General features: G+C 69.0%; 62 protein-coding genes (1 of these 62 only partly in view). 38 read left to right on the top strand and 24 right to left on the bottom strand.

Translation table 11 applies throughout. The features are described from left to right. From ACZ5IK_RS34945 to ACZ5IK_RS34935, 3 genes are all read left to right on the top strand, one after another. A protein-coding gene (locus tag ACZ5IK_RS34945) for a hypothetical protein (protein ID WP_465491593.1) crosses the window boundary here: on the top strand, nt 1-64 show its 3' end. The gene continues 890 nt to the left of window position 1, outside the view; 64 of the gene's 954 nt are visible here — the last part of the coding sequence; its start codon lies off the left edge, out of view; the stop codon is at nt 62-64. A gap of 78 nt (nt 65-142) precedes the next feature. Beyond that, complete coding sequence (locus ACZ5IK_RS34940) at nt 143-928, top strand: hypothetical protein (protein ID WP_465491592.1); 786 nt, start codon at nt 143-145, stop codon at nt 926-928. A 10-nt stretch (nt 929-938) separates the two neighbouring features. After that, complete coding sequence (locus ACZ5IK_RS34935; protein WP_465491591.1) at nt 939-1,106, top strand: hypothetical protein; 168 nt, start codon at nt 939-941, stop codon at nt 1,104-1,106. Nucleotides 1,107-1,203: 97 nt separating this feature from the next. On the opposite strand, the gene ACZ5IK_RS34930 is transcribed toward ACZ5IK_RS34935, so the two are convergent. After that, nucleotides 1,204-1,902: a S1 family peptidase gene (locus tag ACZ5IK_RS34930; RefSeq protein ID WP_174720554.1), complete on the bottom strand. Its 699-nt coding sequence runs from the start codon at nt 1,900-1,902 to the stop codon at nt 1,204-1,206. Nucleotides 1,903-2,185: 283 nt separating this feature from the next. Between ACZ5IK_RS34930 and cpt the strand changes: the two genes are divergently transcribed. After that, entirely contained in the window at nt 2,186-2,710 is a 525-nt protein-coding gene (gene cpt / locus ACZ5IK_RS34925) for a chloramphenicol phosphotransferase CPT (protein ID WP_465491590.1), read from the top strand. A gap of 169 nt (nt 2,711-2,879) precedes the next feature. Here cpt and ACZ5IK_RS34920 read toward each other — a convergent pair whose 3' ends face one another. The 3 genes from ACZ5IK_RS34920 to eccCa all read right to left on the bottom strand — a co-directional run bounded on the left by ACZ5IK_RS34920 (nt 2,880) and on the right by eccCa (nt 9,133). Continuing rightward, a complete protein-coding gene (locus tag ACZ5IK_RS34920) occupies nt 2,880-3,917 on the bottom strand; it encodes an HNH endonuclease signature motif containing protein (protein WP_465491657.1) in 1,038 nt (345 codons plus the stop codon). Nucleotides 3,918-4,175: 258 nt separating this feature from the next. Next, nucleotides 4,176-5,165, bottom strand: a complete 990-nt coding sequence (locus ACZ5IK_RS34915; RefSeq protein WP_465491589.1) for a serine hydrolase domain-containing protein — start codon at nt 5,163-5,165, stop codon at nt 4,176-4,178. 26 nt (nt 5,166-5,191) lie between these two features. Continuing rightward, on the bottom strand, nt 5,192-9,133 hold the full coding sequence (eccCa, locus tag ACZ5IK_RS34910) for a type VII secretion protein EccCa (protein WP_465491588.1): 3,942 nt from the start codon (nt 9,131-9,133) through the stop codon (nt 5,192-5,194). Between the two features lie 153 nt (nt 9,134-9,286). Between eccCa and ACZ5IK_RS34905 the strand changes: the two genes are divergently transcribed. The 6 genes from ACZ5IK_RS34905 to eccD are packed head-to-tail and all read left to right on the top strand — an operon-like array spanning nt 9,287 to nt 14,738. Then, nucleotides 9,287-10,063, top strand: a complete 777-nt coding sequence (locus tag ACZ5IK_RS34905; RefSeq protein ID WP_101609453.1) for a WXG100 family type VII secretion target — start codon at nt 9,287-9,289, stop codon at nt 10,061-10,063. Between the two features lie 20 nt (nt 10,064-10,083). Beyond that, nucleotides 10,084-11,148, top strand: coding sequence for a hypothetical protein (locus ACZ5IK_RS34900; RefSeq protein WP_465491587.1), 1,065 nt, complete (start codon nt 10,084-10,086; stop codon nt 11,146-11,148). A gap of 18 nt (nt 11,149-11,166) precedes the next feature. Then, nucleotides 11,167-12,516, top strand: coding sequence for a WXG100 family type VII secretion target (locus ACZ5IK_RS34895; RefSeq protein WP_101609451.1), 1,350 nt, complete (start codon nt 11,167-11,169; stop codon nt 12,514-12,516). A gap of 13 nt (nt 12,517-12,529) precedes the next feature. Continuing rightward, a complete protein-coding gene (locus ACZ5IK_RS34890; protein WP_465491656.1) occupies nt 12,530-13,039 on the top strand; it encodes a hypothetical protein in 510 nt (169 codons plus the stop codon). Beyond that, complete coding sequence (locus tag ACZ5IK_RS34885) at nt 13,036-13,365, top strand: YbaB/EbfC family nucleoid-associated protein (protein WP_233223736.1); 330 nt, start codon at nt 13,036-13,038, stop codon at nt 13,363-13,365. Before ACZ5IK_RS34890 ends, ACZ5IK_RS34885 begins: the two co-directional genes overlap by 4 nt. After that, nucleotides 13,362-14,738 (top strand): type VII secretion integral membrane protein EccD, encoded by a 1,377-nt coding sequence (gene eccD, locus ACZ5IK_RS34880; protein WP_465491586.1) that lies wholly within the window; start codon nt 13,362-13,364, stop codon nt 14,736-14,738. Before ACZ5IK_RS34885 ends, eccD begins: the two co-directional genes overlap by 4 nt. 151 nt (nt 14,739-14,889) lie before the next feature. Here eccD and ACZ5IK_RS34875 read toward each other — a convergent pair whose 3' ends face one another. Then, nucleotides 14,890-15,942: a type VII secretion protein EccE gene (locus ACZ5IK_RS34875; RefSeq protein WP_465491585.1), complete on the bottom strand. Its 1,053-nt coding sequence runs from the start codon at nt 15,940-15,942 to the stop codon at nt 14,890-14,892. Between the two features lie 167 nt (nt 15,943-16,109). On the opposite strand from ACZ5IK_RS34875, the gene eccB reads away from it, so the two are divergent. The 3 genes from eccB to ACZ5IK_RS34860 are packed head-to-tail and all read left to right on the top strand — an operon-like array spanning nt 16,110 to nt 18,924. After that, on the top strand, nt 16,110-17,534 hold the full coding sequence (gene eccB / locus ACZ5IK_RS34870; RefSeq protein WP_465491584.1) for a type VII secretion protein EccB: 1,425 nt from the start codon (nt 16,110-16,112) through the stop codon (nt 17,532-17,534). 14 nt (nt 17,535-17,548) lie between these two features. Then, a complete protein-coding gene (locus ACZ5IK_RS34865) occupies nt 17,549-18,271 on the top strand; it encodes a response regulator transcription factor (RefSeq protein ID WP_233223729.1) in 723 nt (240 codons plus the stop codon). Further along, on the top strand, nt 18,268-18,924 hold the full coding sequence (locus ACZ5IK_RS34860; protein WP_020630350.1) for a response regulator: 657 nt from the start codon (nt 18,268-18,270) through the stop codon (nt 18,922-18,924). Before ACZ5IK_RS34865 ends, ACZ5IK_RS34860 begins: the two co-directional genes overlap by 4 nt. A 19-nt stretch (nt 18,925-18,943) precedes the next feature. Here ACZ5IK_RS34860 and ACZ5IK_RS34855 read toward each other — a convergent pair whose 3' ends face one another. Next, on the bottom strand, nt 18,944-19,843 hold the full coding sequence (locus ACZ5IK_RS34855) for an SMP-30/gluconolactonase/LRE family protein (protein WP_465491655.1): 900 nt from the start codon (nt 19,841-19,843) through the stop codon (nt 18,944-18,946). A 68-nt stretch (nt 19,844-19,911) separates the two neighbouring features. Here ACZ5IK_RS34855 and ACZ5IK_RS34850 point away from each other — a divergent pair, with 68 nt between their 5' ends. Beyond that, nucleotides 19,912-20,400, top strand: coding sequence for an Lrp/AsnC family transcriptional regulator (locus ACZ5IK_RS34850; protein ID WP_465491583.1), 489 nt, complete (start codon nt 19,912-19,914; stop codon nt 20,398-20,400). Here the strand turns inward: ACZ5IK_RS34850 and ACZ5IK_RS34845 are convergent. After that, entirely contained in the window at nt 20,348-21,142 is a 795-nt protein-coding gene (locus ACZ5IK_RS34845; protein WP_465491654.1) for a carbon-nitrogen hydrolase family protein, read from the bottom strand. The two genes, ACZ5IK_RS34850 and ACZ5IK_RS34845, sit on opposite strands and share 53 nt — an antisense overlap. Before the next feature lie 84 nt (nt 21,143-21,226). Between ACZ5IK_RS34845 and hisD the strand changes: the two genes are divergently transcribed. From hisD to ACZ5IK_RS34825, 4 genes are all read left to right on the top strand, one after another. After that, complete coding sequence (hisD, locus tag ACZ5IK_RS34840; protein WP_465491582.1) at nt 21,227-22,552, top strand: histidinol dehydrogenase; 1,326 nt, start codon at nt 21,227-21,229, stop codon at nt 22,550-22,552. Next, nucleotides 22,549-23,649 (top strand): histidinol-phosphate transaminase, encoded by a 1,101-nt coding sequence (locus ACZ5IK_RS34835; RefSeq protein WP_465491581.1) that lies wholly within the window; start codon nt 22,549-22,551, stop codon nt 23,647-23,649. Before hisD ends, ACZ5IK_RS34835 begins: the two co-directional genes overlap by 4 nt. Then, nucleotides 23,646-24,245: an imidazoleglycerol-phosphate dehydratase HisB gene (hisB, locus tag ACZ5IK_RS34830; protein ID WP_005155296.1), complete on the top strand. Its 600-nt coding sequence runs from the start codon at nt 23,646-23,648 to the stop codon at nt 24,243-24,245. Before ACZ5IK_RS34835 ends, hisB begins: the two co-directional genes overlap by 4 nt. A gap of 117 nt (nt 24,246-24,362) precedes the next feature. Next, nucleotides 24,363-24,518 carry a hypothetical protein gene (locus ACZ5IK_RS34825; protein WP_168214369.1) on the top strand — a complete coding sequence of 52 codons (156 nt, stop codon included), beginning with the start codon at nt 24,363-24,365 and terminating at the stop codon, nt 24,516-24,518. A gap of 89 nt (nt 24,519-24,607) precedes the next feature. On the opposite strand, the gene ACZ5IK_RS34820 is transcribed toward ACZ5IK_RS34825, so the two are convergent. After that, nucleotides 24,608-26,782: an MMPL family transporter gene (locus ACZ5IK_RS34820; RefSeq protein ID WP_465491580.1), complete on the bottom strand. Its 2,175-nt coding sequence runs from the start codon at nt 26,780-26,782 to the stop codon at nt 24,608-24,610. Nucleotides 26,783-26,942: 160 nt separating this feature from the next. Between ACZ5IK_RS34820 and ACZ5IK_RS34815 the strand changes: the two genes are divergently transcribed. Together ACZ5IK_RS34815 and ACZ5IK_RS34810 are read left to right on the top strand one after the other, a co-directional pair. Continuing rightward, nucleotides 26,943-27,512: a TetR/AcrR family transcriptional regulator gene (locus ACZ5IK_RS34815; protein ID WP_465491579.1), complete on the top strand. Its 570-nt coding sequence runs from the start codon at nt 26,943-26,945 to the stop codon at nt 27,510-27,512. Nucleotides 27,513-27,558: 46 nt separating this feature from the next. After that, complete coding sequence (locus ACZ5IK_RS34810) at nt 27,559-28,446, top strand: prenyltransferase/squalene oxidase repeat-containing protein (protein ID WP_465491578.1); 888 nt, start codon at nt 27,559-27,561, stop codon at nt 28,444-28,446. Here ACZ5IK_RS34810 and ACZ5IK_RS34805 read toward each other — a convergent pair. Then, on the bottom strand, nt 28,443-28,991 hold the full coding sequence (locus tag ACZ5IK_RS34805; RefSeq protein WP_465491577.1) for an RNA 2'-phosphotransferase: 549 nt from the start codon (nt 28,989-28,991) through the stop codon (nt 28,443-28,445). The two genes, ACZ5IK_RS34810 and ACZ5IK_RS34805, sit on opposite strands and share 4 nt — an antisense overlap. Before the next feature lie 46 nt (nt 28,992-29,037). Then, on the bottom strand, nt 29,038-29,499 hold the full coding sequence (soxR, locus tag ACZ5IK_RS34800; RefSeq protein ID WP_101609439.1) for a redox-sensitive transcriptional activator SoxR: 462 nt from the start codon (nt 29,497-29,499) through the stop codon (nt 29,038-29,040). 52 nt (nt 29,500-29,551) lie between these two features. Between soxR and ACZ5IK_RS34795 the strand changes: the two genes are divergently transcribed. Genes ACZ5IK_RS34795 through ACZ5IK_RS34785 form a run of 3 tightly spaced genes read left to right on the top strand, consistent with a single transcriptional unit; the run spans nt 29,552 to nt 31,578 of the window. After that, complete coding sequence (locus ACZ5IK_RS34795) at nt 29,552-30,244, top strand: transketolase (protein WP_465491576.1); 693 nt, start codon at nt 29,552-29,554, stop codon at nt 30,242-30,244. Nucleotides 30,245-30,248: 4 nt separating this feature from the next. Then, a complete protein-coding gene (locus ACZ5IK_RS34790) occupies nt 30,249-31,139 on the top strand; it encodes a transketolase family protein (RefSeq protein ID WP_465491575.1) in 891 nt (296 codons plus the stop codon). A 10-nt stretch (nt 31,140-31,149) separates the two neighbouring features. Beyond that, nucleotides 31,150-31,578, top strand: coding sequence for an NUDIX hydrolase (locus ACZ5IK_RS34785; protein WP_465491574.1), 429 nt, complete (start codon nt 31,150-31,152; stop codon nt 31,576-31,578). Here ACZ5IK_RS34785 and ACZ5IK_RS34780 read toward each other — a convergent pair. The 3 genes from ACZ5IK_RS34780 to ACZ5IK_RS34770 all read right to left on the bottom strand — a co-directional run bounded on the left by ACZ5IK_RS34780 (nt 31,564) and on the right by ACZ5IK_RS34770 (nt 33,721). After that, the gene (locus ACZ5IK_RS34780; protein WP_465491573.1) at nt 31,564-32,241 is read right to left on the bottom strand and encodes an NIPSNAP family protein; all 678 of its coding nucleotides are present in this window, start codon (nt 32,239-32,241) and stop codon (nt 31,564-31,566) included. The two genes, ACZ5IK_RS34785 and ACZ5IK_RS34780, sit on opposite strands and share 15 nt — an antisense overlap. 56 nt (nt 32,242-32,297) lie before the next feature. Continuing rightward, entirely contained in the window at nt 32,298-33,470 is a 1,173-nt protein-coding gene (locus ACZ5IK_RS34775; protein ID WP_465491572.1) for an acyl-CoA dehydrogenase family protein, read from the bottom strand. Nucleotides 33,471-33,541: 71 nt separating this feature from the next. Next, nucleotides 33,542-33,721, bottom strand: coding sequence for a hypothetical protein (locus ACZ5IK_RS34770; RefSeq protein ID WP_410599932.1), 180 nt, complete (start codon nt 33,719-33,721; stop codon nt 33,542-33,544). Between the two features lie 133 nt (nt 33,722-33,854). Between ACZ5IK_RS34770 and hisH the strand changes: the two genes are divergently transcribed. The 3 genes from hisH (at nt 33,855) to ACZ5IK_RS34755 (ending at nt 35,653) form a co-directional block, all read left to right on the top strand. Next, a complete protein-coding gene (gene hisH, locus ACZ5IK_RS34765) occupies nt 33,855-34,478 on the top strand; it encodes an imidazole glycerol phosphate synthase subunit HisH (RefSeq protein ID WP_465491653.1) in 624 nt (207 codons plus the stop codon). Between the two features lie 9 nt (nt 34,479-34,487). Continuing rightward, nucleotides 34,488-35,225, top strand: coding sequence for a bifunctional 1-(5-phosphoribosyl)-5-((5-phosphoribosylamino)methylideneamino)imidazole-4-carboxamide isomerase/phosphoribosylanthranilate isomerase PriA (gene priA / locus ACZ5IK_RS34760; protein WP_101609431.1), 738 nt, complete (start codon nt 34,488-34,490; stop codon nt 35,223-35,225). 80 nt (nt 35,226-35,305) lie between these two features. Next, complete coding sequence (locus ACZ5IK_RS34755) at nt 35,306-35,653, top strand: DUF1330 domain-containing protein (protein ID WP_101609430.1); 348 nt, start codon at nt 35,306-35,308, stop codon at nt 35,651-35,653. A gap of 52 nt (nt 35,654-35,705) precedes the next feature. Here the strand turns inward: ACZ5IK_RS34755 and ACZ5IK_RS34750 are convergent, their stop codons facing one another. The 10 genes from ACZ5IK_RS34750 to ACZ5IK_RS34705 form a co-directional block, all read right to left on the bottom strand. Further along, entirely contained in the window at nt 35,706-36,284 is a 579-nt protein-coding gene (locus ACZ5IK_RS34750; RefSeq protein ID WP_465491571.1) for a Fic/DOC family protein, read from the bottom strand. Continuing rightward, a complete protein-coding gene (locus tag ACZ5IK_RS34745) occupies nt 36,281-36,871 on the bottom strand; it encodes a Panacea domain-containing protein (RefSeq protein ID WP_101609429.1) in 591 nt (196 codons plus the stop codon). The genes ACZ5IK_RS34750 and ACZ5IK_RS34745 overlap by 4 nt, the downstream gene beginning before the upstream one ends. Before the next feature lie 123 nt (nt 36,872-36,994). Further along, nucleotides 36,995-37,381, bottom strand: a complete 387-nt coding sequence (locus tag ACZ5IK_RS34740) for a PPOX class F420-dependent oxidoreductase (protein ID WP_465491570.1) — start codon at nt 37,379-37,381, stop codon at nt 36,995-36,997. Between the two features lie 9 nt (nt 37,382-37,390). Next, the gene (locus ACZ5IK_RS34735; protein WP_101609427.1) at nt 37,391-38,125 is read right to left on the bottom strand and encodes an ABC transporter permease; all 735 of its coding nucleotides are present in this window, start codon (nt 38,123-38,125) and stop codon (nt 37,391-37,393) included. Continuing rightward, nucleotides 38,122-38,847, bottom strand: a complete 726-nt coding sequence (locus ACZ5IK_RS34730) for an ABC transporter ATP-binding protein (RefSeq protein ID WP_465491569.1) — start codon at nt 38,845-38,847, stop codon at nt 38,122-38,124. Before ACZ5IK_RS34730 ends, ACZ5IK_RS34735 begins: the two co-directional genes overlap by 4 nt. A gap of 98 nt (nt 38,848-38,945) precedes the next feature. Continuing rightward, nucleotides 38,946-39,869 carry an NADP-dependent oxidoreductase gene (locus ACZ5IK_RS34725; RefSeq protein WP_465491568.1) on the bottom strand — a complete coding sequence of 308 codons (924 nt, stop codon included), beginning with the start codon at nt 39,867-39,869 and terminating at the stop codon, nt 38,946-38,948. 28 nt (nt 39,870-39,897) lie between these two features. After that, the gene (locus tag ACZ5IK_RS34720; RefSeq protein WP_465491567.1) at nt 39,898-40,896 is read right to left on the bottom strand and encodes a hypothetical protein; all 999 of its coding nucleotides are present in this window, start codon (nt 40,894-40,896) and stop codon (nt 39,898-39,900) included. Further along, complete coding sequence (locus tag ACZ5IK_RS34715; RefSeq protein ID WP_465491566.1) at nt 40,893-41,402, bottom strand: SigE family RNA polymerase sigma factor; 510 nt, start codon at nt 41,400-41,402, stop codon at nt 40,893-40,895. Before ACZ5IK_RS34715 ends, ACZ5IK_RS34720 begins: the two co-directional genes overlap by 4 nt. Nucleotides 41,403-41,493: 91 nt before the next feature. Beyond that, nucleotides 41,494-42,720 carry a phytase gene (locus ACZ5IK_RS34710; protein ID WP_465491565.1) on the bottom strand — a complete coding sequence of 409 codons (1,227 nt, stop codon included), beginning with the start codon at nt 42,718-42,720 and terminating at the stop codon, nt 41,494-41,496. 10 nt (nt 42,721-42,730) lie between these two features. Further along, complete coding sequence (locus ACZ5IK_RS34705) at nt 42,731-43,333, bottom strand: TetR/AcrR family transcriptional regulator (protein ID WP_465491564.1); 603 nt, start codon at nt 43,331-43,333, stop codon at nt 42,731-42,733. A gap of 38 nt (nt 43,334-43,371) precedes the next feature. Here ACZ5IK_RS34705 and hisF point away from each other — a divergent pair, with 38 nt between their 5' ends. The 7 genes from hisF (at nt 43,372) to ACZ5IK_RS34670 (ending at nt 48,300) form a co-directional block, all read left to right on the top strand. Beyond that, a complete protein-coding gene (gene hisF / locus ACZ5IK_RS34700; protein WP_465491563.1) occupies nt 43,372-44,145 on the top strand; it encodes an imidazole glycerol phosphate synthase subunit HisF in 774 nt (257 codons plus the stop codon). A gap of 2 nt (nt 44,146-44,147) precedes the next feature. Continuing rightward, entirely contained in the window at nt 44,148-44,531 is a 384-nt protein-coding gene (locus ACZ5IK_RS34695) for a hypothetical protein (RefSeq protein WP_465491652.1), read from the top strand. Next, nucleotides 44,521-44,877 carry a phosphoribosyl-AMP cyclohydrolase gene (gene hisI / locus ACZ5IK_RS34690; RefSeq protein WP_465491562.1) on the top strand — a complete coding sequence of 119 codons (357 nt, stop codon included), beginning with the start codon at nt 44,521-44,523 and terminating at the stop codon, nt 44,875-44,877. The genes ACZ5IK_RS34695 and hisI overlap by 11 nt, the downstream gene beginning before the upstream one ends. A gap of 4 nt (nt 44,878-44,881) precedes the next feature. Further along, nucleotides 44,882-45,244: a DUF1304 domain-containing protein gene (locus ACZ5IK_RS34685; protein ID WP_101609417.1), complete on the top strand. Its 363-nt coding sequence runs from the start codon at nt 44,882-44,884 to the stop codon at nt 45,242-45,244. A 116-nt stretch (nt 45,245-45,360) separates the two neighbouring features. After that, entirely contained in the window at nt 45,361-46,356 is a 996-nt protein-coding gene (locus ACZ5IK_RS34680) for a hypothetical protein (RefSeq protein WP_465491561.1), read from the top strand. A 242-nt stretch (nt 46,357-46,598) separates the two neighbouring features. Then, a complete protein-coding gene (locus ACZ5IK_RS34675; RefSeq protein ID WP_465491560.1) occupies nt 46,599-47,048 on the top strand; it encodes a hypothetical protein in 450 nt (149 codons plus the stop codon). A gap of 22 nt (nt 47,049-47,070) precedes the next feature. Next, a complete protein-coding gene (locus ACZ5IK_RS34670) occupies nt 47,071-48,300 on the top strand; it encodes a DUF3592 domain-containing protein (RefSeq protein WP_465491559.1) in 1,230 nt (409 codons plus the stop codon). Between the two features lie 60 nt (nt 48,301-48,360). Here the strand turns inward: ACZ5IK_RS34670 and ACZ5IK_RS34665 are convergent, their stop codons facing one another. Then, nucleotides 48,361-48,966 (bottom strand): TetR/AcrR family transcriptional regulator, encoded by a 606-nt coding sequence (locus tag ACZ5IK_RS34665; protein WP_465491558.1) that lies wholly within the window; start codon nt 48,964-48,966, stop codon nt 48,361-48,363. Between the two features lie 95 nt (nt 48,967-49,061). On the opposite strand from ACZ5IK_RS34665, the gene ACZ5IK_RS34660 reads away from it, so the two are divergent. From ACZ5IK_RS34660 to trpA, 5 genes are all read left to right on the top strand, one after another. Continuing rightward, entirely contained in the window at nt 49,062-50,624 is a 1,563-nt protein-coding gene (locus ACZ5IK_RS34660) for an anthranilate synthase component I (protein WP_465491557.1), read from the top strand. Further along, nucleotides 50,617-51,192 carry a Trp biosynthesis-associated membrane protein gene (locus ACZ5IK_RS34655; RefSeq protein ID WP_465491556.1) on the top strand — a complete coding sequence of 192 codons (576 nt, stop codon included), beginning with the start codon at nt 50,617-50,619 and terminating at the stop codon, nt 51,190-51,192. The genes ACZ5IK_RS34660 and ACZ5IK_RS34655 overlap by 8 nt, the downstream gene beginning before the upstream one ends. A 192-nt stretch (nt 51,193-51,384) precedes the next feature. Beyond that, on the top strand, nt 51,385-52,194 hold the full coding sequence (trpC, locus tag ACZ5IK_RS34650) for an indole-3-glycerol phosphate synthase TrpC (RefSeq protein ID WP_465491555.1): 810 nt from the start codon (nt 51,385-51,387) through the stop codon (nt 52,192-52,194). Beyond that, a complete protein-coding gene (gene trpB, locus ACZ5IK_RS34645; RefSeq protein ID WP_465491554.1) occupies nt 52,191-53,420 on the top strand; it encodes a tryptophan synthase subunit beta in 1,230 nt (409 codons plus the stop codon). Before trpC ends, trpB begins: the two co-directional genes overlap by 4 nt. Continuing rightward, entirely contained in the window at nt 53,417-54,208 is a 792-nt protein-coding gene (gene trpA / locus ACZ5IK_RS34640) for a tryptophan synthase subunit alpha (protein WP_101609410.1), read from the top strand. Before trpB ends, trpA begins: the two co-directional genes overlap by 4 nt. Nucleotides 54,209-54,279: the final 71 nt, after the last annotated feature.

Raw genomic sequence — 54,279 nt, 5'->3', positions numbered from 1 at the left:
CGTCGTGGCGGCCGGTTCGATGTTTTCGCTGCGGGTTCCGAGGCCGATGCACCAGCTGACGTGATCTTCACCGTATCTCCGCGAAATCCACTCGGGACTTCCCTCGCGATCGGATAGTTTCCGGGCGATGAAGGGGGCAAGCGTGACTGGAACGCGGACTTATCGGCGGTTTTCGGGCAGACGCGCGGGCGTACTGGTCACCGCGGCGGTACTGAGCGGTGGGGCGGTGCTGCTCGGCGGGGTGGCTTGTTCGTCGGGGTCCTCTCCCGACGCGGCCGCTCCGGCGGCACCCGAGGCGTTCGGTCCGGCGGGGTATCGCGGGCTGACCTTGGGGATGGCCAAGGACGCCGCGCTGGCGGGCGGGAAGCTCGCCTCGGCGCCGACGTCCAATTTGGACGGTTGTACCGATTTCTCCTACACCGGCGGCCCGGCACCCGACCCGGCGCGGATGAAGGCTGAGGCCGACGTCGAAGCCAAGGCCAAGGATCTGAACAAGAAGGCCGACGAACTCGAGGCCGATCCGGAGTCGAAGCCGGGCGCGTCCGCGGAGGAAAGCGCCAAGTCGGCGGAGAAGTCCGCCAAGGACGCTCTGCTGTTCGCCGACGCCGCGCAGGCGTCCGCAGATCTGGCGGGCAAGCGGGAGGAACGCGACAAGGCGTTCGTGGCCGCCGGTGGTGCCTCCTTCGGCAAGGACGGGCTGCGTGAGCTCGCCGCGCCGTCGGACGCCAAGACGGCCGAGGGGATCGGTGCCGGTTCGTCGTTGGCGGAACTCAAGACGGCCTACGACGCCAAGGGGATGAAGACCGGCGACAACGGCCGGTTCCAGGTGCCTGTCGACGGGAAACCGGACTGGGTCTACGAGTTCACCGTCGCGGGGGACAAGGTCGGCTCGGTGTCGATGGTCAACCCGAAGGCTAAGTGCGCCTGAGTTTCGTGGCGTGGACGACGAAGGTCACGAATACTGCAAGGTCTTTCTTCAGGTGAAGGAAGACCTTGCGGTCGATTTCTTGACCGGCTTGCTGGGTGTGCGAGACCGGCTCGGGGTGTTCTCCTTGCCGGAGGCGATCGTGGACGTCTCGCAGAACCCCGACAGGGGCAGTGTGTGACTACGAAGACGAACTGCCATGGCAGCGTGGAATCGGGCGGCTGGAAACGTGAAGGCGATGGGGCCGTTCGCGTTCGAACGACCCCATCGCCTCAGTGTCAGACTCCCGCGGTGGTGCGGATCCAGCTGCGGCTCGCCGCGACGCTGGCGTAGTTCTGGGTGCCCTGCGGGTTCGTGCCGGAGTTGCTGCCGGTCGAGCAGACGCCGACCTGGACGCCGCCCGAGAGCTGCGGGCCGCCCGAGTCGCCGTGCCAGGCCGAACCGTTGACGCCGACACTGGCGATGGCCTGGCCGCCGTACGCGTCGCTGCTGGTTCCGGTGATGCGGACGTTGGCCGTCTTCAGGACGCTCGACGGCGGGTTGTTGCCCTGCGTGCGACCCCAGCCGTAGATCTGGTTGGTGGTGCCGCTGGACGGGTTCGCGGTGCCGAGCTTCATGTACGTCGTGCTGACCGCGGTCGTGAGGTGCAGCAGCGCGATGTCGCCGCTCGGGGCGGCTTTCTGCTGGTCGACGTCGGCTTCGGTGCCCTGGTTCAGGTTCACGTTGCCGACCTTCACGTGCATGCCGGGCTTGTTGAGGCAGTGCTTCGCGGTGAGGACCCACTGCGGGGCGATGATCGTGCCGGAGCAGTTGAAACCGCCGAACGCGGTGGCGTCGTCCCAGTAGATCTGGGCGCCCCACGGCGCGGAACTCACGGTGCCGCCGCCGATGATGTCCTGGCCCGCGTTCGCGGCGGGGGTGGCGGCAAGGGTCAGCGCCGCGGCGGCGCCGGCCACCGTTGCGACGATCTTGGACATACGCATGAATACGCCCTTCGGCCTGCGTCGGGGAGTTCGTTTCGACTTGAAACGGTTTCACCAAGTTAGGCGGCGGTAAGGGCTTTTGTAACCTACCGAAGTCGGTAAGCGTTGCGAGGAAAGTATTGGGCCGTCCGGGTCGGGGCGGTCGGTGTCTGATTGGGATCGTGACGCCGGATCGTGAGGCTGGGGTATTTCGGGCGGATTCTCCGATTTCTCCGGGAAGGTGTTTCTTGGCGCGGTGGTTCCGCGTTGGCCGATCGAGCCGCCTAGGGTGTGGTGGGTGACGACTCGGGTGATCGTGCTGAACGGTGGGTCCAGTTCGGGTAAGTCGGGGATCGCCCGATGCCTGCAGGCGGTGCTGCCGGAGCCTTGGCTCACTCTCGGCGTCGACACCTTGATCGACGCCATGCCGTCCACTGTCGACGACGGGATCGACTTCTCGAGCGACGGCGGGGTGAACGTCGGCTCCGGGTTCCAACGTCTCGAAAACGCGTGGATGGCCGGTGTCGCGGCGATGGTGCGGTCAGGTGCGCGGGTCATCATCGACGACGCGTTCCTGGGCGGTGCGGAATCGCAGCGGCGGTGGCGTGAGGCGCTGGACGGGCTCGAAGTGCTGTGGGTCGGGGTTCACTGTGACGGTGTTGTCGCCGCCGGACGGGAGATGGCGCGAGGGGATCGGGTCGCGGGGATGGCGGAGGCACAGGCCGAAGCCGTGCATCGGGGTGTGGTGTATGACTTCGAGGTGGATACGGGGCTGAACGAGGCTTTGGTCTGTGCGCGGGAGATCGCCGCACGGGTCGAGTGAGTAGTTGGGCGAACCGCACGTCTACCGCCAAGAGGAACCGACCAGCGCAATCGTCCCTGGGCTGGTGTTTTGATTTCAGGGTCCCGGAATGATTGCTCAGCACGACTATCCGCGTGCGGGTGCGCCTGCGCTCACAGCTCGGAATTGCCGTGTAATGCAGTAAGCGCGGTCAGTCGGCTGGAGTGTCGTCCTCTGGTTCTTCGCGTGGTTCGTGGAGTGGCTCCGGTGTCGCGTGGTAGGTGTGCCCGGTGGGAGTGGTGATGGTCGTGCCGCCGTTGCCGGTGGGTGTGGTGGTCCAGCCGGGTTCTTCTTTGAGCAGGTTGTGAATTTTGCAGTTGCCGTGGCAGTTGTGGTGATTGGTTTTGCCGTCGCGGGCCCAGCCGGTGATGTGGTCGATTTCGGAGAATTCCGCGGGGCGGTGGCAGCCGGGGTGGGTGCATTCCCGATCCCGTGCCTTGATCAGCCGGGCGAGTGAGGCCGGTGACCGGTAGGTGCCGGCACTGGCTTCGAGCAACTGCCCTGTCGCCGGATCGGTGATCAGCCGAGACCAGGTCGAATCGGGGTCGGAGGAGATCTCCCGCACGAGCCAGTCGGGGATGGGCCCGTATCCGGCGAGGATCGCTGGATCGTCGCGGGCACCGGTCAGAGTCAGGAAGTCGACGTAGACGTGGATGTGCGCGCGGGGTTTGCCGTGTCCGTCTTCGGCGAGGAGGCGTTCGGCGAACACGTCGGCGCGGTGCTGCTCGAGGGTGCGGGCTTTGTCCTGGTTGCGGCGTGTTCGTGCGGCGCGGCTGATCGAGGCGTAGATCGAGGAGGCCACTTCGGACGGCAGGAAGCCGGAGAGAGTGGACATGGTCTCGTCATCGTGTTCCAGCGAGATGTGCCGTCGGGCGCGTTTCTTCTCTGCTCGTTCCCGGTAGCCGTCGGGGTCGAATTTCTGTACCGCGTAGTTGACCGACCCGCGGATCGCGGCGGGGTCACGCTCGGCGAGCCGGGTGGCCATGAACGCGTCCACCAGTGCGGCGACGTCGTCGGAGACTTCCCGGGTCAGCTGGGTGACCTTGGACGCCTTGAACAGATCGATGTCACCCTTTTCCAGTGCCGCCAGCGTGTTCGGCAGCCGAGCCACCAGAGCACAGGACACTTCCAGTAGCAGGGTGGCGCGGTTGCGAGAGACCGAGAAGCACAAAGCGACCTCCTCGGTCACCGATCTTCGGGAACCACCCACCGCGACGAACTCGGCCAATGCATGAACCTGACGGCCCTGCGCCTGGCGAAGCAACACCTCCTCGTCGTAGGCGGCATTGAGAACACGAGCGGCTTTCGGGTTGAAAGCAAGAGTTATGGTCATGCTCAAGATCATACTCGAACATGAGTTCGATCACCATTGGATCAGTGACCGGATTTACGCGGAGAGTGAACGGGCGGTTATGAGCCTATTCGTCACCCATCGCCGACGACCTGATCAGTCATTCGCATCGAGCCGGGACAGCGTCCGATACGTCGCGAAGGAGATCTTCGACGTGCTGCCCCAGTGCGAAGCGATGACGAGGTCGCGGGCCGGGTCGATCCAGAGCAAATGCTGGTCGGCGTTGCCGCGAGCGCAGCGCCCGGTCGGCGGAGCGGTCGGGAAGACCGTCCACCGGTCGTTGAGCCACCAGAGGTAGCCGTAGTCGGCGTTGTGGGGGCAGGGCCGCCAAGTGCGGTCGCGCCAAGCGGCACTGAGCAGGTGGCCACCGTCGCCGAGGTAGAGCCCGCCGAGCAGGGCGAGATCGTCGGCGGAGATCCAGAGGCCGCCTCCCCAGTGTGCGCCGCCGCTGACCACGGGGACGTCCATGTCGCCGATCGTCGTGAACGAGTTGTGGTAGCCGTGCCACGACCAGGTACTGGACGCGCCGAGCGGGTCGAGGACACGATCGCGCAGCACCGTGGGCAGCGCTTGCCCGAAAAGACGGGTGAGGGCCAGGCAAAGCAGATTGACGCGGACGTCGTTGTAGGTCCAGCCGGACCTCGCTGGCGCGTCCGCCGTCCCGCTGTCGCCGTCCGCCCAGGCCGGCTTGCCCCAGAGTTCGCCGTCCCATTGGCTGGTTTGCTGCAGGAGGTGATGCCAGGTGATCCCGTGCGCGCCCGCCGGTTCCGGGAGCGCCACGGGCCGGTGGAGGTCGGGTATCAGTCCCAGGTCGAAAGCGACTCCCGCGACGGTGGACACGACGCTTTTCGTGACGCTGTAAGCCATTTCAGGAACACTGGGATCACCCCAGGAGGCGATGCGCTCTCCATGGTGAATGATCACGCCGCTGGCGCCGGACGCGGGCAGCAGGGGACCGATCGCCTCCCGGTGCGAGCTGTCCCGCACCTGACCCGCCAGGTAGGCGGCCATGTTCTCGATGCCCGGCGTGACCCGCTCGCACTGTGCCGCCGCGGCCGCGTGAACCGCGGGCAGATCGAGTGGCATGGCTCCGAGAGTAAACCGATCCCGGTTCAGTCCTCCACGGGTTTCGTCCAAGCCACCTGGACCAGCCCCGTCCCATGCCTCCGCGAAACCAGCACGCCCCGCCCGGCAGGCTGCGGCCCCGGCTTCACGTCCCCGAGCAGCGCACCCTCTTCCCGCGACCCGGACATCACGAGACCAGGCGACCCCAGTTCGCGAATCCGTTGCAGCACCGGCTCGAACAGCGAACGCCCGGCCCCGCCGCTCCCGCGCGCGAGGACGAGGTGCAGGCCGATGTCCCGTGCCTGCGGCAGGAATTCCAGCAGCGGCAGCAACGGGTTCCGGCCCACGGTCGCGACCATTTCATAGTCGTCGACGAGCACGAACAGCTCCGGTCCCCGCCACCACGACCGGTTCCGCAACTGCTCGGGCGTGACATCCGAACCCGGAAGCCGGTTCCGCATGGCCTGCTGGCACTGTTCGATCAGCCCGGTCAGCGCGGTCTCGGAACCCGCGTAGCCCAGCAGATGCGACTCCGGCACCGCGCCGAGCAGCCCTCGCCGGTAGTCGGCGACGATGATCGCGGCCTCTGTCGGCGAATACTTCGAAGTGATGCCTTGCGCGATCGCGCGCAGGAGCGAGCTCTTTCCGGATTCCACATCGCCGAAGGCCACGAAATGCGGTTCGGTGGCGAAATCGAGGTACACCGGACGCAGATTCGATTCCGCGATGCCGAGCGTGACCTGTTTGCGCGGTCCGGCCTCCAGCGAGTCGAGAGGGATCTCGGGCGGCAGCAACCGTACGGCCGGAGCCGGCTTTCCCTTCCAAGCGGCGGAAATCCGCCGGTTCAGATCCAGGCCGCCCGCGCCGACGGTGTCCGGCCGCTGATCCGAATCGATCCGCGGGAGCGCCGCGAGGAAGTGCAGTTTGTCCGCGGTCAGCCCGCGACCCGGCCGGTCCGCCGGGACGTTCTGCGCGATCTTGCGGTCGATCAGCGAGTCCGCCGGTTCACCCAGCCGCAGTTCGAATTTGGTGCCGATGGCGTCGCGCAGCGGCGCCCGCATGCCCATCCACTGGTTGATCGAGACGACGACGTGGATGCCGAAACCGAGCCCGCGCGAAGCCAGGCTGGTGATCTGCTCCTCCAGCTGCTCGTATTCCTGCCGGATCGTGGTCCAGTTGTCCACGAACAGGAAGACGTCGCCGAATTCGCGGCCCTCCGTGCTCTCCTTGAACTCCGAACGCCGCTGGCGGAACGTCGTGATCGACTCGATCCCGTTGGCGGAGAAGAACTCCTCACGCTGTTCGAGCAGGGTCGTCAGTTCCGCGACGACCCGGCGGCAGCGCTGGGCGTCGCGGCGCGTCGCGTAGCCGGACACGTGGGGCAGCCCGGCGATCGGCGCCAGCGCGCCACCACCCATGTCCAGGACGAACAGCTGGACCTCTTCCGGCGTGTGGGTGAGCGCGAGCATCGCGGCGATGTCCCGCATCAGCGTGCTCTTGCCGCTCTGCGGCGCCCCGACGATCAGCGCGTGCCCGGCGGCACCGGAGAAATCGGCCCACAGCATGTCGCGCCGCTGCTCGAACGGCTTGTCCACCAAGGCGACCGGGATCATCAGCTTGCCGTTCCCGCCCCAGCCCAGCGGGCACAGACCGCGGGAAGCGTCCTCGCCGAGCGGTGGCAGCAGCTGATCCAGCGTGGGCGGTTCGGCCAGCGGCGGCAGCCAGATCTGGTGCGCTTCCGGGCCTTTGCCTTCGAGCCGCGAGATCATCGCGCCGATGATCGTCTCACCGGTGCCCTTTTCGACCGGTTCCTCCGCTTCGACGGTCACCGGGATCTCCACCGGAGCCAGCGTGAACGGCATCAACCCCAGACTGCGGCCGTCCTTGCGCACGATCTTGCTGCGCGGCGGCAGCTCCCCCGAGACGTACGCGGCCTTGAGCCGGATGAGGGTGTCGTTGTCGGACTTCAGATACGCCGAGCCCGGCACGGGCGGAAGCTGGTAGGCGTCCGCGACCCCGAGCACCGCACGGCTTTCCGACGCGGAGAACGTCCGCAGGCCGATCCGGTACGAAAGATGCGAATCCAGCCCGCGCAGCCGTCCTTCCTCCAGTCGCTGCGACGCCAGCAGCAGGTGGATCCCGAGACTCCGCCCCAGTCGTCCGATCGCGACGAACAGGTCGATGAACTCCGGCCGCGACGACAGCAACTCGCTGAATTCGTCGATGATCACCAGCAGCGACGGCATCGGCCGCAGGTTGACGCCGGATTCCCTGGCCTTTTCGTAGTCCCGCACCGACGCGTAGTTCCCGGCCGCGTGCAGCAGCTCCTGACGCCGCAACAGTTCGCCGTTCAGCGCGTCCGCCATGCGGTCGACCAGCGCGAGATCGTCGGACAGGTTGGTGATGACGGCGCAGGTGTGCGGAAGCCCGGTCATCCCCGCGAACGTCGCGCCACCCTTGAAGTCGATGAGCGCGAGGTTGAGCTTTTCCGACGAATGGGTGACGGCGAGCGCGGTCACCAGCGTCCGCAGCAACTCGCTCTTGCCGGACCCGGTCGCGCCGATGACCAGCCCGTGCGGGCCCATCCCGCCTTCCGCGGACTCCTTGAGGTCGAGGTCGACCGGCCTGCCTTCGGGATTGATGCCCAGCGGGATCCGCAACCGGTCCCGCGCCGAACGTGGCGCCCAGGTGACCTCGGTGTCGGTGTCGCGCGGGTCGCCGATGCCGAGCAGCCCGGCCAGCCCGAACGTCGCCGACATCGGCGCTTCGCTGACCACCGCGGCCCCCTGGAACAGCGGCGTCAGCATCCTGGCCAGCGCTTCGGCGGCCCCGCGGTCCAACGTGTCCGGGGTGCCGAGGAACCCGAGCCGCTGCTCGCTCCCGTCGCCGACGACCATCCCGAGTTGTTCGGGGCTCATGTGCAGGCTCAACAGCCGTTCGGACGAAACCGACCGCGGCTGCTCCGCGCCGATCTCCACCACCGTGACGCCGAGCCTGCCTTCTTCGGCGACGAGCCGCGGGTCGGCGAGGGTGTGCCCGCCGTCCACGATCACGACGATATGCGGCAGGTCCAGCCGGGAATCCGGCCGCCGGGTGAACGCGGGCCGGTCGCCGAGGTCGGGGCCGAGGAGGTCGGCGAGCTTCCCGGAGTCGGCGTCGACGAGCCGTCGCGGACCGGCCGCGTCGGCGGCGGTGGAGGCGACGTGCGGCAGCCACTTCGCCCATTCCCAGTCGTGCAGCCGGTCGTCCTTGACGCACAGCGCGATCCGCAGGTCGCCGGGTGAATGGAAAGTCGCGAGCTGGGTCAGCATCGCCCGCGCCGTCCCGAGCGTGTCCGGACGGCGGCCGGACAGACTGACCTGCGCGAACGACCTCAGCGAGACCGCGACCGGGAGACCGTCGACCGTCGAATAGGTCCGGATGAAGTGCTTGAGGTTCGTCGAGCACACCGGGTCGAGGTCTTCCAGCGGCACGGTTTGCGGCGCTTTCAACGGCGTCGCGAGCCGCTGCGGCCCCGTCCCGACGCGCACCTGCCCGAACTGCGAGTCGGACCGGCGGCGATCCCACAGCTTGCCCGTCTCGATGTACGCCCAGAGATCCGCCGGATCGGGCTGCAACGCCGCCATGGCCGCGCGCTGGTTGTCCGCGATGTCGCGGACCTGACCGCGCAAACCGGTCAGATAGCGCTGGTAGTCCCGGCGCTCTTCGTTGATCTGCGCCTTCTTCGCCGCGCCGCCGCGGCCGAGCGACATCACCACCATGCCCGCCATCGCGGTGAGGAACAACGCGCCGAAGATGTAGGTCATCACCCCGCCGTCGCGTCCGATGTAGACGAACGACATGGCGCCCATGCCCAACATCATCGGCATGAACATCAGCAGTTGCATGGCTCCGCCGGAGGAGCCCTTCGGCAGCATCGGCGGGGACTGCAGGACGATTTCACCGGGCTGCTCGCCCAGGGCCGGCATGCGGTCGCGAGTGGCGCTCATCAGGGTCTTTCTGGCCGCGTGTGGGTAATCCTGCCGATCATTCTGGCCACTCGTGCCGCCGTTGCGGTGGGTACTTTTGCCGTCCGCTCGCGTCTGGTGGCGAACTTACGCTGCTGGTCAACGCAGACGTGGGGGAACGAGAAAAGGAGAACCATGGTCGGCACGGGCGAGTACCGGGCGGAGCCCGAGGCCATGCGCTCGGCGGTCGGGAACCTGGGCGGCATCATCATGCAGGGCATCAATGTCGTCGGCGACCTCGAGCGCACCGTCCTGCAGCCGATGTCGTTCGCCACGTTCGGCAGTGCGGTGGCGGCCGCCAACACGGCCATGCAGAGCCAGCAGGTGGTCGCGGTCCGCACCCTCCTGCAACTGCTGCAGCAGATCAACGGCTTCATCAAGAGCAGCGCCGACGCCTACCAGGCCGCCGACGAGGCGGTCGCGGGCGGCTACGGAGGCCGTCCCGGTGGCGGCGCGGGATCGACCTCGTCGATCTGGGGGAACTCGCACGCGTCCGAACTGGCGACGCTGGCCATCAACGACAGCGCCGGGAGCAACGGCGAGCCGTCGTCGGTCGGCAATGTGCTGCGCTACCTGGGGGACGCGCGGCTGGGCCAGCTCGGCGACCACCCGATCACCGACGCGCGGTTCCACGGCGTCTCGGACTTCAACGACTGGCTGGCCGGTGACGCCGACAACCAGGCGCGGGTCGGGGTCATCGAGGTCTACGCCGGTACGGCACGCAACTTCGGCGACGTGCCCGGCGGGGTGCACAGCGGCGACGTCGTCGTGGTCGAACCGCTCCTGTTCTCCGACAACAAGCCGGTCATCGCCATCGCCGGAGAGGGCGGACTGCTCTACAACCACGGACTCGTCGAAGCGGACATCAACGGCCTGGCGAAGGTCAGCGTCTACCGCCCGGCTTCCGTCTGACTTCCGGCCTGAGGAGCGACATGCTGACTTACCCGAATTCCAGCGCGATGGACGCGACAGCGTCCTCGGGCGGGCCGATCACCATTCTGCCGCAGATCCTCACCGGTCAGCCGGAGCAGATCGCGAAGCACGTGCTCGAGGTGCTCAAGAAGGCCAACGAGTTCCTCACCATGTACAACGAGGTGACGAAGGCCGCCGAGCAGCTGAAGAAGATCTGGTCCGGTGGCGCTTCGGACTCGGCGATGAAGAAGATCACCGACTCCCTGAACTCGCTGACCAAGATCGTCCAGGTCGTGCAGAAGGGCGCGGAGCTGCTCGGCATGGCCGGGACGCTGATCAAGACCGCCCAGGCCGCCTACAAAGCGGTGGTCTCGGCGGTGAACCCGACGGTCGCCGGACTGATGTCGAATCCGTGGACCTACGGCGCCGCCGTCGCGCTTTCCACCGCCACCAGTGCTTCGCTGCGCGCGTTCATCACCGCGATCGGCGCGCTGCTGAAGGCGCTCGGCGTCGTCGACCTCGCCAACCAGATCACCCAGATCGCCAACATCATCGGCGAGGTTCAGAAACTGTTCGGGCACAGCGATTCCGGCAACGGCTCGGCGGGCAACGCGGCCATCTCCGGCACCCCGGTCACGAACCCGCAGGCGCCGGGTTCGGTCGCCAGCGGCGCGGGACAGGCCGCTGTCGGCGGTTCCGGTGGCGGCGCGGGCGGAGGCGCGAGCGGTGGTTCCGGTGGTGGCACGAATCCGGGCGAGACGCCGCCGTTCACCCAGTACCGGCCGCCCGCGCTGGGCGGCAACGGCGCCCAGGGCAACTGGCCGGGCGGCGCCGACTCCTGGATCCCGGTGGACAGACCGTCCGGTGGCGGCTCGGGTTCCGGCTCCCTGCCGGGCGCGGGTGCGGGCATGGGCAACGGGAACACGGTCACCATCACCACCGACCTGAGCACCGGGAAGTCGACCGTTCAGGCGCCGGGCGGTCAGGACATCGATATCGACATCGACATGAACTACGGCGGCAAGCACTTCGAACAGCACATCGACATCGATGCGGGAGCCGATTCACCGGCGAAGGGCAGGTAAACCGTGTCGGGGAGCGGTGTGGTCGACGCGTCGGGCGTCGTCAGCTCGATCTTGTCGAATTACCGGCGGCTCGTGGTCGAGTACCAGCGGCGGGTCACCGGCGACCCCTCGGCGCTGAACGCGTCCGCCCAGCGGTGCGGCGAGCGGGCGTCGACGGTTTCGGGCCGGGCGGACGAGATCGGCAAAGCGGCGAAGGCGCTCAACGCGTCTTGGGAAGGTGACGCCTACATCGCGTTCGCCACGGCCGCGGCGAAACTGAGCCAGGAACTCGGTGAGCTCGGCGCCAAACTGAGCGACCAGTCGAACCGGCTGCGGGCGGGCGCGCAGGCCCTGCAGGGCGCGAAGTCCTGTGTGGACTCGATCCTCGCGCAGTTCGACCAGTACGCCGCGCAACTCGTCAGCCAGGCGCGGACGGCGAACGCGAACGCGGTCAACGCGTTCATCTCCGCCGCCCGCCAGCTCGGCGAGCGCGCCGCGCAGGCGGCACAGGAGATCGCCGACGAGCTGAGCGAGGAACTCGCGCGGCTGTTCCCGCCGGAGGGCGCCGGCCGGATCGAGCACGAACTCGGCAAATGGGGCCGCGGCCCGTTGTACTGGCTCAACGGTGAAGCGCTCGACGGCCGCAAGCGCCCGCGTTCGCATCCTTCCTGGTTCGGCAATTCCGGCTGGAAGAAGCTCACCTGGGACGGTCTCGAAGGCACGCGCGCGCCGCGTGCCGGCGACACCCCGTTCGGCAGGCCGAAGCCGGAGGGCCTGCGCGACAAGGCCTGGGGCAACACCGAGATCACCTATGCCAAGTGGAAGCAGGAGCAGGACGGTTTCACCCCGGGGTGGGACGCCAAGGTGTCCTCGCAGGGCTGGGATCTCAAGGCGTCCGGCCACGCCGAACTCGCCGCCTTCAAGGAAGAGGTCGAAGGCAAGAAGGAATGGGGCGTCGCTTCGGGCAGCGCCAAGGGGACCGCGTTCGTCGGCGGCGAGGTGAACGGTTCGCTCCAGGCGGGCGCGCACGGTGTCGGCGTGCACGCCAACGCCTTCGTCGGGGGTAAGGTCGAAGGCGAGCTCGCGGCGGACGTGGCCGGGGTGGGCGTCGGCGCGAGCGGCACCCTCCAGTACGGGATCGGCGCGCAGCTCGACGGTCAGGCGGTCTACGACGCCGGGCACATCAAGGTCAACTTCAAGGCGGGTGTCGCACTCGGTCTCGGTGCCGGGATCGGCGCGAAGATCGACATCGACCTGCCGAAGATCGCGGACACCGTCGGCGAGTACGGCGGCGCGGCCGTCGACGCGGTGAGCGGTGCGGCGGGCCAGGCGGCGGACGCCGTCGGCGAGGCGTGGGACGACGCGGTCTCCTACGTGGGCACCTGGTGACGGGATGAGTGAAATGGCGACGCAGGACCGGATTTCCCTCCCGCTCGGATTCGACATCCCCGACGGCTGGGTGCCGGTCGAACCCGCGTCGGTCGGCGCCGAGGGCGCGGTCTTCGTCGCCGTGCACTCCGTCCCGGACGCGGAGTTCACCCCCAACATCACCTTGAGCGTCGGGCAACGGCCGGACCAAGCGCAGATCACCGACATCGCCGACGAGGCCGTCGAACGGCTCGGCCGGACCATGGCGGCGCTCGAAGTGGTGCGGCGCAAGGTGATCGGCACCGGGCTCGCGCCCGGGGTGACACAGGTACTGCGCATCCGCACCGGCGAAGGACAGGATCTCGTCCAGACGCAGGTGCAACTGACCGTGCCGGGCGCGAGCCCGGCCGAACGGCTGATCCTCGAGATCGCCTGCACCGCAACGCCCGAGGCGGCCCGCCGTCTCGGTGACGACTTCCGGCGGTTCGTGGGCAGTGTCCACGTCCGGCGGGATTTCACCGCAGATGAAGGAGAAGACTCGTGACCACCGACCCCTACGCCATGCCGGACATGGACGAGCTGCTGGACCAGGTCCGCAAGCAGACCGAAGAGGTGCAGCGCATCCAGCGTTCGGTCGAGGCGATGGAGGTCAAGGCGCACTCGCGGCAGAACGAGGTCACCGTCGTCCTGCGCGGTGACGGCCGGTTCACCTCGATCGACATCGACCCGCGCGCGCTGCGCCAGTACGACGCGCGCAACCTCTCGGAGATCGTGCTGGAGGCGGTCAACAACGGGCTGCAGAAACTGGCCGAGGCCAGCAGCGCCAAATTCGCCCCGGTCATCGAGTCCGCCAAGTCGATCGAAGCATGACGGCCGCGATCGCGGGCTCCACCCGCCGCGTCACGGTGGTGACACCGCGGGCGCGGGTCGATGTGGCGCTGCCGCAGCAGAGCACGTTCGCCGAACTCGTCCCGCAGCTCGTGCGGCTCGCGGGTGCTTCGGGGCAGGCGTCGGCCGAGCATCCCGGCTGGGTGCTTTCCCGGCTCGGCGGTGCCCCGCTCGCGCTCGGGCTCACGGTCGCCGCGGCCCAAGTGCGTGACGGAGAAGTCCTCCACCTGACCCCGCGGGAACGCCCGCGGGGTCCGCTGCTGTTCGACGACGTCGTCGATTCGATCGCCAGCGTCGCCGAGTCGGGCACCGGTCGCTGGGGACCTTCGGTGGCGCGCAAGGCGGGCATCGTCGCGTCGGTGGTGCTGCTGCTCGCCGGTGGCCTGCTGGTGCAGGCGGCGGCGTCGGGCAGTGTGCTGGCGCCGATCGGGACCGGGCTGCTGGCGCTCGTGCTGGTACTGGGCGGTGGCGCGCTGAGCCGCGCGTACGGCGACGCGGAGGCCGGTGCCGCCGGTGCGCTCGCCGGGGTCGGCGCTGCGCTGCTGGCCGGGATGTCGATCCTGCCGCCGCATCCGTTGTTCTCCTTGTCGGCGGGACCGCTGGCCGCCGGGCTCGCCGTGGTGACCGTGTACGGCGTGATCGCGGCCGTTTCGGTGGCGGACCGGCTGCCGTGGTTCGTCGCGGTGACCGTCTCGGCCGGACTCGGCGCGATCACCACCGCCATCGTCCTGCTGGCCGACGTGCGCGCGGTTTCGGCGGCCGCCGTGGTCGCCGTCGTGGCGACGGGGCTGGCCGCGGTGGCGCCGATGATGGCGCTGCGGCTCGGCAGGCTGCCGTTGCCCCGGGTGCCCGACGACATGGACGCGTTCCGTGCCGACGAGAACCCTTCGCTCGGCGAAGACATGGTCGGCGGGACGACCTACGCGCAGGCGTTGCTCACCGGGCTGCTCGTCGCGCTCGGGCTCACCGTGGTCTCGGCTTCGGTGGTCCTGGCGTCTTCAGGCGGGGCTTGGGAAGCGGGCCTGTGCGCGCTGCTGGGGTTGGCGCTGATGTTGCGCTCGCGCGCGTTCGCCGGCCGCTCACAGCGGCTCGTGCTCATCGGTTTCGGCGCGGCGGCCCTGGCGGCGGCCGGTTTCTGGCTCGCCGCGGGCGGGCCGCGGTCGTTCGTGTTCGGCGCGGGCTGTGCCGTCGTCGTCGCGGCGTCCGTCTGTCTCACGTACGCGACGCGGGTCGCGAAGGGACGCCGTTCTCCTTACTGGGCAAGGACTCTGGACATCGTCGAGTTCCTGGTGCTGCTCTCGCTGATCCCGTTCGTCGGTATGATCGCCGGGGTCTACGAGGCCGTCCGGGGCTGACCCCGGTGTCCGTCCCTCTATGCGTTTAGTCCTCTAGTTGCGGTACTTGCGCTTGGCAAGGACCGCAACTAGAGGACTAAACGCGTTTACGTCCGTGAAGGATTCCTTCCCTACCCTCAGAGAGGAAAGGAATCCTTCACGGACAGTCCCCTCAGTTCTCCAGGGCCAGCGGCAGGGTCCGCCGGACCGCCGCCGCGTGCCGTCCGTGCAACGGGGTCACCGCGATCCCGTCCGGCCGGGCCGTCTCCGCTCCCGGCCGTCCGCCGACCCGGATGGTCACTTCGGACTTCTCCCGTCCGCCAGGGGTCCGGTGCAGCGTGTACGAAGTCGCGGTGAACGCGGAGCCGGGCACGTGAAGATCCAGCGTCCGCGCGAGATCCCGCTCCGTCCGAGGCCGGTAGCAGACCTGCGAAGCGCCGCCCCAGTCCCACGAACGCCAGCCGTTCACCGGCGCGTCCTGTCCACTTCCGATCGCGACGCGCAGTTCCTCCGCCACTTCACCGGCTTCGAGCACGGTGCTTTCGAAACCGGCTTCGGCCAGCGCGCCCATGAGCGACAGCGCCGCGCAGGCGGTGCTCCGCAGCGCGCCGAGTTCCCCGCCGCCACGGGCGAGCGCCGCGATCGGCGCGTCTTCGGGCCGGTACCGGACGGTGAGCCAGCGGACCCGGAGCACCGACTGTCCATTGGGGACGGTCCAGGTCAGCAGTTGCGCGCTGGACAACGGGATCCCGGTACTCGCGTAGGCCTCGCGCAGAATGCCGACCAAGGCGTCCGGACCGGGTGACATCGCGCCGGGCTTGAGCCGCACGATGGCGCTCCAGCCGTCGCGGACCTCGGCGACACCGAAGCGGTTGCCCGCGCGGTCGACGTGCTGGCGCACCCGGACGGGACCGGCGAGCCGGTGCAGCGGGTCGGGGACCTCGTGCTTGTCGCGGCGCTTCAGCCGGTATCCGGCCCACGTGAGCAGCCAGCCCGCGGCGTGGCGTCCGGCGAAACGGACCGACGTCGTCAGCACGAGGACGCCGGCCGCGGCGATGATGCCGATCCACGCGGCCTGGGGGAGCCCGTCGATGGTGAGCGCCAGCAGGATCGCGATCCCGGCGATCTCCCACAGTGCCGCCTGGAGCGGCCGGATCGGCAGCAGCCAGGGCAACGGCGCCGCGCCCGCGGGGCCGCGAGCCGGGGCCGGGCGGGGTGTCCCCACCGCTGGGGCGTCAACCGACAACGAATTCCCCTCCTCCGTGCACGTGCACGACGGTAGTGGGCTCCCGCGCGGGGGAGGGCGTAAAAATTACCCTCACCGTCAAGCGGGTCGGAACCTAACGTGAGCACCCTCGAACGGGGTGGGTAAGAACGGCGGGGTACGGGAGCGTGTGGACGCAGCGGGACCAGATCCAGGCCTACCAATTCCTCCGCAGGAGACTGGTTTCGGCACTGGTCTCGGCGGACGCCAACCATCCCGTCGCCCCGAGCCGCAGGCTGGTCATCGGAACCCTGTGCGGCCTCGGCGTGGCCTTGCTGATCACCGCGGTCTTCGGCGTGATCGGCCTGCTGAACCCCTCCGGCGGTAAGGACTGGCTGGCGGGCGGCAAGGTGATCGTCGAAGAGGGCACCGGCGCGCGCTACATCCTCGGCCAGGACGGCGCGCTGCACCCCGTGCTCAACTACTCCTCCGCCCGGCTGATGGCGGGCGGCAACGGCGAAGCCACCGTGACCGTCCCCGCGGACAAGCTCGCGAAGGCGCCGCGCGGCGCGCAGGTCGGCATTCCCGGCGCACCCGATTCGCTGCCCGCGGCCGCCGCGCTGCTGAAGACCCCGTGGACGAGCTGTTCACGGACGACCCAGGACGCGCCCGCGTCGTCCGAACCGGAGACGACGGTGCTCCTCGGCGCGCCGGCCTCCGGGGTCGACCTGCCGAGGGATCAGGCCGTCGTGGTCCGTGTCCCCGAGGGAGAGCGCTATCTGGTGACGGCGGGACGCCGCTACAAGCTCACCGCGGAAGCCGCCACGGCGTTGCAGTTCGACACCTATCCGGCGATCGCGGTTTCGTCCCGGTGGATCGGCACCGTCGCCGCCGGACGCGATCTGGCCTACCGCGCGGTCGAGGACGCCGGGCGGACCGGCCCGAAGGTCGGCGGCACCGCGACGAAGGTCGGTTCGGTGCTCGGCGTCGTCGACGCGATGGCGTCCCCCAACGACGCGACGTCGTACTACCTCGTCCGCGCCGAAGGGCTCGAACCGATCGGCCAGACCGAGGCGAGCCTGCTGATCAACACGCCGCAGAACGCGGACGCCTACACGGGCGTCCCGGCCCCCGTCGCGGTGCGCGCGGCCGACGTCGCCGCGGTGCCGAAGGTGGGCACGGCGAGGACGGGCGGGGCCGATCCCGCGGAGTATCCGGACCGCATCCCGCGAAAAGCGCCCGTTACCGGACAGTCCGTGACGTTATGCGCACAGGGTTCTCGAATCGTTATCTCCGCACAGGTCCCCTTGCCGCAAGGTGCGAAGGCGATCCCGGTGACGGCGCGCACGGACGCGCTGGTCGCCGACGCGGTTTTCGTGCCTCCGTCGGGAGGCGCGGTGGTGACGGAATCCGGTTCCGGCACGGCCTACGTCGTGACCGACACGGGCCTGAAGTACCCGGTGGCGAGCAATGAGGCACTCGCTTCACTCGGATACGGCCAAGCCGAACGGCAACCGGTTCCGAATGGGTTGCTGGCACTGGTTCCGCGCGGACCCGCGCTGGATCCGGCGCAGGCGGGCCGTGCGGTGTCCGCGGCAGGTGGGACGGGGTGAGCGGGAACGTGCAGATGACTGAAGACAGGCCGGAGACCGACCGGGTCGACGTCGCGGTGATCGAGGACCATCCGTTGTACCGGCATGCCGTGGTCCGGGTCCTCACCGAGGCCGAAGGGATCGAACTGGGCGCCGTGGTCGATTCGGTCGCCCGGTTCCACGTCCATCCGCAGCCGCCCGGCAGCGTGGTGCTGCTCGACCTCGGCCTGCCGGGGATCGCCGGCGCGGCGGCCGTGCTCCAGGTCTGCGAACTGGGACATCACGTGCTCGTGGTGTCCGCGCAGGCGGAATCCGAGCAGGTGCTCGGCGCGATCGCGGCCGGTGCCAAGGGATTCCTGTCTAAGGACGTCGACGTCGACGAACTCCTGATCGCGATCAGGACGGTCGCGCAGGGCAGGGCCTACGTTTCCGCGGTGGTGGCCGGAATGATCATCAAGGACAACGCCGACCGTCCCGTGCGGGCTCCGGACATCGCGCTGTCGGCGCGGGAAAAGCAGGTCCTGCGGCTGGTCGCGGCGGGCGAACGCGACGTCGACATCGCCCGGATCCTGGGTATCGGAGTCCGGACGGTCCGTGGTTACCTGGACCGGATCCGTGACAAACTCGGAGAGAGAAGGCGGGCCGGTCTGGTCCGCAAGGCCATCCAGCTCGGGCTCGCGTCTCCGCCGGAGGTGCCCGGCCCGTCTCGGCCGGTCGCGCCCCGCGACGACGCGGGCGGATTCGAAGGACGCCGGTGAACGCAGACGAGCAGCAGCCGAAACGCAGCACACCCATCAACGTCGGGGTGATCGAAGATCATCCGTTGTACCGGGACGCCGTCGCGCGTGTCCTCACCGAAGCCCCCGACATCGCGCTGGGCGCCGTCGCCGACTCCGTCGCGCGGTTCGCCGTCCAGGAACAGCCTCCGGGCAGCGTCGTCGTCCTCGACCTCAAGCTGCGCGGTGTCCAGGACGCCGCCGCGGTGCTCGAAGTAGGGCAGATGGGACACAAGGTGCTCGTGGTGTCCGCGCACGCCGAGCAGCCCGAGGTGCTGGGAGCCATGCAGGCAGGGGCGAAGGGCTTCCTGTCGAAGGACGTCGACGGCGACGAGCTCCTGCGCGCCATCCGCACCATCGCCGACGACAACGCCTACGTGTCGCCGACGCTGGCCGGAATGATCATCCAGGACAGCGAAGACCGCCACGCCGGACCTAAGATCGTCCTGTCCGAACGGGAGAAGCAGGTGCTGCGGCTGGTCGCGGCCGGTGAACGGGACGTCGACGTGGCGGAGATCCTGAACATCAGCGTGCGGACGGTGCGGTCCTATCTGGACCGGATCCGGGACAAGACCGGGGAACGGCGGCGTGCCGGGTTCGTGCGGGTGGCGATCCGGGAAGGCCTGCTGCGCTGACGCCGCGACCTCGCGGCCTTCAGGAGAACCGCGGTCCCGAGAAGTTCACCCGCAGCGTGTAGACCGAGCTGGACGCCGTGACGAACAGATCGTTCCGTCGCGGCCCGCCGAAGGTCAGGTTCGAACAGACCTCCGGCACGTGCAGCTTCCCGATCCGCGTGCCGTCGGGGGCGAAGCAGTGCAGGCCGTCGTGCGCGGCGGCCCAGATCCGGCCGTCGGCGTCGAGGCGGACGCCGTCGAAGACGCCGGCGTCACAGGTCGCGAAGATCCCGCCACCGGAAAGTTGTCCGTCGTTCACGGTGAAAACCCTGATGTGACTGGGATTCCGCCGGGTGTCCACGATGTAGAGCAGCGACTCGTCGAGGGAGAAGGCCAGTCCGTTCGGCCGCGTGAAATCGTCCGCGACGATCCGTACCGAGCCGTCCACCGGGTCGGCGCGGTAGACGTGGCAGGCACCGATCTCGCTCTCGGCCCGATGGCCTTCGTAGTCGCTGTCGATCCCGTAGCTGGGGTCGGTGAACCAGATCGCGCCGTCCGAACTCTCGACGACATCGTTGGGGCTGTTGAACTTCTTCCCCTGGTAGGTCTCCGCGAGGACGGTGGTCGTGCCGTCGTGCTCGGTGCGCGTCACCCGGCGGCCGCCCTGCTCGCAGCTGACGAGCCTGCCCTGCCGGTCGACGGTGTGCCCGTTGTGGAATCCGGCGGGCTCGCGGAACACCCCGACCGCGCCCGTGGTCTCGTCCCAGCGCAGGACGCGGTCGTTCGGGATGTCGCTGAAGACCAGATACCGGCCGGCGGGGAAGTAGGCGGGCCCCTCGGTCCACCGGCAGCCGGTGTGCAGCCGGTGGAGCCACTCATCGCCGTTGACGCGCGCGAACCGCTCGTCGAGGACCTCGAAACGCGCTTTGACCTTGTCCACGCTCACCCCAGAGATCTGAACCAAGTATTGCAATCATCATGAACTGCTGAACTTGATATGGTCAACCCATGGATGATGTGGATCGCATACTGCTCACCGAGTTGCAGCAGGACGCGACTCAGGCGTATGCCGCGCTCGGCAAGGCTGTCGGATTGTCCGCGGGCGCCGCGCACGAGCGGGTCCGCAAGCTGCGCGAACAGGGCGTCATCCGGCGCACGACCGTCGACGTCGACCCGGCGGCGGTCGGTCGCGGGGTGATGGCGTTCGTACTGGTCGAGGCGGGCTCGTGGATGGGTGACCCGCCGACCAAGGCCGCGCTGGAGGCCCTGCCGGAGGTCGTGGAGGCGCACGTCATCGCGGGCCCGGCCTCGCTTCTGGTGAAGGTGCGCACGCCGACCACCGAAGAACTGCAGGCGTCGCTGCGCAGGCTGTACGCCATCGAAGGCGTCACCGGCACGCAGACGATCGTGGTGCTCGAATCGTTCTTCGAACGCTCCGTGGACGCTAAAGGCGACGATTCGCCAGCGCGCCCGTCGCCGCCCGGGCTTTCCCGCTGACCGCCGGATCCACGTCGACGACCACCGCGTCCGGTCCGGCGCCCAGCTGGGCGTGGACGCGTCCGAAGCCGTCGGACACCGTGGAATAGCCGATCCCGGTCGGCGCCTTCGGGTTCACCGGCGTCCCGCTCGCGGCCGGATCGGCCTGCCCGCAGCCGAGGACCCAGCAGCCGGAGTCGAGCGCGCGGGCGCGCACCAAGACCTCCCACTGCTCGCGTTTGCCCTCGCCCGCGCCCCAGGACGTCGGCACGAGGACGATGTCGGCGCCGTCGTCGGCCAGCCTCCGGAACAGCTCGGGGAAGCGGACGTCGTAACAGGTCGCGACGCCGAAGGTGACCCCGTCGATCTCGAAGGTGGCCGGAGCGGCCCCCGGTGCGACGGTGTCGGACTCGGCGAACCCGAACGCGTCGTACAGATGGATCTTGTCGTAGCCGAAGTGGTGGCCGGAGCCGGTGACGAGGAGCGTGTTGCTCACGCGTCCGTCGGGCGACGGCGTGAACATGCCCGCGACGATCACGACGCCGTGCTCTTCGGCGACGGCCGCCACAGTGGACGCCCACGGACCGTCCAAGGGTTGCGCGAGGGGTTTCAGCGGCACGCCGAAGCGCGCCATCGTCGCTTCGGGGAAGACCACGATCCGCGCGCCGTCGGCCGCCGCGGCCATTACGCCTTCACGAATCAGCTTCAGGTTCGTTTCGGGATCCTCGGCGGCGGTGAGCTGGCACAACCCGATTCGCGGCACGGTGGCCTCCCTCATCGTGGGATCGCTGGTCACCACCCCAGTGTGCCTGCTCGGGGCGATCGGGCCACCTCGTACCCTTGACCCATGCTGAACCGTACCGACCTGCGTGGACAGGTCCCGTCCGTTGCCGAACTCAGGAGCACGCTCCCGCGTGCCGAGTACGACGTGGACGCGGCACTGCATCACGTACGGCCGGTGGTCGAGGCGGTCCGCGATCGCGGCGTCGAGGCGGTTCTCGAGTACACCGAGAAGTTCGACAAGGTCCGCCCCGCCGGTGTCCGTGTGGCTGCGTCCGAGCTCACGAGCGCGCTCGAGAACCTGGACCCGGCCGTCCGCGAGGCGCTGGAGGAGTCCATCGTCCGCGCCAGGAAGGTCCACGGCGATCAGCGCCGCCAGGACGTCACCACGGAGGTCGTCGACGGCGGCACCGTCACCGAGCGCTGGATCCCGGTCGAGCGTGTCGGGCTGTACGCGCCGGGCGGGCTCGCGGTGTACCCCTCGACCGTGGTGATGAACGTCGTCCCGGCGCAGATCGCCGGCGTCGGCACCCTCGTACTGTGCTCGCCGCCGCAGGCCGCGTTCGGCGGGCTCCCGCACCCGACGATCCTGGCCGCCGCCGAGCTGCTCGGGGTCGACGAGGTGTGGGCCGTCGGCGGCGCGCAGGCCGTCGCGCTGCTCGCGTACGGCGGCACCGACACCGACGGAACGACGCTGGAGCCGGTCGACATCGTCACCGGGCCCGGCAACATCTACCTGACCGCCGCCAAGCGGTTGCTGCGCGGCATCATCGGCATCGACTCCGAGGCGGGCCCGACCGAGATCGCGATCCTCGCCGACGGGACCGCCGACCCGGTGCACGTCGCCGCCGACCTGATCAGCCAGGCCGAGCACGATCCGCTCGCCGCGAGCGTGCTGGTCACCACGTCCGTGGAGCTCGCGGACGCCGTCGACAAGGAACTGACCGGCCGCGTGGCCGCGACCAAGCACGCCGAGCGTGTGACAGAGGCCTTGAGCGGCAAGCAGTCCGGCATCATTCTTGTGTCCACTGTGGACGACGGTCTTCGTGTCGTCGACGCGTACGCCGCGGAACACCTGGAGATCCAGACCGCGGACGCGCGCTCGGTGGCGGCCCGCGTGCGCAACGCCGGCGCGATCTTCGTCGGGGCGTACGCGCCGGTTTCGCTCGGCGACTACTGCGCCGGGTCGAACCACGTCCTGCCCACCGGCGGTTTCGCGCGGCACTCGTCCGGGCTTTCGGTGCAGAGCTTCCTCAAGGGCGTGCACATCGTCGACTACGACGAGAACGCGCTGCGCGAGATCGCCGGCCGCGTCGTCGCGCTGGCCAACGCCGAGGACCTGCCCGCGCACGGCGAGGCCATCACGGCGCGGTTCGAGGGGGAACGGGCATGACCATCGGCGAGGAGATCACGCTCGACGCGCTTCCGCTGCGGGACGACCTGCGGGGCAAGACCCCGTACGGCGCGCCGCAGCTCGACGTGCCGATCCGGCTCAACACCAACGAAAACCCGTACCCGCCGCCGGACGCGCTGGTGGCCGACGTCGCCGAGGCCGTCCGCGCGGAGGCCGCTTCACTGCACCGCTACCCGGATCGTGACGCCGTCGCGCTGCGGCAGGACCTCGCGGACTACCTCGCGGTGTCGACCGGTGTGCTGGTGTCGGAGTCGAACGTGTGGGCCGCCAACGGGTCCAACGAGATCTTGCAGCAGATCCTGCAGGCCTTCGGCGGCCCCGGCCGCTCGGCGCTGGGATTCGAGCCGTCGTACTCGATGCACCCGATCATCTCGGCGGGCACCCGCACCGACTGGCTGCCGGTGCCGCGCCGCGGCGATTTCACGCTCGACACCGAGAAGGCCGCCGCGCTCGTGCGCGAACGCCGTCCGGACATCGTGTTCGTGACCAGCCCGAACAACCCGACCGGCGGCTCGATCCCGTTCGGTGAACTGCGCGGGCTGCTCGAAGCGGCGCCGGGCATCGTGGTGGTCGACGAGGCGTACGCGGAGTTCTCGTCGCAGCCGAGCGCCGTCGAGTTGCTCGAGGAGTACCCGGCGCGGCTCATCGTGTCGCGCACGATGAGCAAGGCGTTCGCCTTCGCGGGCGGACGGCTCGGCTATCTGGCGGCCGCACCCGCGATCGTCGACGCCTTGCAGCTGGTGCGGCTGCCGTACCACCTTTCGAAGCTCACGCAGGCGGCCGCGAGGGCCGCGCTGCGGCACGCGGACGCCACACTGGCTTCGGTCGCCAAACTCGCCGCCGAACGCGACCGGGTGATCGAATCGTTGCTGGGCCTGGGATTCACCCCGGTCCCGAGCGACGCGAACTTCGTCCTCTTCGGACGGTTCGCGGACGCGCCCGCGACCTGGAAGTCCTATTTGGACAATGGCGTGCTGATCAGGGACGTCGGTATCGAAGGGCACCTGCGGGTGACCATCGGGACGCCGGAAGAGAACGACGCCTTTCTCGAGGCCAGCAAGGAGGTGCCGCGATGAGTCGCGTCGGCAAGGTGGATCGCACCACCAGGGAATCGTCCATTTCGGTCCAGCTCGACCTGGACGGCACGGGACAGGTGGAGATCGACACCGGTGTCCCGTTCTACGACCACATGCTCACCGCGTTCGGGGTGCACGGTTCGCTCGACCTCAAGGTGCAGGCGACCGGTGACGTGCACATCGACGCGCACCACACCGTCGAAGACACCGCGATCGTGCTCGGCCAGGCGCTGCGGCAGGCGCTCGGCGACAAGAGCGGCATCCGCCGCTTCGGCGACGCGTGGATCCCGATGGACGAGACCCTCGCGCACGCCGCGATCGACGTCTCCGGGCGCCCGTACTGCGTGCACCTCGGCGAGCCGGAGCAGTTCAACAGCTTCACCATCGGCGGGAACTACCCGTTCGTGCTGACGCGGCACGTGTTCGACTCGCTGTCGTTCCACGCCCAGATCGCGCTGCACGTGCGCGTGCTCCACGGCCGGGACCCGCACCACATCGCGGAAGCCGAGTACAAGGCCGTCGCCCGCGCGCTGCGCGCCGCCACCGAACCGGACCCACGCGCCGGTGGCATCCCTTCCACGAAGGGCGTCCTCTAACCCCGCGTTTCGTCCTCTGGTTGCGGTAGTTGCACGCGCAAGGACCGCAACCAGAGGACGAATTGCGGAGTGCACCCGGGGAAGTCGGGCGGGTGAGGGTGTGGCAGCCTGGCGGGCATGAGTAACACGACCATCGCCGTGCTGCTGCTCGCGCTCGGCGGCTTCCTGATCGGCGGCGTCTACGCGACCTGGAAGAGCGTCAAGTTCCTGGCCGTGGTGCTGGGCATCGGTGCGCTGCTGGCGATCGGCGGCGCCATCGCCTGGCTGGCCTGACAAAGCCCGCGCAAAGCTGAAGGGGCCTTTCCCCGCATCTCATGCGAGGAAAGGCCCCTTCACCGCGTCTAACTCGGGTAAAGCGTCCTTCAGCTCCGGACCAGCTCACGCTCGTCAGGGGCGTCCAGCTGCTTCGTGAGCTTCTCGCCTTCGACATCGACATCGGGCAGCACGCGGTCCAGCCACTTCGGCAGCCACCAGGCGCCGCGGCCGAGCAGCGACATCAGCGCCGGCACGATGGTCATCCGGATCACGAACGCGTCCACCAGCACGCCGAAGGCCAGCGCGAATCCGATCGACTGGATCAGCGAGGATTCCGCGAGAATGAATCCGGCGAACACGCTGATCATGATCAGCGCGGCGGCGACCACGACGCGGGAGCCGTGCCGGAAACCGGTGACCATCGCCTGCTGCGGGTCGGCGCCGTGGACGTACTCCTCGCGCATCCGCGTCACCAGGAACACCTGGTAGTCCATCGCCAGCCCGAACAGCACGCCGATCAGCAGGATCGGCAGCATGCTCATGATCGGCCCGGTCGTCTTCACCCCGAGCAGGTCGGTGAGCCAGCCCCACTGGAACACCGCCACCACGGCGCCGAACGTCGCGACCACGGAGCCGAGGAAGCCCAGCGTCGCCTTCAGCGGGACCACGACCGAGCGGAACACCAGCATCAGCAACAGGAACGCCAGCCCGACGATCAGCGCGAGATAGGGCAGCATCGCGTCGGCGAGTTTCTCCGAGACGTCGATGTTCGCCGCCGTCTGGCCGGTCACCGCCAAGGACGCGCCGGTCGCCGTGCCCAGTCCCGCGTTCAGGCCGCGGATGTCGCTGACGAGGTCTTCGGTCGCGGTGCTGCTCGGGCCGCTCTTCGGAATGACGGTCAGCAGTGCCAGGTCACCGCCGCGGTTGACCTTCGGCGGCGTGACGATCGGGCGTTCCTCCAGGCCGCTGATCCGGGTGGAGGCCTGCTGGAGCGCGGCCTGCCGGTCGGTGCTGCCCGTCAGGTCGACGACGATCACCAGCGGGCCGTTGGCGCCCTCCCCGAAGCTGCGGCTGACGGTGTCGTAGGCCTTGCGCTGGGTGGTGTCCGGCGCGGCGGTGCTGTCGTTCGGGAGGCCGAGCTGCATGCTCGCGGCCGGGATCGCGACGATCGCGAGGCCGGCGATCGCGGCGATCAGCACCGGGATCCGGCGGCGGGCCACGAAACGCGCCCAGCGCTCGCCGTGCGTCGTCGCGCTTTCCTTGCGGCGCAAGCGGATCTTGCCGCCCGCGAGTTTGCCGCCCGCGAAACCGAGGATGGCGGGGAGCAGGGTCAGCGCGATGACGACCGCGATGGCGACGGTGATCGCCGCGGCGATACCCATCTCGCCGAGGAACGGGATGCCGACGACGGTCAGCCCCGCCAGCGCGATGATCACGGTCAGCCCGGCGAACACCACGGCGGATCCGGCCGTGCCGGTGGCGCGTCCGGCGGCTTCCTCTGGATCCCTGCCGATCTCCAGTTCGTGCCGGTAGCGGGAAACGATGAAGAGCGCGTAGTCGATGCCGACGGCGAGGCCGATCATCAGCGCGAGCACCGGCGTGTTCGTGTTCAGTTCCAGGAATCCGGACGCCGTGGTGATGCCCGCCATGCCGATGCCGACGCCGATGAGCGCGGTCAGCAGCGGGATCCCGGCCGCGAGCAGCGAGCCGAAGGTGATGATCAGGACGACGGCGGCGACGGCGACGCCGAGGCCTTCGGTGGCGTTCGTGGCGGGCATCGCCTGGACGGCGTCACCGCCGAACTCGACGGTGTACCCGGCCGCCTTGGTGGGGTTCGCGGCGGCCATCAGGCCCTCGCGGTCGGCGTCGGTGAGCTCGAAGCCCGGCACTCGGTAGCTGACCTGGGCCAGCGCGACGTGTTTGTCGGGCGAGACCGCCTGCATCTCCAGCGGGTTGACCACCCCGGCGACCTTCGGCGCGTCCTTGAGCCCCTTCACCAGGCCCGCGATCGCCGCCTGCCCGTTCGCGTCGGTGATGTCACCGGGTGTCGAGATGACGACGCGGGCGGTGGCGCCACCGGCGGCGGCCTCCGGGAACCGGTCCGCGAGCTGGTCGATCGCCTTCTGGGACTCGGTGCCGGGGATGGTCACCGAGTTCGAAAGCTGGCCGGACAGGGTCAGCGCCCCCGCGCCGAGGGCCACCAGGACAACGGCCCACACCGCCGCCACCAGTGCCCGGCGCCGGAACGAGAACCGGCCCAGGCGGTACAGGAAGCTGGCCACAAAAGTCTCCCGTTCACTCGATCAGGTTCATTCCAAGCTAGCCGATCGGCTAGTGGCCTACAAGCCGATCGGCAAGTGTGTGACTAGCCGCACGGCTAGTACTCGTTTGGCCCGACGGCCACGCTTGACGTAATCTCCGACGGCTGAACGAGGAGGGATCATGGACGTCGTCCACGCGGAGGACACCCGCACGCGACTACTGGGAACGGCGTTGCGGTTGTTCACCGAACACGGCGTGGAAGGCACCTCGCTGCAGATGATCGCGGACGCCCTCGGCGTCACCAAGGCCGCCGTCTACTACCACTTCAAGACGAAGGCGGAGATCACCGAATCCGTCGCCGAGCCCGTGCTGCTGGAGCTGGAGGGCATCGTCGACGACGCCCGCGCCCAGCGCACCCGCGGCGCGCAGATCGACCATCTGCTCGACGGGTTCGTCGACCTCGTGGTGCGCCACCGCGCGCTGGTCGCGCTGTTCTCCAGCGACCCCGGCATCGCCCGCGCGATCGAGAAGTCCGTGCACAGCTCGGAAAGCTTCAAGAATCGCCTGCTGGAGGTCCTGGTCGGCCCGGAACCGGACCTCACCGCGATCGTGACGGCCCAGGTACTGCTGGCGGGCATCGCCATCGCGGGCGGTTCGCCCGAGGTCGCCTCGCTCGACGACGAGACGCTGCGCGAAACGCTCCTCGGCGTCGGCCGCAAGCTCTACAACCGCCCGCGCCGCCGCACGTGACCGATGTGTTCAAGACAGGCGCCGCGATCCGCGCGACGCTGTGGTCATGAACAACGTGCTCATGACCATCGATCCGCACGAGTCGGCCACCTTCATGGCCACCCAAGCGCGGCTGCTCGACAGGCGCCGTTTCGAGGTCCTCTTCCGTGACGGCGATTCGGCGGCGGCGCTCGCCGCGCTGGAGGGGTACCGCAATCCCGACGGCGGCTACGGGCACGGGCTCGAACCCGACTGCCGCTCGGCGACCAGCCAGCCCGGCGGCGCTCTGCACGCTTTCGAGGTCTTCGCCGACGTCGGCCCGGCGACCAGCCCGCGCGCGGCCGAACTGTGCGACTGGCTCACCTCGATCTCCTTGCCGGACGGCGGGATCCCGTTCGCCCTGCCGATGCCGGACCCGGTGGGCAGCGCGCCGTTCTGGGCCGGCGCCGACCCCTCGGTCTCTTCACTGCAGATCACGGCGATCGTCGCGTTCACCGCGCAGCGCGTCGCGGCGCACGATCCCGCGGTCGCCGCGCATCCCTGGCTGGCGAAGGCCACGCGCTACTGCCTCGACGAGATCGAGAAGCTCGACGAGGCCCCGCACGCGCTCGTGCTGGCTTTCGCGATGAAGCTGGTGGACGCACTGGGTGACACGCGCCTGGTCGAGAAACTCGGCCGGTTCATCCCGGACGACGGCGTGGTCGCCGTCGGCGGCGGGATCGAGGGCGAGGCCATGCGCCCGCTCGACTTCTCCCCGGTACCGGACGGCCCGGCGCGGAAGCTCTTCCGGCCGGACGTCGTCGAAGCGGATCTGCGCCGGGTCGCGGACGGCAGGCATGACGACGGTGGCTGGCGGGTCGACTACATCAGCTATTCGCCCGCGGCCGCGCTGGAGTGGAACGGGCTGTTCACCGTGAACACGTTGTCGCTCCTGCGGAACAACGGCCTGGCCTAGGGCAGGCGCCGCAGGAACTCCGGGGGAACGGCGGCGGTGAGCCAGACGCCGTTCGCGCTGACCTGGAATTCGTGCCCGGCGGCGGCCATTTCGCGGGCGTCCACGGCGAGCAGCACCGGGACGCCGCGCCGGGCCCCGACGGTCCGCGCGGTGTCCACGGTGGCCGAGAGATGCACGGCGTGCCGCTTCATCGGCCGGAGGCCTTCGGTCATGATCGCGTCCAGGAACCGGGACACGGTCCCGTGGTAGAGCACGCCGGGCGGGGTGGCGCCGGGCAGCGCGAGGTCGACGTCGACGCTGTGGCCCTGGCTGGCCCGGATCCGCAGCCCGCTTTCGTCGAAGGCGAACCGCCGTTTGTCGTTGCTCTCCACGACTTCGTCGAGCTGGTCGCGGGTCAGGTCCAAGCCGTGGCGCCGCAGCGCGGCCAAGAGCGTGCCGACTTCCACCCAACCGTCAGGGGTGAGGGTGATGCCGATGTCGCCAGGGGCGTGCCGCAGGTGCAGGGAGAGTCGTTTCGAGACTCGGATGAGATTCTTCTTGTCCATTTCGAGTCACAGTGACGCACATCCGGCACCCGCGTGGCAACGGAATTCAGAAGCCGCCTTCGGAGGCCGGGCGCAGTTTCCCCGCGCCGGGGCCGAATCGGGACATCTGGTCGTCGGCGTTGTACAGCCCGCAGCTGCGCAGGGACAGGCAACCGCAGCCGACGCATCCGGTCAGCCTGTCGCGCAGGCGCTGCAGCGCGTCGATCCGCGCGTCGAGTTCGTCCTGCCAGCCACGGGACAGGCGGGCCCAGTCGGCCTTGGTGGGGGCGTGGTCCCTGGGTAAGGTCTCCAGTGCCGAGCTGATGTCGTCCAGGCTGAGACCGACGCGCTGCGCGGCACGGATGAAGGCGATCCGGCGCAGCACCGAACGCGGATACCGCCGCTGGTTGCCCGCCGAGCGCTCCGAGCTGATCAGCCCTTTGTCCTCGTAGAAACGCAAAGCCGTATGGGGCACGCCGCTGCGGTCGGCGACCTGCCCGATGCTCAGGTGTTCAGCCAATCTCGTCACGTCGCCAGGCTAGCCTTGACTTCGACCTAAGTCGAGGTTGCAACCTCGGTACATGACCACTGACACCAGGACCGGCTACGAGGATCTGCCGCGGCTGATCTCGCTGATGACCGGGGACGAGAAGCATCAAGCGGCCGCGGAGTCCACTGTGGACGTCTTGTGGGTGCTCTACGACCGTGTGCTCGACATCACCCCGGAGACCTTCCGTGATCCCGGCCGGGATCGCTTTCTGCTGTCGAAGGGACACGGCCCGATGGCCTTCTACGCCGTCCTGACGAAGAAGGGCTTCATCCGGGAGGACGAACTCGCCGACTGGACTTCGGCCGAATCCCGGCTCGGGCACCATCCCGACCGGGCGAGGCTGCCCGGCGCCGAGATCGCCAGCGGCTCGCTCGGGCACGGGCTCCCGCTGGCCATCGGCACCGTGTTCGGGCTGCGCGCCAAGGGGTTCCGTGACGCCAGGGTCGTCACCCTCGTCGGTGACGCGGAACTCGACGAGGGCTCCAACTCCGAGGCCATCGCGGTGGCGGGCCGCATCGGCATGCCGCAGCTGACCACCGTCGTCATCGACAACTCCTCGGCGACGCACGGCTGGCCGGGCGGGATCGCCCGCCGGTTCGAGGTCGAGGGCTGGGTGACCCGCACCGTCGACGGCCGCGATCACGAAGCGCTCTACGAAGCCTTCACCACCCCCCATTCGGACCGGCCGCTCGCCGTGGTCGCGACCGTCGAGCGAAAGGCCTGAACCCGTGAACATGCGTGAGACGTTCCTCGACGCCGCCGCCGAGGTACTCGACACCGACCCGAACGTCGCCGTCGTGCTCGCCGACATTTCGGCGGCACAACTCGGTTTCGCCGCCAGGAAGCATCCGGACCGGGTGCTCAACGTCGGCATCCGCGAGCAGCTGATGATGAGCACCGCGGGCGGGCTGGCGCTGGCCGGGATGCGCCCGATCGTCCACACCTTCTCGTCGTTCCTCGTAGAGCGGGCGTTCGAGCAGGTCAAACTCGACCTCGGGCACCAGGACGTCGGTGCCGTGCTGGTGTCTTCCGGCGCGTCCTACGACATGCCGACCGCCGGGCGGACGCATCAGGCTCCCGGGGACGTCGCCCTCATCGACACGCTGCCGGGCTGGACCGTGCACGTACCGGGTCACCCGGAAGAAGCGCGGCGGCTGCTGCTGGAGTCCATTCCGGGCAACGGGCGCGTGTACCTCCGGCTTTCCGCGCAGGAGAACGCGAAACCGTATCTGGGCGCCGGCCTGCAGACGGTGCGCGAAGGTGGCCGGGGTGTCGTGGTGGCCGTCGGGCCGATGCTCGACCGGGTGCGGGAAGCGACCGACGATCTCGACGTGACCGTGCTGTACACCTCGACGATCCGGCCGTTCGACGCCGCGGGGCTGCGCTCGGCCGTCGAAGCCGCGGGCGCGAGCGACATCGTGCTCGTCGAGCCCTACCTCGCCGGGACGTCGGCGCATTCGGTTTCGGGCGCGCTGTCCGAAATCCCGCACCGGCTGCTCTCGCTCGGTGTCCGGCGTGACGCGGAAGTCCGGATCTACGGCGAAATGGCCGACCACGACCTCGCGCACGGTCTCGACGCCGGGTCGATCGCCTTGTCGATCAAGGAATTCCTCCGCTAGCGTCACCGGGATGACGAAGATCCGCCCGCTCGTGCTCGGGGTCATCCGCCGCGGCGAAGACCTTCTCGTGTTCGAAGGCCGGGACAACGCCAAAGGCGAGACCTACCACCGCCCGCTCGGCGGCGGCATCGAGTTCGGGGAGACCGCCGTCGAGGCGCTGCACCGCGAGTTCCAGGAGGAACTCGCGGCGGAGCTGACCGCCGTCGAGCAGATCGCCGTCCTGGAGAACGTGTTCACCTTCGAGGGCAGGCCGGGGCACGAGATCGTGTTCCTGTTCGCCGCCGAGCTGACCGACAGGGCCTTCTACGAGCGCGACGAGGTCGGCGTGGTGCTCGACGACGGCGCGCGTGTGCACTGGCTGCCGATGGCCGACGTGGTGAGCGGCAAGGCGATCCTGTACCCGGACGGGCTCACCGAACTCCTTTCAGCGCAGGAGTGAGCGCGGGGTCGGGGTGAGTTCCAGCCGCTGCCACGGGCGTTCGAGCCTGCCCGAGAGCCCCTCGCCGATCCGGTCGAGAAGGTCCCGGTGTGCCTCCGTGTCGCCGGTGGATTTGGCGAACCAGACGAACACCGTCTCGTTCTCTCGCACGGGAAGGCGGGGGAAGGTGTTCTCGGCGGGTTCGGTCTCGAAGTGGCCGAAGGTGTCCAATCCGGCCTCACGCAGCTCCGGAGCCACGGAGTCCGCGAAGTACTCGGAGAACTCCTTGACCGGCCCGAGGGGATGGCAGATCGTCGCCAGCACCCGGGAATCCGGGGCGCCGTCCGGAACGGGGAAACCCGGCCCGGACGGCCGCAGCAGCAGGACGTCGGAAGCGTCGATCATCGTCTCGTTCGCCGCCGGGCCGTGCTCACGCCACACCGGCCCGTAGTAGAACGACTCCAGGGCCGCCCGCCTGCTCTCCATGTCCCGGAATCCGCGCAGCCACACGAACCTGTCCGGTGCGGCGGGTTCACGGAACAGGCCGAACAGGCGCATGCCGGAGGCTTCCAGCGGCTCCACGAACTCGCGCTCGAAGAGCTCGATCAGCTCGTCCCGGCGGCCGGGGTGCAGCGTGTACCGGCGCAGCTCGACGACGGACTGGAACTCGGCGGAATCGGTCATGCGCCGGACCCTAGAGGCCCGCACCGACAGTTTCCTGCGGCCGGCTTTTCGGAGGCTCAGCGGAAGGCGGCGATCCCGGTGACCGACTGGCCGAGCGAGAGCGCGTGCATCTCTTCGGTGCCCTCGTAGGTCAGCACGGTTTCGAGGTTCGACATGTGCCGCATCACCGGGTACTCCAGCGAGATCCCGTTGGCGCCGAGCATGGCGCGCGCGGTCCTGGCGACCTCCAGCGCGGAGCGGACGTTGGCGAGCTTGCCGAAGCTGACGTGGTTGTGGTGCAGCGTCCCGGCGTCCTTGAGCCGTCCGATCCGCAGCGCGACCAGCCCGGCGCGGTTGACCTCGACGACGAGGTCGGCGAGCTTGCGCTGCGTGAGCTGGAACCCGGCCAGCGGCTTGCCGAACTGCTCCCGGCTCAGCGTGTACTCCAGCGCGGATTCGTAGCAGGAGCGAGCGGCGCCGACGACGCCGAACAGGATCCCGTAGCGCGCCTCGTTCAAGCAGGAGAGCGGTCCGCGCAGGCCCCTGACGTCGGGGAACGCGGCGGACTCCGGCAGGCGGACGCCGTCGAGCACGAGTTCCGCGGTCAGCGAGGCGCGCAGCGACAGCTTGTGCTTGACCTCGTTCGCGGTGAAGCCCGGCGTGTTCGTGGGGACGACGAAGCCGCGCACGCCCTCGTCGGTCTGCGCCCAGACGACCGCGACGTCGGCGACCGTGCCGTTGGTGATCCACATCTTCGTGCCGTTCAGCACCCAGTCCGAGCCGTCGCGCACCGCGCGGGTCCGCATGGCGCCCGGGTCGCTGCCCGCGTCCGGCTCGGTCAGGCCGAAGCAGCCGAGCGCCTCGCCCGCGGCCATCCGCGGCAGCCATTCCTGCTTGTGGTCCTCGGTGCCCCACTTGTGGATCGCGTACATCGCCAGCGAGCCCTGCACGGAGACGAAGCTGCGCAGCCCCGAATCGACGGCTTCCAGCTCGCGGCAGGCGATGCCGTAGGCCACGGCGCTGGTCCCGGCGCAGCCGTAACCCTCCAGATGCATGCCGAGCAGCCCGAGCTGACCGAAGCCCTTGGCGAGCTCGGCGGCGGGCAGGTCGCCCGATTCGTACCATTCGGCGACATTCGGGAGGAGCTGGTCCTGCGCGTATGCGCGGACAGCGTCCCTCATGGCCCGGTCTTCCTCGGAGAGTTCGGCGTCGAGATCGAGGAAGTCGCGCGGATCCGGGCTGCTGCTCATGCGGTCACTCCTGGTCGGCTCGGTGGGTCACGACCTATGAAGAAAACCACACACATGACCGGAGTCGGGTGTCAGAGATCGCGCCATCCGGTGGTCTTCGTCACCTGAACCGATGCCGTGGCCGTCCGGCTGGGGGCGGAGCGCTGCTTCTGCTGGGGGATCAGCAGCTCCGCGAAGGTAGGAAAAGGCACGCTGTCGATGTCCTCGCGCCAGGCTTGGAACAGGCCGGTCAGCTCGTCGGTGTCCTGCATCGATCCTCCAGAAGTGCAGGGCGGTCCTGCGCCGGCCTCACTCGGAGGCGTTATTACCCAGACGAGTGAAGGTTGAAACAGGGAATCCGGAGAAAATCCGGTCCGCTAACCTGGGCGCGTGCCTACTCCCCGCGTGGTGATCCTGGACTACGGGTCCGGCAACCTCCGATCCGCCGAACGCGCCGTCCAGCGCGCCGGCGCGGACGTCGAGGTCACCGCCGACCCCCATGCCGCGCTCGAGGCCGATGGCCTGGTCGTCCCCGGTGTCGGCGCCTTCTCCGCCTGCATGGAGGGGCTGCTGTCGGTGTCGGGGGAGAAGATCATCGGCAAACGCCTCGCCGGTGGCCGTCCCGTCCTGGGCATCTGCGTCGGCATGCAGATCCTCTTCGAACGCGGCGTCGAGCACGGCGTGGAGGCCGCGGGCGCCGGTGAGTGGCCGGGCACGGTCGACAGGCTGGAAGCCGACATCCTGCCCCACATGGGCTGGAACACCGTGCGCGCGCCCGAGGACTCGCAGCTGTTCGCCGGTCTCGACGCGGACGCGCGGTTCTACTTCGTGCACTCCTACGCCGCGCGGACCTGGGAACTGGACTCCGGCCTCGCCGGGCAGCAACCCAAGGTGACCTGGGCGAACCACGGCCAGGACTTCGTCGCCGCCGTCGAGAACGGGCCGCTGTGGGCAACGCAGTTCCACCCGGAGAAGTCCGGGGACGCCGGGGCGCACCTGCTGCGCAACTGGCTCGAGACCCTCGCTTAGAGTGGGCGCGTGACTTTCACGCTCCTTCCCGCCGTTGATGTGGCCGATGGCCAGGCCGTGCGACTCGTCCAGGGCGAGGCCGGCACCGAAACCTCCTATGGCAGCCCGCTGGAGGCGGCACTCGCCTGGCAGCGGGACGGGGCGGAGTGGATCCATCTGGTGGACCTCGACGCCGCGTTCGGCAAGGGCTCCAACCGCGAACTGCTCGCCGAGGTCGTGGCGAAGCTGGACGTCCAGGTGGAACTGTCCGGCGGCATCCGCGACGACGCCTCGCTGGAGGCCGCGCTGGCCACCGGCGCCCGCCGGGTCAACCTCGGCACCGCGGCGCTGGAGGACCCGGAATGGACCGCGAAGGTCGTCTCGTCCTACGGCGACCGCGTCGCCATCGGGCTGGACGTGCGGATCACCGAGGCCGGGCACCGGCTGTCGGCCCGTGGCTGGACGCAGGACGGCGGTGACCTCTGGGAGGTCCTCGACCGGCTCGACCGCGACGGCGCGCAGCGCTACGTCGTCACCGACGTGAGCAAGGACGGCACCCTCCAGGGCCCGAACATCGACCTGCTCCGCGAGGTCGCCGCCCGCACCGACGCGCCGGTCATCGCCTCCGGCGGCGTGTCCAGTGTGGACGACCTCCGCGCGCTGGCCGCACTGGCCCGCGACGGCGTCGAGGGCTCCATCGTCGGCAAGGCGCTCTACGCCGGGGCGTTCACCCTGCCCGAGGCGCTCGCGGCCGTCGCGGAGTTCTGAGCTTTACCTCCGGGGTAATCGACGCCACGCCGTCGTTCGGTCAGGATTCCTTCCAGGACAACAAAACCTGGAGGGACATCATGACCGCCTACGGAATCGCCCACCTTCGCCCGACCGGCGCTCTGGTGGAAGAGGTCTTCGAGTACCTGGAGCGGATCCAGGCCACGCTCGATCCCTTCGGCGGCAAGTTCCTCGTGCACGGAGCCGAGGTCGAGGTCGTCGAAGGCGAGTGGCCCGGGGCGCTCGTGATGATCTCGTTCCCGAGCATGCCGATCGCGCGGGAGTGGTACGACTCGCCCGCGTACCGGGAGATCCTGCACCTGCGGGCGGACCACATCCCCGGTGACCTGATCCTGGTGGAGGGCTGCGGGCCGGACCACGACTCGGCGGCGATGGCGGCGGGGCTGAGGGCGCTCCAGGCCGCCTGATCGGGGTGGGTCGCGTCTCCGCCAGCTTGAGTGCGAGGGCATCGCGCCTTGATCACATGCGGACGATTACGGGCGCGAGAACCTTGATCAGTTCGGTCGTCGCAGTGGTCCGGAGGCTGTGGCTGGACGCGGCGTTGTTGTCGTCCTTGTTGAGAGCGGACCAGTCGAGTCGCCAGCCCGCCGCTGCCGACAGTTGTCGCAAGAAAGCTCGCAACGTCCGTCCATTGCCCTCGCGAAACGGGTGCATGGCGTTCAGTTCGGAGTAGTACCAGGCAAGGCGTTCAAGGAAGTTGTCCCGATTCAGGCCGAGTAGCCAGCCATCGGTTTCGAGGTTTCCCAGCACCGCCGATGTCTGCTCATCAACGAATCTCCAGGGGCAGAAGTTCGACGCCCCTTTGGAGATGTTCACGGTGCGGGTCTTTCCTGCCCAGTCGTAGACATCCTTGAACAGGGCGTGGTGAAAGCCCTGTAAGTGCTCGAGGGTGTATTCACCAGGGAGACTTTGACGAGCGAGTTCGACGTCTCGAATACTGACGATGCGCGCCTCGACCTGCTTGAAGGTCGAAGGATCTTCGATGTCCAGCTTGTTGCGAAGGCACTTCCCGTCGGGAAGGCTGTACGGATCGCTCACTGCCGACGGGCTCGCTCTATTTCTTCGGCGATCAGGTCGTCGGCGGAGCGTGTATTGGTCGCGACTTCGCGGAGAGTTCGCTGCCAGTCGTCGTCGAGATCGATACCTTCCATGGCCGCGCTGGCCGCGGCCTGGGCGACCGCGACGTCGACATCGGCGATCTGCCGCGCGTAGAAGTGACGCATCTGGTCGTGCGCTATCGGCTGCGAAGACTTCTCGTTTTCGGCGACTACCCCTCTCGCGACTCGCCATGGGGACTCCATGTGAGTCATCCGCGACAAGGTTTCAGCCGAGTAATGAGCGTACTTGTCCATTACCCAGGTCAACGTCGCGTTCTCGGGTTCTGTCAGCGCTCCGGCATGACCGCTCGGCCAGCTCGTTACCTGATACTGCTTTCGGTGCCCGGCGAAGATCGACGGTGTGACGGGCCCCTGAGGCCATGCTTCGATCTTCTCGTCGAACATCGGTTCACGCTGAAACACCAGATGCCACGCCTGTGAGTAGTAAAGCAGCTTCTGCAGCTTCATCGTCGTGATCGGGCCGGTGCGGGTCAGTACGGCAGCAGCCACGTCACGTGCGCTGGCCATGGCTACCACCTCCTCTGATGCACTTCATCCTACCGTGCCGCGGTCTCGAATCGGGCATCCGAGAGCCGTCAGGCGAGCAATGATCGAACTTGTGTTCGAGAATGTCAAGTGTAGTGAACGGAGCTACCCGGCCAGCTTGATCGCGATGCCCACCGTCCGGTCCTTCGGCCCCCGCAGCTTGCTGAAGAACATCGTCACCCGCCCGGTGACGCCGTATTTCCGCGCGATCACCTTGCGCACGCGTTCGGTCCCGTCGAGGTCCAGCAGCCGCGCCTCGCCCACGACGACGTCGCCGTGGGTGTTCTTGCCGCGGAGGTCGCAGGCCTGGACCTCGACCCGGCCGCTGTTGCGGATGCGCTTGACCTTGCCCGCCTTGCGTTCGGACCAGAGCACCAGCTCGCCGCCGTCGCCCGCCGCCCAGACCGGGGTCGGCACCGGAGTGCCGTTCTTGCGGAAGGTGGTCAGGACGACGTACTTCTCGGCGGCGATCCGCTCGAACTCCGATCCCATGTGGAGAGTCTAGGCCGTTCGACGGCGCAGCGTCGCCGCGCCGAGCATCAGCGCGGCCAGCGCGCACGCCCCGACGACGATCAGGTTCCGGATCAGTGTCGCGTCCACGGTGCCCGATGTGGTGACCCGGGTGAGCGCTTCGACGGCGTACGAAAGCGGCATCACGTCCGAGAGCCGGTTCAGCAGCCAGCCCATCTCCCCGCGCGGCACGAACAGCCCGCACAGCAGGATCTGCGGCAGCACGAACAGCGGCATGAACTGCACCGCCTGGAACTCCGTCCGCGCGAACGCGCTCACGAACAGGCCGAGCGCCATCCCGAGCAGGGCGTCGAGGACGGCGATGAGCAGCAGCATGCCGATCGAGCCCGCGATGTCGAGGCCCAGCCACGCCAGTGAGATCCCGGCCGCGACGCCGACCTGCACGATCGCGATCGAGCCGAACGCGATCGCGTAGCCGAAGAGCAGGTCCAGCCTGCCGATCGGCAGGGTCATCAGGCGTTCCAGCGTCGCCGTGGTCCGCTCGCGCAGGGTCGTGATCGAGGTGATCAGGAACATGATCAGGAAGGGGAAGACACCGAGCAGTGCCGGGGCGACGCGGCTGAACACCGCTTCGGAGTTGAAGACGAAGCGCAACAGCACCATCAGCAGCGACGGGACGACGACCAGCATCACGACGGTGCGCGGATCGTGCCGCAGCTGCAGGAGGATGCGCCGGGCCGTGGCCAGCGTCAGGGCGGGATTCACGGTCGCGTCACCTCCGTCTCGCGGACCAGCCGCAGGAACGCCTGCTCCAGATCGCCCGTCCCGGTGCGTTCGCGCAGCCCGGCCGGGGTGTCGTCGGCGAGTATCCGGCCCTCGCGCATGAGCAGCAGCCGATCGCATCGCGCGGCTTCGTCCATGACGTGGCTGGACACGAGCAGTGTCGCCCCGCCGTCGGCGAGACGGCGGAACAGTGACCAGAGTTCGTCGCGCAGCACGGGATCGAGGCCGACGGTCGGTTCGTCCAGCACGAGCAGTTCGGGTTTCCCGAGGAGCGCGACGGCGAGGTTCGCGCGGTTGTGCTGGCCGCCCGACAGCGAGCCGACCAGCTTCCCCGCGTGGTCGGCGAGGCCGACCTCGCCGAGCGCTCTGTCCACATCGGACATCGGCGCGCGGAGGACGGAAGCGAAGTAGCGCAAGGCTTCCGTGATGGTGAGGTCGGCGTAGATGGCCGGATTCTGGGTGGCGTAGCCGATCAGCCGCCGCAGCGGCGGACTGCCGGCGGGATGGCCGAGCACGGTGACCTCGCCGCCCGCGACGATCTGCACGCCGACGATCGAGCGCATCAGCGTCGTCTTGCCGCAGCCGCTCGGCCCGAGCAGGCCGGTGATCCGGCCGCGCGGCGTCTCGAAACCGATTTCCCTGACGACCTCGCGGCCGCCGCGGACGACCCGCAGGCCTCTCACGGAGATCGCCGAATTAGTCATGCGTTTAATTCTGCGCCCGTTGAGAAGCCCGAGTCAAGAGGCCGTGTTTCAGGGCAGCCGGACGGCGATACCGAGCCGGATGCCCGCGGCTGGGAGGGTCACGGCACCAGGACGAGCTTGCCCCGGACGTGCCCGGCTTCGCTCTCGTCCTGGGCCGCGGCCGCTTCGGCGAGCGGATAGACCCGGGCGATCGGCAGGTCGAGCTTGCCTTCGGCGGCGAGTGCGGCCCCTTCGTCCAGCGCACCGGGAACCTGCTCCGCCGGACTTCCCGAAGTGAAACGGACGCCGTGGTCGGCCGCGTCCGGCGCGGCGATGGTGACGACGCGCTTCGGGCCACCGGTCAGCTCGACCAGCGTCGAGAGCGAGCCGCGCCCGGAAGTGTCGAAGGATGCGTCGACGCCCTGCGGCGCGACCTCGCGGACGCGTTCGGCGAGTCCTTCGCCGTACCGCACCGGGACGGCGCCCAGCGAACGCAGGTACTCGTGGTTCGCTTCGCTCGCGGTACCGACGACGGTCAGCCCGCGCGCGACGGCGAGCTGGACGGCGATGGTGCCGACACCGCCCGCCGCGCCGTCGATGAGCAGCGTCTCGCCCTCGCTGAGCTCCAGCAGGTTGAGCGCGCGGTAGGCGGTGCCGACGACCACGGGCAGCGCCGCGGCCAGTTCCCAGGACAGCGCCTCGGGCTTGCGGGTCAGGCCCGCCGGATCGGCGAGCACGAACTCCGCGTATCCGCCGTTCCCCCTCCCGAGGACCTCGTCGCCGACGGCGAAGCCGGACACACCCTCGCCGACGGCGTCGATCACGCCGGCGACGTCTCCACCGGGGACGGCCGGGAACGTCGTCGGGAACACCTCGGCCATCAGCCCGGACCGGATCTTCCAGTCGATCGGGTTCACCCCCGCGGCGCGGACGGCGATCCGGACCTGTCCCGCGCCCGGCTCGGGAAGCTCCCGGTCGAGGACGTGCAGAACCCCGGAGTCGCCGTATTCGGTGAACGCGATGGAGCGGTAGGTGTCCGTCATGCCGTCGACAACCTTCGCCCGCCCGCGCCTATTCCGGCGGCTTCCCGAACCAGCTGTAGTCGCCTTGGATGATCTGGAGGCTGTTCGCGACGTCGAGCAGGGTTTCCTGGTCCCGCTTGCCCGACACCGTGAGCCACCGTCCGCCCTCGAGCTGCACGGCGACCGTCCCGTTCTGATGCCCGAGCGGCCCTTCCCGCTCCGGGAGAGAGAAGCCGTCGAGACCCCGGACCTTGAGCGGAACCGGTTCCGCGCCGCCGGGCGCCGGCCGGTCGCCGCTGAGCGAAGCCGTCACGACCGCCGCCGCGGTGGGCTGCCCGGCGCTGGTGGCTTCCAGCTCGGTCACGCCCCCGGTGACGTTCATGAAGGTCTTGACCCCCGACAACTCCAGATCGGCGGGCAGCCTGCCGAACCGCAGTTCACCCGAGACCCGGGCGCGCCCGTCCTTGACCATCGCTTCGGCGATCCGTTCACCGACCGCGCGCGGGTCTTTCATGTTGGACAACGTCATGCTCAGCAGATAGACGTCGTCGGGGGACCAGGTCAGCATCGTCGACCAGGCGTTGATCTCGGTCGCCATGCCGACCTTGCCGTGCACGACGATCTGGTTCGGCGCGGGCGCGATCGTCCACGGCGCGGACCGGTCGCTCATCGGCGTGATGAGCAGGTCGATCTGGCCGAGCTCACCGCCTGCCCAAGACCTCGACAACGGTGCGGGATAGGGCTTCCCGCCCCGGCTCGCCTCCTTGAAACCGTCGGGGAGCCAGCCGGGCTTGTACGGCAGCACCGACCAATCGGCGTTGCGCGCCGAAGCCGGGGGAACCGATGTGAACGCCCGAAGGCCCAGCGGGACGCCGAGCGCGATGATCGCGACCGCCGCCGCGACCAGCGCCAAGGCCATCGTCGGACGGCTTCGCGTCCGTTGGGACAGCGCGTCGCGGATCTCGGCCCCGTCGGGCGCCCGCGTCGCCAGGTGTTCGAGGCTCTCCCGGATCAGGTCCTCGGTGTTCTCTTCACTCAGTCGGGTCATTTGCGGGCTCCCGTGGGCTGAACAGACGAGGACGGGCCGGTTTCCCGCAGCGTCGCGAGCGCGCGCGAGATCTGGCTGCGCACGGTCGACGTCGCGCAGCGGAGTACCGCGCCGATCTCCTCGTCGGTGTAGTTCTCGTAGTAGCGGAGCACGATCGCGGCGCGTTGTTTGCGCGGGAGCTTCGCGAGCCGGTCCAGCATCGCGTCGCGTTCGTCGTATTCGATGGCGTGATCGGAGACCGGCGGGCTCATCAGGTCGAGCATCTCCGGCGACGACGGCACCACACGGCGGACCGCGAGGCGCCGTCGCCACGACAGGTACTCGTTCGTCACCATCCGGCGGACGTACGTCGGCGGCGAGTCGATCTTCGGCCAGCGTTGCTGAGCGCGCAGCAGCACCTCCTGCACGATGTCCTGCGCCAGATACGGGTCGTCGGTCAGGACGGTCGCGTAGCGCAGGAGCCCGTCCAGGCGATCCGCGACGAACTCGTCGAAGGTCGCAGGCACGTGGTCCCCCTCAGCCGATGGTCTCGCTCTAGTGACGCACGAGACCACCCGGCTGATGCATCGGGAGCGGAACTTTTCCGGGTGAAGGTGATCACCGCACGGCGGTCTCCAGCCGGACGAAGGCGAATCCGGTCGTCGCCGGTTCCTCACCCGTGGGGCCGGTGGCCGCCGGATGGCGTTCGCCGTCGTGCACCACCAGCAGGCCGTGCGGGAACAGCGGGCCCAGCGGCGCGGTGGTGATCGCGGCGCCGTCGGAATGCTCGACCGAGTCGGTGCCGCGTCCGGCGACGATCCGGAAGTCGCGCCGCGGGGCGTTGCGGCCGGTGCGGTCGTAGACCACGAACCGGGAGTCGCCCTGGCTCGACGCGAGCAGCTTGTCGGCGGCCAACGTCAGCCCCTCGGCGTCCGCGGTCAGCCACTCGCCGCCGAAGCCGGGGTCGGGGCCGTCGGCGACGCATTCCTCGGTCGTCTCGTCGAAGCGCTGCGGCGCCCCGAAGGAACGGACCTTGTCGATCAGCGCGGGACGGCCGAAACCGTCGCCGTGCACCGGGATCCGCCAGATCCCGACGTCTTCCTGCGCGGTGTAGAGCACGCGATGCTCGACGTCGAGCACCGAACCCTCCAGCTGCGGGCGCTCGTCCGGTTCGCCGCACGGCGACCACGTCGCGCCGTTCGGCAGGCGGAACGACGTGGGCAGGTCGATCGTGCCGATCGGCGCGGTGCCGACGGTGCCGCCCGGTTTGTCGACAAGTCGCAAGAGCGCCACGCGGGTTTCGTGCCGCCGGGTCACCGCGACCCAGCGCGCGCCGGTGCGCGGATCGCGTCCGGCGGTGAGCCCGTACGCCGTCCGCTGTTCGTCCACTTCGGACTCCGAGGCGGAGAAGACCGGTGCGGCGGAAGGATCCGTGACGTCCCGCAGCACGTGCGAGCCGGCCGCGGCGCCGGCCGGGTCGATCCGGTAGACGCGGACGCGGTCCCGGCCGCGGTCGCTCACCACCGCCAGGTCGCCGACGACGTCGACGTTGTTGAACCGCCCGCCAGCGGGCACGGCGAGCTGCTGGAGCTGCCGCGCCCTCAGGTCGAACGCGGCCAGCCCGCCTTCCTTGAGCGTGCCGAGCACGACGCTCTGGGAGGGGTTCTTCGGATGGACCCAGATCGCCGGGTCGTCGGCGTCGGCGTTGGCCGGGTCCGCGCCGGCGTCGTCGACGAACGCCCTGGTCTGCGCCACGGGCGAGGGGTTCGGGCTCGCTTCGGCGGGCACTCCGGAGAGCAGGGAGGCCGCCAGCAGGGGGAGGGGAAGGAGAGCAGCTATGCGCATCCAGGGGAAGCTAGCCGCGCGAGTTGTCCGGCCGGTGAACGTCGGCGGTCAGGTAGTACTGCGCGACCGGCGCCAGCATCGCGACGACCTCGTCGTCGGAGGCCTCGACCAGCGGCGGGAGCTGGATGACGTAACGCAGCAGTGCGAACCCGACCATCTGCGCGGCGATCCCGGCCACCCGGACCTTCGGCACGCCGCGTGCTTCGGCGACCCGCGCCAGTACCGTCCGTTCGAGGAACTGTCGCATCATGGTCGCGACCTGCTCGTTCGTGGTCGCCGACCGGATCATCGCCAAGAACGGCTCGCGGCCCGCCGGGGCCTGCCAGATGCCGAGGAACGCGCGGACGAGACGTTCGCCGACCTCGTCTTCTGGGCCTTCGAGGATGCGGGGGACCATCTCGCCGGGGTCGATCGGCAGGTTCATCGACGCGGCGAAGAGCCGCTGCTTGGTGCCGAAGAAATGGTGCAGCAGGGCGGCGTTGACCCCGGCGTCGGCCGCGATGCCGCGCACGGTCGCCCCGTCGTAGCCCTGCTCGGCGAACCTGCGCCGAGCCGCGTCGAGGATCTCCTCCCGCGTCTCGGTCTGCCCCGGCCGCCGCCCCGCCTGTGCCATTCCGCGAGCTTAGAACGCCCTTGACTACGCTTGTCCCCATGTCAGTCGCAGTCAGGGTCATCCCGTGTCTCGACGTCGACGCGGGCCGAGTGGTGAAGGGCGTCAACTTCGCCGACCTGCGCGACGCCGGCGACCCCGTCGAGCTCGCCCGCCTGTACGACGCCGAGGGCGCGGACGAGCTCACTTTCCTCGACGTCACGGCTTCCTCCGGGGACCGCGAGACCACCTTCGACGTGGTCCGCCGGACCGCGGAGCAGGTGTTCATCCCGCTCACCGTCGGTGGCGGCGTGCGCACGAACGACGACGTCAACCGGCTGCTGCGCACCGGCGCGGACAAGGTGAGCATCAACACCGCGGCCATCGCGCGGCCGGAGTTCCTGCGCGAGGCGTCCCGCCGGTTCGGCGCGCAGTGCGTCGTGCTGTCGGTGGACGCCCGCCGCGTCCCCGACGGGACCGAACCGACGCCGTCCGGATTCGAGGTGACCACGCACGGCGGGCGCCGCGGCACCGGTATCGACGCCGTCGAGTGGGCCGCGCGCGGTGAAGAACTCGGCGTCGGTGAGATCCTGCTCAACTCGATGGACGCCGACGGCACCAAGAACGGCTTCGACCTCGAACTCCTGGCCAAGGTGCGCCGCGCGGTCCGCGTCCCGGTGATCGCCAGCGGCGGCGCCGGCGCGCTCGAGCACTTCCTGCCCGCCGTCGAGGCCGGTGCGGACGCGGTGCTCGCGGCCAGCGTGTTCCACTTCGGACAGTTGAAGATCGGCGAGGTCAAGGGCGCCCTGCGCGCCGGGGGAGTCGTGGTCCGGTGATCATGGACAAGTGGAAGGCCGCCACCGAGGTCAAGGTCGTCTGCGCGCTGATGCTCGGGCTCGGCCTCGCCTACGTGGGGATGGCCGTGATCCTCATGTTCGCGCCGTACTCCACCGCGCGGACGTTCCTACTGCCCGGGACGTCGGTCGTGCTCGGTGGTCTCGTCGTGGCGGGTCTGGTGCTGAGGATGTCTTCGGCGCGGTTCGCCGGTTTCGCCGTCAGCTTCCTGTTCGCCTTGCTGCACGCGCTGTCCATGCTGGCGGCGGAACTCTTCTGGGTGAAGATCGTGTCCGGGCTGCTTTTCGCCGGATACATCTACTCGGCGGTCCTGCTCAACTCGATGCCGGTGAAACGGTACCTTCTCGGAGCCACGAATGACGCTTGATCCCGCCCTCTCGGATCGCCTGAAGCGCAACGCCGACGGGCTGATCGCCGCCGTCGTCGTCGAACACTCCACCTCGGACGTCCTGATGATGGCGTGGATGAACGACGAGGCGCTCGAGCGCACCCTCACCACCCGGCGCGGGACGTACTATTCGCGCAGCCGCAAGGAACTGTGGGTGAAGGGCGAGACGTCCGGCCACGTCCAGCACGTGCGCGAGATGCGGATCGACTGCGACGGCGATACCGTCCTGCTGCGCGTCGACCAGACCGGCCCGGCCTGTCACACCGACACGCACACCTGTTTCGACACCGACGAACGGCTGCTGCTGGCCGACGAGAGCGAGTAGGCCCGTGAACGTCGTCGCCAACGTCCTGGTCGGCATCGTCGCCCTGATCCACCTGTACATCGTCGTGCTCGAGATGTTCCTGTGGACGACCCCGCGTGCTCGCGCCGCCTTCGGCACCAGCGAGGAATTCGCGAAGGAGAGCGCGCCGCTCGCGGCGAATCAGGGGCTGTACAACGGTTTCCTCGCCGCCGCGCTGATCTGGGGGCTGATCGCGACCGGCGGTACCGCTTGGCAGTTCAAGATCTTCGGCCTCGCGTGCGTGATCGTGGCAGGGCTCTACGGGACGGCGACGGCGAGCAAGCGGATCTTCTTCGTGCAGGTGGTCCCGGGCACGCTGGCGCTGATCGCGGTGCTGATCGCGGGATAGGACCTTGGTCCCTCCCGGTAGCCTCTTCTCAGGCGTAAAATCCGTGTATGAAACTGGGGACTGGGGAAATTTCGACGGATCGATACCACCGCCGGAGAGTGGGCTACCGCTTCGCGATGCTGTTCAGTATCGCGGTGGCGAGCGCCGCGGCCATCGGACTCGTTCTGCAGCTGACGGGCGAGGAATCCAACTGGGGAATTACCGGGTTCGCCGATGAGATCGCACTCTTGATCGCGGGTCCGGCGCTGGCGGCCTTCGCCGGGTATCGCTTCAAGGTCAACGACAAGCTGTTCGAAGCCGCGCTTGCAGAGCGAGCGGCCTCGCCGGTGCCCGTACCGGAATCGACCGGGATCGGGGTCACCGATCCGGACGCGGAGACCCCGCGCCTGCGGAAGCTGGCGCTGCGGTCCACGGTGCTCGCGCCCCTGTGCCTGCCCCTGGTCGCGGCCGGGATCTACGTCATCGCCTTGCCGTCAATCCAGTCCACCGACTTGCTGGAGCACGGGAACCGCGTCAACGGCACCGTGGTGGACGTTCCGGATCGCGGCCACATGTGGGTCGAGTACTGGGTGCGGGCCGAACGCCGGGAAGTACTGATCCACAAGCATTACGACCACGAGTACGAGCCCTACCAATCCGTCGTGGTCTATCACGATCCGGAAGATCCGGACCGGGCGCGCACCGACGTGGAGTCCAACACGGAGGACTTCGGCAAGGCCGGCGCGTTCCTGTTGGCACCCGGGTTCGTCGGCTTCGTGTGTTCGGTGCTGTCCGCCAAGGGCTGGCGCTACCGGCACCGCCTGGTGACGGAGACCGGATGGCGTCCGGCGATCGCGACGGTGAAACGGGACTACAGCCGGGGATCATGGCAACAGCTCGAGATCCACCTCGTGTTCGAGGACGGTTCCGAGACGGTGGTGCGGTCGGCGGGCTGGTCGGTCCGCTCGGCATTCTGGTATCGGAAGAAGCCGGGGACGCGGGTCCAGGTCGGTGGTGAGGGCGGAGACGTGGTCGTCCTGTTCCCCCGCGGCGGGCTGAGCGGGAAACCGTACGTTGTCCCCGCGGGAACGACGCGGGACGGCGACGAAGCCAGGCCGAAGACAAAGGTCTGAGTCCGCCTGCTCACTTGCACGCCCGAAGGGGGATCACGGTTGCCCTGGAGCGATAGGGGACTCGTTTGGCCGGGAAAGCCACTTTTCCCGGCTAGCATCGGTGCATGAAACCGGGGCGAGCGAAGAGAAGACCAGCCGGCCGCGACCGTGTGAGACGGCTTCCGCGCGTCGCTGGGCAGCCTCTGTCCTCTTCGGATGTCGACGACGTCAAAAGCCTTGTCGCGCAGACGGTACACGAAGAAGTGGCCGCTCCTCTGATCGAGAAATTGTCGCACTTCAAGGTGCGAGCGCTGGCTTTGTCGGTCCTCTGGCTGGTCTTCTTCGTCACCTGCCGGGTGAGCGACGTGCCGTTCCCGCTGTCCTTCTTCGCGTTCCTGGGCTTTCCGGCGTGCCTGGGTGCCGCTTGGCTCTGGCGGAGCCGGTATCGCTCAGTCTCGAAAACCGGCCTGCGTGAGGCCACGGCGACGGTGCGGCCGGGGTGGTTGTTCCCCCGTGTCGACGTGTTCTTCGAAAACGACTACAAGTTTCTCGCCACGCGCCGTTCGCTGAGGGTCGCGCCCCGGGTCCGGAAGGTTCCCGTCTTCATCGGCGGTGAGGGAACGGACATGATCGTGATCTTCCCGCGCGGACGGTTCGGCAAGGACACGCTCTACGCGGTGCCTGTCAAGGAGATCGAGCCGGACACGGCCTGACATAGGACTGGGAGAAGGCGAATTGAGGCGAAGGACGAGAGGTCGCGACGGCCTGTCGCTGTGGTCGTCCACCAAGGACGATCAGATCGAAGAGCATGTCCCCGAGCCGGAAGAATCGAGTTCGGCCGCGCCGGCTCGTGCCCGGGCCGAGCCGTTTTCCCTGGATCGGGAACAGTGGGATGATGTCAAGAAAGCGGCGCGAAGGCATCGGCGCAGGGAAATCGGATACCAGGCAGCCGAGCTGATCTTCATCGCGATCTTCTTGGTGTGGACGGGCGGCACGATCTATTCCTTCGCCGTACCGGACTACCCGTGGGAAGACTACGAACTCGCGGCGAACATCACGATTCTCGTCGTGGCTTCGGTATCGGCCGCCTTCGCCGCGTGGCGAGCCAGGGTGAACGGCGCCCGGTCCGTCGTGCCGACGGGATCGCAGGAGTGGCTGCCGCCCGAAGAAGACCTTCCGGCCGACGACCGGGTCGATCTCGAACGAGAGATCTCACGCCTGCGAACCTTGAGGTTCCGCGCGTTCCTCATCGCTCTTGGCTGGGCCGCGGTGCACATCGGAGGCTTTCTCGGCATGGTCGGGGTGGAGCGCTCGGCAGCGGAACTGCTGGAGACCGGTGCGCAGGTGCCCGGCAGGGTGGCGAGTCTCCACGATCCGGACGGAGGCCGGGGTGGTTGGTCGATGGAGGTCAATTACGTCGTCGGTGGAAGGCGCTACAACACCGACGTCTCCCTCGAAACAGATCGGCACTACGTGACCGGGGAATCGGTGACGGTGGTGTACGACCGATCGGATCCGGGCCGGATGCGGACCCTGGAAGAGCCCAACGAAAACCAGTTCTGGGTCGGGGTTTCGGTGACGGCGGCGATCGTGGCCCTGATCGCCGTCCCGTTCTCTCTCGTCGCGGCCGGGGCGTGGCGGCGGCGCCACCGATCGGTGCTGGCCACCGGGTGGCGGACGGCTTCGGTCACGGTCGCGCCGGACTATCCGATCCGTTCGGGCCGCAAGATGCCGTCGATCGAGGTCGAATATCGCGACGGCAGCAGGATCACCCTCCGCGCCTCGACGTCGACGCATGGTTCGACCCCGTTGAGGAACCGGCCGAAGCGATGGGCTTGGGTCGGCGGCGAAGGCCGGGACATGGTCGTGCTGTTCCCGCACGGTCGTTGGCGGGAACCGCCGTACGCGGTGCCCGCGTGGGCGGTGACGGAACGCTTTCAGCCGGACGAACAAGCCACTTCGTGAGTGGTAAGGACGGTTAGAACCGTCAGTACCACTCACGAGACCCCGCACTGACCGCAGCTTTCAGTCGATGTCCCCGGTCAGGTACCGCTGCACTGTCGGCGCGATCGCGGTCACCAGCGGCTCGATCTCGCTCGTCGCCATCGGCTCGAACTTCGCGACGTACCGCACCAGCCCCATCCCGACCAGTTGCGAAGCGCAGAGCGAAGTCCGCAGTTCGACGCGGTCCGAGCCGAGTCCGGCGATGATCTTCGTGAAGAAGTTCTGGAAGAAGCCGCGCAGCACCAGCGCGGCCTGCTCGTGCCCGGCGACACTGCGGACCAGTGCCTGGAAGACTTCGCCGCCCGCGCCGTCCCAGCGGGTGAGGAAGGTCCGCACGATCCGCCGTCCGAACTCGTCGTCGGGGCCGTTCGTCAGTTCCGCGAGCAGTTCGTGCGGGTCGAACGGCAGTTTCAGGACGGCTTGGGCGAACAGCCCCTCCTTGCTGCCGAACCAGTGGTTGACCATCGCCGCGTCGACGCCGGCGCGGGTCGCGATCGCGCGCACCGTCGCACCGTCGAAGCCGCTCTCGCCGAACACCGCGCGGGCCGCTTCGATCAGCGCGACGCGCGTGTCCTGTCCACCGGGCCGCCGTCCCCGGCGGCGCGCGGTACTGTCTTCACCGGCCATGGCGCCATCATGAACGGGACCGGCGCAAAATTCAACAAGACTTGAATTCATCCCCCGGTCCCCGGCCTCCCGGCCATTGCAGCACAATGGGCGGCATGGTCAGCGCCGCACATGCCAGCCCGTCGGGGCTCGGCTCGGTCAGCCCTTCGCGCGACGATTTCCGCGCGCTCGCCGAGGGCCGTCGCGTCATCCCCGTTGTCCGTCGCGTGCTCGCCGACGGTGAGACCCCCATCGGGGTCTACCGCAAGCTCGCCGCCGACCGGCCGGGGACGTTCCTGTTCGAATCGGCGGAGAACGGTGCTTCCTGGAGCCGATGGTCGTTCATCGGCGTCGACAGCCCCGCCGCGCTGACCGTGCGTGACGGCAAGGCCGTCTGGACCGGCACCCCGCCGGTCGGCCTGCCGACCGAGGGCGACCCGCTCACCGTGCTGCGCGAGACCGTCGCCGCGCTCCACACCGAGCAGCTGCCCGGAATGCCGCCGCTCACCGGCGGGATGGTCGGTTACATCGGCTACGACGCCGTCCGCTGGCTCGAGCGGCTCCCCGAGCTCGCCGAGCGCGACCTCGACATCCCCGAGCTCACCATGCTCCTGGCGACCGATCTCGCCGCCTTCGACCACCACGAGGGCACGGTCACGCTGATCGCCAACGCGGTCAACTGGGACGACTCGGCCGAGCGGGTCGATGCCGCCTACGACGACGCCGTCGCGCGGCTCAACGCGATGACCAAGCAGCTGCACGTCGCGGCCCCGGCCACGGCCGCGGTCTTCGACCGGCCCGCGCCCGAATTCACCCGCCGCCGCTCCAAGCCGGACTTCCACGCGGCCGTCGAGAAGGCCGTCGAGGCGATCAAGGCGGGCGAAGCGTTCCAGATCGTGCCGTCGCAACGGTTCGAGATCGAGACCCAGGCCGACGCGCTCGACGTCTACCGAGTGTTGCGCACGTCCAATCCGAGCCCGTACATGTACCTGCTGCGCCTGGACGGCTTCGACATCGTCGGGTCCAGCCCGGAGTCGCTGGTCACCGTCCGGGACGGCCGCGCGACCACGCACCCGATCGCGGGCACCCGCTGGCGCGGCGCCGATCCGGAAGAGGACGCGCAGCTGGCCAAGGACCTGCTCGCGGACGAGAAGGAGCGCTCCGAGCACCTGATGCTGGTCGACCTCGGCCGCAACGACCTCGGCAAGGTCTGCAAGCCCGGCACCGTGCGCGTCGTCGACTTCTTCGGCGTCGAGCGCTACAGCCACGTCATGCACATCGTCTCCACGGTCACCGGCGAACTCCTCGACGACAAGACGGCCTTCGACGCGGTCGCCGCCTGCTTCCCGGCGGGCACGCTCTCGGGCGCGCCGAAGGTCCGCGCGATGCAGCTGATCGAGGAGCTGGAGCCGACCCGCAGGGCGCTCTACGGCGGTGTCGTCGGCTACCTCGACTTCGCCGGGGACGCCGACACCGCGATCGCCATCCGCACCGCGCTGATGAAGGACGGCGTCGCGTACGTCCAGGCGGGCGGCGGCGTGGTCGCCGACTCGGTCGCCGACTACGAGGACACCGAGTCGCTCAACAAGGCCCGCACGGTGCTTTCCGCCGTCGCGGCGGCGCAGACGATGATCGCGGCGGACGAGCTCGACCCGGCGGGTGACAGCGCTCGTGTCTGAAGCGCCGGAAGACACGGCTCCGTCCGCCGGGAAGGCCAAGCGTCCACTGTGGATCGCCGTGGTGGGCCTGCTGCTGGGCGCGGCCGCGTTGTGGGGGGCCTCCCAGCTCGTGTGGTTCGCGGAGTTCCGTGACGGCGGGGTGCGCGGCACCGTGCTGTACACGGAAATCGGTTCACAGCGTGCGGTTGCGCTGATTCCGCTCGCCCTGCTGGCGCTCGCGGGCACGGCGGGGCTGATCGCCACCGGCGGATGGCCACGCCGGGTGCTCGGCGTGGTACTCGCCGTGTCCGGCGTCGCGGCGGTGTGGATCGGCGTGGCGGGCGGCTCGTTCAGCGGATTCGCCGACGGACTGCCCGTCGCCCAGATGGTGGGAGCCCGCGGTCTCGCGATCCTCGGGGGAATTCTCGTGGCGGCGGGCGGGTTGGCAGCCATCAAGGGCGCGGGCCGGATGCCACGCCTCGGCGCGAAGTACGCGGCGCCGGGGACGAAGAAGCGGGCCGCGAAGGATCCGGAGACCGAGCTGTGGGAGGCGCTGTCCGAAGGCGAAGATCCCACCGCGACCCGGTGACGACCGCGGATTTCGCGGGTTTCGGAGATCTTTCCCGGCAAAGATGACACGGTTGGCATTCGGAGTAACGGACATACCCGGAACCAGGCCGTATTCGTGCGGGGGTTAGCATCGTTTCGGCGGGAAGGGGAAGGTTTTTGTGAGCGACCTTGCGAAGGAATCCGTGAGTACGACGGCTGGTGAGGGACTCCGGTGAGCGTGCTCGAAGACATCGTCGCCGGCGTCCGCGCCGATCTCGCCGAGCGCGAGGCGGTTCTGCCGTTCGACGAACTGAAGAAGCGTGCGACCCAGGTCGCACCTCCCCGTGACGTGCTCGCCGCCCTGCGCGAGTCCGGCATCGGCGTCATCGCCGAGGTGAAGCGGCGCAGCCCGTCCAAGGGCGAGCTGGCCGAGATCGCGGACCCGGCCGCGCTGGCGAAGGACTACGCCGACGGCGGCGCCCGGGTGATCAGCGTGCTGACCGAGCAGCGGCGGTTCGGCGGTTCGCTCGTCGACCTCGACGCGGTCCGCGCGGCGGTCGACATCCCGGTGCTGCGCAAGGACTTCATCGTCAGCCCGTACCAGGTCCACGAGGCCAGGCTGCACGGCGCGGACATGGTCCTGCTGATCGTGGCGGCGCTGGAGCAGAACGCCCTGATCGCGTTGCTCGACCGCGTCGAATCCCTCGGGATGACGGCGCTGGTCGAGATCCACAACGCCGAAGAGGCCGACAAGGCCCTCGAAGCGGGTGCGAAGGTGATCGGCGTCAACGCCCGCAACCTGCACACGCTCGAGGTCGATCGGGACGTCTTCTCGCGGCTGGCCCCCGGCCTGCCGATGGACGTCTTCAAGATCGCCGAGTCCGGTGTCCGCGGTCCCGGCGACCTGATGTCCTACGCGGGTCACGGCGCCGACGCCGTCCTCGTGGGCGAAGGGCTCGTCGCCTCCGGAGACCCGAAGGGCGCGCTGGTCAAGCTGGTCACCGCCGGTTCGCACCCCGCGTGCCCGAGGCCTTCTCGATGACCACTGAGTACACCGAGACACCGCACGGCGAGCACGACCCGGACGACCGGGGCTACTACGGCCCGTACGGCGGCCGGTTCATGCCCGAGGCGCTGATCGGCGTCGTCGACGAGGTCGCGGCCGAGTACGACAAGGCCCGGACCGATCCGGAGTTCGTCAACGAGTTCCGGCGCCTGCTGCGCGACTACGCCGGCCGTCCGTCGCTGCTCACCGAGGCCAAGCGCTTCGGTGAGCACGCCGGCGGCGCCCGGATCTTCCTCAAGCGCGAGGATCTGAACCACACCGGTTCGCACAAGATCAACAACGTGCTGGGCCAGGCGCTGCTCACCAAGCGGATGGGCAAGAAGCGGGTCATCGCGGAGACCGGGGCCGGGCAGCACGGCGTGGCCACCGCCACCGCCTGCGCGCTGCTCGACCTGGAATGCATCGTCTACATGGGCGAGGTCGACACCGAGCGGCAGGCGCTGAACGTCGCCCGCATGAAGCTGCTCGGCGCCGAGGTCATCCCGGTGAAGACCGGTTCGCGCACGCTCAAGGACGCGATCAACGAGGCGCTGCGCGACTGGGTCACCAACGCCGACACCACGCACTACCTGTTCGGCACGGCGGCGGGCCCGTACCCGTTCCCGATGATGGTGCGGAACTTCCACAAGATCATCGGCGAGGAGGCCCGCGTCCAGATCCTGGAGCAGGCCGGACGCCTGCCGGACGCCGTCGCGGCCTGCGTCGGCGGTGGATCGAACGCGATCGGGATCTTCCACGGCTTCATCGACGACCCCGAGGTCCGCCTCGTCGGTCTCGAGCCGGGCGGCGAAGGCATCGAGGGCAACCGCCACGGCGCCACGCTGACCAAGGGCACCCCGGGCAACCTGCACGGCGCGATGACGTACCTGCTGCAGGACGAGGACGGCCAGACCGTCGAGTCGTACTCGATCTCGGCCGGTCTGGACTACCCGGGCGTCGGCCCGGAGCACTCGTGGCTCAAGGACAGCGGCCGCGCCGAGTACCGGCCGGTCACCGACGCCGAGGCGATGGACGCCTTCAAGCTGCTTTCGCGGACCGAGGGCATCATCCCGGCGATCGAGTCGGCGCACGCGCTGGCCGGCGCGCTCGTGCTGGGCCGTGAGCTCGGCCCCGAGGGGCTGATCATCGTGAACCTGTCCGGTCGTGGCGACAAGGACATGGACACCGCCGCGAAGTACTTCGGCCTGGTGGAGAACGCATGAGTGGGTTGGACGAGGTCTTCGCGAAGACTCGCGCCGAGGGCCGCGGAGCACTGATCGGGTACTTGCCCGCCGGGTTCCCCACGGTCGACGGATCGAAGGACCTGCTGGCCGCGGTGGTCGAGGGCGGCGCCGACCTGGTCGAGGTGGGCGTGCCCTACTCGGACCCGGTGATGGACGGCCCGACCATCCAGGCCGCGTCGGTGAGCGCGCTTTCCGGCGGTTTCAAGCTCAAGCACCTGTTCGAGGTCGTCGAGTCGGTGTCGTCGCGCGGCGGCAAGGCCGTCGTGATGACCTACTGGAACCCGGTGCACCGCTACGGCGTCGACCGTTTCGCGCGGGATCTCGCCGCCGCGGGCGGACTCGGCATGATCACCCCGGACCTGATCCCGGACGAGGCCGACGAGTGGATGGCCGCGTCCGAGCAGCACGGTCTGGACCGGATCTTCCTGGTCGCGCCCTCCTCCTCGGAGGAGCGGATCGCGAAGACCGTCGCGGCCTCTTCGGGCTTCGTGTACGCCACCGCGGTGATGGGCGTGACAGGCGCTCGTGACCAGGTCGGCGTGCACGCCGAGGACCTGGTCGAGCGGACTCGCGCGCACACCGAGCTGCCGATCGGTGTCGGTCTCGGTGTCCGCTCCGGCGCTCAGGCGGCGCAGGTCGCAGGGTTCGCGGACGGCGTCATCGTCGGCTCGGCGCTGGTGACGGCCGCGGCGAGCGGGCTCGACGCGGTGCGCGAGCTCTCGGCCGAGCTGTCCGCCGGGGTGCGGAAGACCGTCGCCCCCGCTTGATCTCTTAGCGGGGGGGGGGGGGGGACCGCCTGCGCCCCTCAAAAGAGAGGGGGAGTGAGAAAGCAAAGGGC

It is taken from the genome of Amycolatopsis sp. NPDC031561 (assembly GCF_055580625.1).
The sequence above is the reverse complement of the archived record's forward strand: the minus strand, read 5'-3'. Positions and strand labels throughout refer to the sequence as shown.

What these genes read in the sequence shown, in the direction of transcription:
- trpB (WP_465491554.1), top strand. Translation starts at nt 52,191, where the DNA reads ATGACCACTGAGTACACCGAGACACCGCACGGCGAGCACGACCCGGAC.
- ACZ5IK_RS34705 (WP_465491564.1), bottom strand. Translation starts at nt 43,333, where the DNA reads ATGGCACAGGCGGGGCGGCGGCCGGGGCAGACCGAGACGCGGGAGGAG.
- eccCa (WP_465491588.1), bottom strand. Translation starts at nt 9,133, where the DNA reads ATGAGCGCCACTCGCGACCGCATGCCGGCCCTGGGCGAGCAGCCCGGT.
- ACZ5IK_RS34890 (WP_465491656.1), top strand. Translation starts at nt 12,530, where the DNA reads ATGGCGACGCAGGACCGGATTTCCCTCCCGCTCGGATTCGACATCCCC.
- ACZ5IK_RS34850 (WP_465491583.1), top strand. Translation starts at nt 19,912, where the DNA reads ATGGATGATGTGGATCGCATACTGCTCACCGAGTTGCAGCAGGACGCG.
- eccD (WP_465491586.1), top strand. Translation starts at nt 13,362, where the DNA reads ATGACGGCCGCGATCGCGGGCTCCACCCGCCGCGTCACGGTGGTGACA.
- ACZ5IK_RS34815 (WP_465491579.1), top strand. Translation starts at nt 26,943, where the DNA reads ATGGACGTCGTCCACGCGGAGGACACCCGCACGCGACTACTGGGAACG.
- ACZ5IK_RS34865 (WP_233223729.1), top strand. Translation starts at nt 17,549, where the DNA reads ATGACTGAAGACAGGCCGGAGACCGACCGGGTCGACGTCGCGGTGATC.
- hisI (WP_465491562.1), top strand. Translation starts at nt 44,521, where the DNA reads ATGACGCTTGATCCCGCCCTCTCGGATCGCCTGAAGCGCAACGCCGAC.
- ACZ5IK_RS34770 (WP_410599932.1), bottom strand. Translation starts at nt 33,721, where the DNA reads ATGCAGGACACCGACGAGCTGACCGGCCTGTTCCAAGCCTGGCGCGAG.
- ACZ5IK_RS34665 (WP_465491558.1), bottom strand. Translation starts at nt 48,966, where the DNA reads ATGGCCGGTGAAGACAGTACCGCGCGCCGCCGGGGACGGCGGCCCGGT.
- hisB (WP_005155296.1), top strand. Translation starts at nt 23,646, where the DNA reads ATGAGTCGCGTCGGCAAGGTGGATCGCACCACCAGGGAATCGTCCATT.
- ACZ5IK_RS34680 (WP_465491561.1), top strand. Translation starts at nt 45,361, where the DNA reads ATGCTGTTCAGTATCGCGGTGGCGAGCGCCGCGGCCATCGGACTCGTT.
- ACZ5IK_RS34835 (WP_465491581.1), top strand. Translation starts at nt 22,549, where the DNA reads ATGACCATCGGCGAGGAGATCACGCTCGACGCGCTTCCGCTGCGGGAC.
- ACZ5IK_RS34825 (WP_168214369.1), top strand. Translation starts at nt 24,363, where the DNA reads ATGAGTAACACGACCATCGCCGTGCTGCTGCTCGCGCTCGGCGGCTTC.
- ACZ5IK_RS34805 (WP_465491577.1), bottom strand. Translation starts at nt 28,991, where the DNA reads ATGGACAAGAAGAATCTCATCCGAGTCTCGAAACGACTCTCCCTGCAC.
- ACZ5IK_RS34730 (WP_465491569.1), bottom strand. Translation starts at nt 38,847, where the DNA reads ATGACTAATTCGGCGATCTCCGTGAGAGGCCTGCGGGTCGTCCGCGGC.
- ACZ5IK_RS34795 (WP_465491576.1), top strand. Translation starts at nt 29,552, where the DNA reads ATGACCACTGACACCAGGACCGGCTACGAGGATCTGCCGCGGCTGATC.
- ACZ5IK_RS34780 (WP_465491573.1), bottom strand. Translation starts at nt 32,241, where the DNA reads ATGACCGATTCCGCCGAGTTCCAGTCCGTCGTCGAGCTGCGCCGGTAC.
- ACZ5IK_RS34710 (WP_465491565.1), bottom strand. Translation starts at nt 42,720, where the DNA reads ATGCGCATAGCTGCTCTCCTTCCCCTCCCCCTGCTGGCGGCCTCCCTG.
- trpA (WP_101609410.1), top strand. Translation starts at nt 53,417, where the DNA reads ATGAGTGGGTTGGACGAGGTCTTCGCGAAGACTCGCGCCGAGGGCCGC.
- hisF (WP_465491563.1), top strand. Translation starts at nt 43,372, where the DNA reads ATGTCAGTCGCAGTCAGGGTCATCCCGTGTCTCGACGTCGACGCGGGC.
- ACZ5IK_RS34695 (WP_465491652.1), top strand. Translation starts at nt 44,148, where the DNA reads ATGGACAAGTGGAAGGCCGCCACCGAGGTCAAGGTCGTCTGCGCGCTG.
- ACZ5IK_RS34810 (WP_465491578.1), top strand. Translation starts at nt 27,559, where the DNA reads ATGAACAACGTGCTCATGACCATCGATCCGCACGAGTCGGCCACCTTC.
- ACZ5IK_RS34785 (WP_465491574.1), top strand. Translation starts at nt 31,150, where the DNA reads ATGACGAAGATCCGCCCGCTCGTGCTCGGGGTCATCCGCCGCGGCGAA.
- ACZ5IK_RS34930 (WP_174720554.1), bottom strand. Translation starts at nt 1,902, where the DNA reads ATGTCCAAGATCGTCGCAACGGTGGCCGGCGCCGCCGCGGCGCTGACC.
- ACZ5IK_RS34755 (WP_101609430.1), top strand. Translation starts at nt 35,306, where the DNA reads ATGACCGCCTACGGAATCGCCCACCTTCGCCCGACCGGCGCTCTGGTG.
- hisD (WP_465491582.1), top strand. Translation starts at nt 21,227, where the DNA reads ATGCTGAACCGTACCGACCTGCGTGGACAGGTCCCGTCCGTTGCCGAA.
- ACZ5IK_RS34725 (WP_465491568.1), bottom strand. Translation starts at nt 39,869, where the DNA reads ATGACGGACACCTACCGCTCCATCGCGTTCACCGAATACGGCGACTCC.
- ACZ5IK_RS34745 (WP_101609429.1), bottom strand. Translation starts at nt 36,871, where the DNA reads ATGGCCAGCGCACGTGACGTGGCTGCTGCCGTACTGACCCGCACCGGC.
- ACZ5IK_RS34775 (WP_465491572.1), bottom strand. Translation starts at nt 33,470, where the DNA reads ATGAGCAGCAGCCCGGATCCGCGCGACTTCCTCGATCTCGACGCCGAA.
- ACZ5IK_RS34740 (WP_465491570.1), bottom strand. Translation starts at nt 37,381, where the DNA reads ATGGGATCGGAGTTCGAGCGGATCGCCGCCGAGAAGTACGTCGTCCTG.
- ACZ5IK_RS34905 (WP_101609453.1), top strand. Translation starts at nt 9,287, where the DNA reads ATGGTCGGCACGGGCGAGTACCGGGCGGAGCCCGAGGCCATGCGCTCG.
- ACZ5IK_RS34720 (WP_465491567.1), bottom strand. Translation starts at nt 40,896, where the DNA reads ATGACCCGACTGAGTGAAGAGAACACCGAGGACCTGATCCGGGAGAGC.
- ACZ5IK_RS34660 (WP_465491557.1), top strand. Translation starts at nt 49,062, where the DNA reads ATGGTCAGCGCCGCACATGCCAGCCCGTCGGGGCTCGGCTCGGTCAGC.
- ACZ5IK_RS34900 (WP_465491587.1), top strand. Translation starts at nt 10,084, where the DNA reads ATGCTGACTTACCCGAATTCCAGCGCGATGGACGCGACAGCGTCCTCG.
- ACZ5IK_RS34915 (WP_465491589.1), bottom strand. Translation starts at nt 5,165, where the DNA reads ATGCCACTCGATCTGCCCGCGGTTCACGCGGCCGCGGCGGCACAGTGC.